The organism is Shewanella sp. UCD-KL21 (genome assembly GCF_001957135.1).
Taxonomy (GTDB): Bacteria; Pseudomonadota; Gammaproteobacteria; order Enterobacterales; family Shewanellaceae; genus Shewanella.
Genome location: NZ_MPHK01000005.1, coordinates 173,014 through 230,684, shown reverse-complemented (window position 1 = coordinate 230,684; position 57,671 = coordinate 173,014). Strand labels below are relative to the sequence as shown.

48 protein-coding genes and 1 riboswitch (2 of these 49 only partly in view) are annotated in these 57,671 nt (G+C 42.4%); of the genes, 28 read left to right on the top strand and 20 right to left on the bottom strand.

Annotated features, from left to right (window positions below; genetic code table 11):
* Positions 1–441: the final stretch of an aminotransferase class V-fold PLP-dependent enzyme gene (locus BM739_RS06855; RefSeq protein WP_076538874.1), read on the top strand. 1,923 nt of this gene lie to the left of the window's left edge; the window shows 441 of its 2,364 coding nt (coding positions 1,924–2,364); its start codon lies beyond the left edge, outside the window; its stop codon occupies positions 439–441.
* A gap of 178 nt (positions 442–619) precedes the next feature.
* Complete coding sequence (locus BM739_RS06850; protein ID WP_076538871.1) at positions 620–1,540, top strand: manganese-dependent inorganic pyrophosphatase; 921 nt, start codon at positions 620–622, stop codon at positions 1,538–1,540.
* A gap of 353 nt (positions 1,541–1,893) precedes the next feature.
* Here BM739_RS06850 and BM739_RS06845 read toward each other — a convergent pair whose 3' ends face one another.
* Entirely contained in the window at positions 1,894–2,211 is a 318-nt protein-coding gene (locus BM739_RS06845) for a GRAM domain-containing protein (RefSeq protein WP_076538869.1), read from the bottom strand.
* A 208-nt stretch (positions 2,212–2,419) separates the two neighbouring features.
* On the opposite strand from BM739_RS06845, the gene BM739_RS06840 reads away from it, so the two are divergent.
* The 4 genes from BM739_RS06840 to BM739_RS06830 all read left to right on the top strand — a co-directional run bounded on the left by BM739_RS06840 (position 2,420) and on the right by BM739_RS06830 (position 4,480).
* On the top strand, positions 2,420–2,740 hold the full coding sequence (locus BM739_RS06840; protein ID WP_175609496.1) for a DUF4156 domain-containing protein: 321 nt from the start codon (positions 2,420–2,422) through the stop codon (positions 2,738–2,740).
* A 62-nt stretch (positions 2,741–2,802) separates the two neighbouring features.
* On the top strand, positions 2,803–3,816 hold the full coding sequence (locus BM739_RS06835) for an aldo/keto reductase (RefSeq protein ID WP_076538866.1): 1,014 nt from the start codon (positions 2,803–2,805) through the stop codon (positions 3,814–3,816).
* Positions 3,817–3,839: 23 nt separating this feature from the next.
* Complete coding sequence (locus BM739_RS20475) at positions 3,840–4,121, top strand: hypothetical protein (RefSeq protein WP_254843484.1); 282 nt, start codon at positions 3,840–3,842, stop codon at positions 4,119–4,121.
* Positions 4,118–4,480, top strand: coding sequence for a protein tyrosine phosphatase family protein (locus tag BM739_RS06830; protein ID WP_139326832.1), 363 nt, complete (start codon positions 4,118–4,120; stop codon positions 4,478–4,480). The genes BM739_RS20475 and BM739_RS06830 overlap by 4 nt, the downstream gene beginning before the upstream one ends.
* Positions 4,481–4,505: 25 nt before the next feature.
* Here the strand turns inward: BM739_RS06830 and BM739_RS06825 are convergent, their stop codons facing one another.
* Positions 4,506–5,540: a hypothetical protein gene (locus BM739_RS06825; RefSeq protein ID WP_076538863.1), complete on the bottom strand. Its 1,035-nt coding sequence runs from the start codon at positions 5,538–5,540 to the stop codon at positions 4,506–4,508.
* 548 nt (positions 5,541–6,088) lie between these two features.
* Between BM739_RS06825 and BM739_RS06820 the strand changes: the two genes are divergently transcribed.
* Positions 6,089–8,023, top strand: a complete 1,935-nt coding sequence (locus BM739_RS06820; protein ID WP_076538860.1) for a radical SAM protein — start codon at positions 6,089–6,091, stop codon at positions 8,021–8,023.
* A gap of 362 nt (positions 8,024–8,385) precedes the next feature.
* On the opposite strand, the gene BM739_RS06815 is transcribed toward BM739_RS06820, so the two are convergent.
* From BM739_RS06815 to BM739_RS06805, 3 genes are all read right to left on the bottom strand, one after another.
* Positions 8,386–11,058 carry a TonB-dependent receptor gene (locus BM739_RS06815; protein WP_076538858.1) on the bottom strand — a complete coding sequence of 891 codons (2,673 nt, stop codon included), beginning with the start codon at positions 11,056–11,058 and terminating at the stop codon, positions 8,386–8,388.
* Positions 11,059–11,217: 159 nt separating this feature from the next.
* Complete coding sequence (locus BM739_RS06810; protein WP_076538855.1) at positions 11,218–14,052, bottom strand: hypothetical protein; 2,835 nt, start codon at positions 14,050–14,052, stop codon at positions 11,218–11,220.
* A 365-nt stretch (positions 14,053–14,417) separates the two neighbouring features.
* Positions 14,418–15,974 carry an ammonia-forming cytochrome c nitrite reductase subunit c552 gene (locus tag BM739_RS06805; RefSeq protein ID WP_254843483.1) on the bottom strand — a complete coding sequence of 519 codons (1,557 nt, stop codon included), beginning with the start codon at positions 15,972–15,974 and terminating at the stop codon, positions 14,418–14,420.
* Between the two features lie 883 nt (positions 15,975–16,857).
* Between BM739_RS06805 and BM739_RS06800 the strand changes: the two genes are divergently transcribed.
* Complete coding sequence (locus BM739_RS06800; RefSeq protein ID WP_076538849.1) at positions 16,858–20,796, top strand: rhombosortase-dependent M36 family metallopeptidase; 3,939 nt, start codon at positions 16,858–16,860, stop codon at positions 20,794–20,796.
* 87 nt (positions 20,797–20,883) lie between these two features.
* Here the strand turns inward: BM739_RS06800 and BM739_RS06795 are convergent, their stop codons facing one another.
* The 3 genes from BM739_RS06795 to BM739_RS06785 all read right to left on the bottom strand — a co-directional run bounded on the left by BM739_RS06795 (position 20,884) and on the right by BM739_RS06785 (position 22,417).
* Positions 20,884–21,468: a hypothetical protein gene (locus BM739_RS06795; RefSeq protein WP_076538847.1), complete on the bottom strand. Its 585-nt coding sequence runs from the start codon at positions 21,466–21,468 to the stop codon at positions 20,884–20,886.
* 375 nt (positions 21,469–21,843) lie between these two features.
* A complete protein-coding gene (locus tag BM739_RS06790; RefSeq protein WP_076538844.1) occupies positions 21,844–22,029 on the bottom strand; it encodes a DUF3012 domain-containing protein in 186 nt (61 codons plus the stop codon).
* 34 nt (positions 22,030–22,063) lie between these two features.
* Positions 22,064–22,417, bottom strand: coding sequence for an STAS/SEC14 domain-containing protein (locus tag BM739_RS06785; RefSeq protein ID WP_076538841.1), 354 nt, complete (start codon positions 22,415–22,417; stop codon positions 22,064–22,066).
* 172 nt (positions 22,418–22,589) lie between these two features.
* Between BM739_RS06785 and arfB the strand changes: the two genes are divergently transcribed.
* From arfB to BM739_RS06770, 3 genes are all read left to right on the top strand, one after another.
* Positions 22,590–23,006, top strand: a complete 417-nt coding sequence (arfB, locus tag BM739_RS06780) for an alternative ribosome rescue aminoacyl-tRNA hydrolase ArfB (RefSeq protein ID WP_076538839.1) — start codon at positions 22,590–22,592, stop codon at positions 23,004–23,006.
* A gap of 129 nt (positions 23,007–23,135) precedes the next feature.
* On the top strand, positions 23,136–23,579 hold the full coding sequence (gene aroQ, locus BM739_RS06775; RefSeq protein ID WP_076538836.1) for a type II 3-dehydroquinate dehydratase: 444 nt from the start codon (positions 23,136–23,138) through the stop codon (positions 23,577–23,579).
* Positions 23,580–23,616: 37 nt separating this feature from the next.
* Positions 23,617–24,009, top strand: coding sequence for a DUF3859 domain-containing protein (locus BM739_RS06770; RefSeq protein ID WP_076538833.1), 393 nt, complete (start codon positions 23,617–23,619; stop codon positions 24,007–24,009).
* Position 24,010: 1 nt separating this feature from the next.
* On the opposite strand, the gene BM739_RS06765 is transcribed toward BM739_RS06770, so the two are convergent.
* The 3 genes from BM739_RS06765 to BM739_RS06755 all read right to left on the bottom strand — a co-directional run bounded on the left by BM739_RS06765 (position 24,011) and on the right by BM739_RS06755 (position 25,968).
* On the bottom strand, positions 24,011–25,207 hold the full coding sequence (locus BM739_RS06765) for a GGDEF domain-containing protein (protein WP_076538830.1): 1,197 nt from the start codon (positions 25,205–25,207) through the stop codon (positions 24,011–24,013).
* A gap of 105 nt (positions 25,208–25,312) precedes the next feature.
* The gene (locus tag BM739_RS06760; RefSeq protein ID WP_076538827.1) at positions 25,313–25,606 is read right to left on the bottom strand and encodes a tetratricopeptide repeat protein; all 294 of its coding nucleotides are present in this window, start codon (positions 25,604–25,606) and stop codon (positions 25,313–25,315) included.
* Positions 25,607–25,626: 20 nt separating this feature from the next.
* Entirely contained in the window at positions 25,627–25,968 is a 342-nt protein-coding gene (locus tag BM739_RS06755) for a hypothetical protein (protein ID WP_076538824.1), read from the bottom strand.
* A gap of 441 nt (positions 25,969–26,409) precedes the next feature.
* Between BM739_RS06755 and BM739_RS06750 the strand changes: the two genes are divergently transcribed.
* From BM739_RS06750 to gltS, 3 genes are all read left to right on the top strand, one after another.
* Entirely contained in the window at positions 26,410–27,417 is a 1,008-nt protein-coding gene (locus BM739_RS06750; RefSeq protein ID WP_076538821.1) for a class I SAM-dependent rRNA methyltransferase, read from the top strand.
* A gap of 306 nt (positions 27,418–27,723) precedes the next feature.
* Positions 27,724–27,933, top strand: a complete 210-nt coding sequence (locus BM739_RS06745; protein ID WP_076538818.1) for a molybdopterin-binding protein — start codon at positions 27,724–27,726, stop codon at positions 27,931–27,933.
* Positions 27,934–28,500: 567 nt separating this feature from the next.
* The gene (gene gltS, locus BM739_RS06740; protein WP_076538815.1) at positions 28,501–29,724 is read left to right on the top strand and encodes a sodium/glutamate symporter; all 1,224 of its coding nucleotides are present in this window, start codon (positions 28,501–28,503) and stop codon (positions 29,722–29,724) included.
* Positions 29,725–29,840: 116 nt separating this feature from the next.
* On the opposite strand, the gene BM739_RS06735 is transcribed toward gltS, so the two are convergent.
* Positions 29,841–30,107 (bottom strand): YecH family protein, encoded by a 267-nt coding sequence (locus tag BM739_RS06735; protein WP_076538812.1) that lies wholly within the window; start codon positions 30,105–30,107, stop codon positions 29,841–29,843.
* Between the two features lie 187 nt (positions 30,108–30,294).
* Here BM739_RS06735 and BM739_RS06730 point away from each other — a divergent pair, with 187 nt between their 5' ends.
* On the top strand, positions 30,295–30,618 hold the full coding sequence (locus BM739_RS06730; protein ID WP_076538809.1) for a DUF2956 domain-containing protein: 324 nt from the start codon (positions 30,295–30,297) through the stop codon (positions 30,616–30,618).
* Positions 30,619–30,718: 100 nt separating this feature from the next.
* Here BM739_RS06730 and BM739_RS06725 read toward each other — a convergent pair whose 3' ends face one another.
* From BM739_RS06725 to BM739_RS06700, 6 genes are all read right to left on the bottom strand, one after another.
* Positions 30,719–31,981 (bottom strand): hybrid-cluster NAD(P)-dependent oxidoreductase, encoded by a 1,263-nt coding sequence (locus BM739_RS06725; RefSeq protein ID WP_076538806.1) that lies wholly within the window; start codon positions 31,979–31,981, stop codon positions 30,719–30,721.
* A 101-nt stretch (positions 31,982–32,082) separates the two neighbouring features.
* Entirely contained in the window at positions 32,083–33,744 is a 1,662-nt protein-coding gene (hcp, locus tag BM739_RS06720) for a hydroxylamine reductase (RefSeq protein ID WP_076538803.1), read from the bottom strand.
* A gap of 300 nt (positions 33,745–34,044) precedes the next feature.
* Complete coding sequence (locus BM739_RS06715; RefSeq protein ID WP_076538800.1) at positions 34,045–35,685, bottom strand: VCBS repeat-containing protein; 1,641 nt, start codon at positions 35,683–35,685, stop codon at positions 34,045–34,047.
* Positions 35,686–35,836: 151 nt separating this feature from the next.
* Complete coding sequence (locus BM739_RS06710) at positions 35,837–36,616, bottom strand: EcsC family protein (protein ID WP_076538797.1); 780 nt, start codon at positions 36,614–36,616, stop codon at positions 35,837–35,839.
* Between the two features lie 124 nt (positions 36,617–36,740).
* Positions 36,741–37,235 (bottom strand): peptidylprolyl isomerase, encoded by a 495-nt coding sequence (locus BM739_RS06705; RefSeq protein WP_076538794.1) that lies wholly within the window; start codon positions 37,233–37,235, stop codon positions 36,741–36,743.
* Between the two features lie 101 nt (positions 37,236–37,336).
* Positions 37,337–38,689, bottom strand: a complete 1,353-nt coding sequence (locus BM739_RS06700) for a M20 family metallopeptidase (RefSeq protein ID WP_083698087.1) — start codon at positions 38,687–38,689, stop codon at positions 37,337–37,339.
* Positions 38,690–38,868: 179 nt separating this feature from the next.
* Between BM739_RS06700 and BM739_RS20640 the strand changes: the two genes are divergently transcribed.
* The 3 genes from BM739_RS20640 to BM739_RS06680 all read left to right on the top strand — a co-directional run bounded on the left by BM739_RS20640 (position 38,869) and on the right by BM739_RS06680 (position 42,237).
* Complete coding sequence (locus BM739_RS20640) at positions 38,869–39,480, top strand: cold shock domain-containing protein (RefSeq protein WP_303046088.1); 612 nt, start codon at positions 38,869–38,871, stop codon at positions 39,478–39,480.
* Positions 39,481–39,509: 29 nt separating this feature from the next.
* Entirely contained in the window at positions 39,510–40,040 is a 531-nt protein-coding gene (locus tag BM739_RS06690) for a GNAT family N-acetyltransferase (RefSeq protein WP_076538789.1), read from the top strand.
* Between the two features lie 370 nt (positions 40,041–40,410).
* The gene (locus BM739_RS06680; RefSeq protein ID WP_076538783.1) at positions 40,411–42,237 is read left to right on the top strand and encodes a mechanosensitive ion channel family protein; all 1,827 of its coding nucleotides are present in this window, start codon (positions 40,411–40,413) and stop codon (positions 42,235–42,237) included.
* An 85-nt stretch (positions 42,238–42,322) separates the two neighbouring features.
* Here the strand turns inward: BM739_RS06680 and BM739_RS06675 are convergent, their stop codons facing one another.
* Complete coding sequence (locus tag BM739_RS06675) at positions 42,323–42,583, bottom strand: DUF5062 family protein (RefSeq protein ID WP_076538781.1); 261 nt, start codon at positions 42,581–42,583, stop codon at positions 42,323–42,325.
* Positions 42,584–42,805: 222 nt separating this feature from the next.
* On the opposite strand from BM739_RS06675, the gene BM739_RS06670 reads away from it, so the two are divergent.
* From BM739_RS06670 to BM739_RS06655, 4 genes are all read left to right on the top strand, one after another.
* Positions 42,806–43,876, top strand: a complete 1,071-nt coding sequence (locus tag BM739_RS06670; protein ID WP_076538778.1) for a phosphotransferase — start codon at positions 42,806–42,808, stop codon at positions 43,874–43,876.
* Between the two features lie 309 nt (positions 43,877–44,185).
* Positions 44,186–47,446 carry a winged helix-turn-helix domain-containing protein gene (locus BM739_RS06665; RefSeq protein ID WP_076538775.1) on the top strand — a complete coding sequence of 1,087 codons (3,261 nt, stop codon included), beginning with the start codon at positions 44,186–44,188 and terminating at the stop codon, positions 47,444–47,446.
* Between the two features lie 62 nt (positions 47,447–47,508).
* The gene (locus BM739_RS06660) at positions 47,509–47,871 is read left to right on the top strand and encodes a DP-EP family protein (RefSeq protein ID WP_076538772.1); all 363 of its coding nucleotides are present in this window, start codon (positions 47,509–47,511) and stop codon (positions 47,869–47,871) included.
* Positions 47,872–48,255: 384 nt separating this feature from the next.
* Positions 48,256–49,323 (top strand): diguanylate cyclase, encoded by a 1,068-nt coding sequence (locus tag BM739_RS06655; protein WP_175609495.1) that lies wholly within the window; start codon positions 48,256–48,258, stop codon positions 49,321–49,323.
* A gap of 437 nt (positions 49,324–49,760) precedes the next feature.
* Here BM739_RS06655 and BM739_RS06650 read toward each other — a convergent pair whose 3' ends face one another.
* Complete coding sequence (locus BM739_RS06650; RefSeq protein ID WP_083698085.1) at positions 49,761–50,093, bottom strand: DUF6482 family protein; 333 nt, start codon at positions 50,091–50,093, stop codon at positions 49,761–49,763.
* Positions 50,094–50,773: 680 nt separating this feature from the next.
* Between BM739_RS06650 and BM739_RS06645 the strand changes: the two genes are divergently transcribed.
* From BM739_RS06645 to BM739_RS06620, 6 genes are all read left to right on the top strand, one after another.
* Positions 50,774–51,676: a hypothetical protein gene (locus BM739_RS06645; RefSeq protein ID WP_076538769.1), complete on the top strand. Its 903-nt coding sequence runs from the start codon at positions 50,774–50,776 to the stop codon at positions 51,674–51,676.
* Between the two features lie 56 nt (positions 51,677–51,732).
* Positions 51,733–52,923 (top strand): DUF5692 family protein, encoded by a 1,191-nt coding sequence (locus BM739_RS06640; protein ID WP_076538766.1) that lies wholly within the window; start codon positions 51,733–51,735, stop codon positions 52,921–52,923.
* A gap of 113 nt (positions 52,924–53,036) precedes the next feature.
* Complete coding sequence (locus tag BM739_RS06635; protein ID WP_076538763.1) at positions 53,037–53,885, top strand: hypothetical protein; 849 nt, start codon at positions 53,037–53,039, stop codon at positions 53,883–53,885.
* 96 nt (positions 53,886–53,981) lie between these two features.
* Positions 53,982–54,545, top strand: coding sequence for a chalcone isomerase family protein (locus BM739_RS06630; protein WP_139326830.1), 564 nt, complete (start codon positions 53,982–53,984; stop codon positions 54,543–54,545).
* A gap of 206 nt (positions 54,546–54,751) precedes the next feature.
* Positions 54,752–56,200 carry a methyl-accepting chemotaxis protein gene (locus tag BM739_RS06625; protein WP_076538760.1) on the top strand — a complete coding sequence of 483 codons (1,449 nt, stop codon included), beginning with the start codon at positions 54,752–54,754 and terminating at the stop codon, positions 56,198–56,200.
* A gap of 335 nt (positions 56,201–56,535) precedes the next feature.
* Positions 56,536–56,669: riboswitch (glycine riboswitch) on the top strand.
* A 156-nt stretch (positions 56,670–56,825) separates the two neighbouring features.
* On the top strand, positions 56,826–57,671 hold the 5' portion of the coding sequence (locus tag BM739_RS06620; RefSeq protein ID WP_076538757.1) for a sodium:alanine symporter family protein. It continues 540 nt past the right edge of the window; the window shows 846 of its 1,386 coding nt (coding positions 1–846); its start codon is at positions 56,826–56,828; its stop codon lies off the right edge, out of view.

Sequence of the window (57,671 nt, the reverse complement as noted above, 5' to 3'; positions counted from 1 at the left end):
AACGCACTGCTGGCCAATACCTTAAATGGCCAATTAAGCCAAAGCCAATTTGAACAGCTAAAAGCCCAGCTTGATAGCCAGTTGTGTGATGAGTCAGGCAGTGAAATTCTTTGCGGCGCATTGCCAGCTAACCTAACCGCTAAAGTGAATATTACTGAATACAATGCAGAAAGTTTAACCAACGCTTTATCTGCACAACAAGTTAGCGTCATCGATATTCGTGAGCCCCATGAATACGCACTGCAACCCACCAGTAGCACCACTGAGAATGTACCATTAACCCGCTTAGTGCAGTTTATTCAGCAGCATCAACACCAAAAGCACAAGCCATGGGTTTTAGTGTGCCGCAGTGGTAGCCGCTCCATGGTGGCCGCCCAAGCCATGCAGCGCTTAGGGTTTGATAATATTGCCCACCTTAAAGGGGGTTATGCTTTAAGTTAACAGCCATTGTGAATGCATTGACCACAGAGTAAATAACCAGTCAATCGCTGACAACTTAAGATGAATATTGCTTGATTTGAATCGCCTCAGAACCTTCTCTGGGGCTTTTTTATTGGTAAAGATTGGTCAGGCGGTTATTTCTTGTTAAAATCGCTGAAAATTTATAGGAGCGTACCAAATGGCAATGTATGTTGTGGGTCATAAGATCCCTGATTCAGATTCAATCTGCGGTGCAATCGCACTTGCTTACTTAAAAAATCAAATTGAAGAGCCTGCTATTGCAGCCCGTCTTGGTGAGCTTTCACCTGAGACTGCCTATATCTTAGATAGATTTGGTTTTGAAGCACCAGAGTACAAAACAAGCTACGCTGGCGAAGAAGTGTATATCGTTGATCACTCTGAATTAACTCAAGCACCAGATGATATTGCCGAAGCAACCATCGTAGGTATTGTTGATCACCACAAATTAGGTGACTTAACCACTTCTACTCCGCTTGAGTGTTGGATCCGCCCAGTAGGTTGTAGTAACACAGTGATTAAAATGATGTACGATTTCTACCAAGTAGAAATTCCAGCTAACATTGCTGGCATCATGATGTGCGCTATTTTAAGTGACACTGTGATTTTCAAATCTCCAACCTGCACCACTGCTGATATCCGCTGCGTTGAAGCGCTGGCTGAAATTGCCGGTATTGAAGACTTCAAAGCTGTGGGCATGGAAATGTTCAAAGTTAAATCAGCTGTTGAAGGTACGCCTGCACGTGACTTAGTGATGCGTGACTTTAAAGACTTCAACATGAACGGTAACCTAGTGGGTATCGGTCAATTAGAAGTTATCGACTTATCAGTATTTGACGATATCAAGGCCGATTTAGAAGCTGATATCGCAGCGCTAAAAGCTGAAGGTAACCGTCACAGCGTATTATTATTGCTAACCGATATCATGAAAGAAGGCTCAGAAATGTTAGTGGTTTCAGATGACGCTGACTTAACTGAAAAAGCCTACGGTAAAGCAACTGTTGAAGGCCGCGTGTGGCTAGACGGTGTATTAAGCCGTAAAAAGCAAGTAGTACCATCGCTACAAGATGTATTTGCTTAAACGTTAATTTAAACGCTTAAGCCACAAAGCAAACCCGAAAAGCTGAATCATAGATTCAGCTTTTTTTATTTTTACCATCTGTGGTTTTCAACAGCTGGGGTTTTCAACATCAGTGATATAGACTTTTTATTAAATCCAATAGACTGGTTATTAAATCAATAGACTGCTTATTAAATCAATAGACTGCTTATTAAATCAATTGGCAGTTAAATAAAGAGCCAGTTCAAGCGCCTGTGAATTGAATATAGAATCTGTGAAATAAAAAGCCTATTAAATAAAATGGCTAGGATAAATGCCTAAGATAAATGCCTGTTAAATAATATAACTGAACATTGCCAGCACCTAGGCTATAGTCAGCGGCTCAAAGCCTCACGCCAATCATCAGAGTCTGCCACCATAAATTTATAGGATTGATGGTTTTTAAGCGCTACTTTTATGGCATCTGCGGTAAGGGGTAACACGCCACCACCGGTTCCCCAACATTTTTCAACACTCACAATATCTTCAAGGTCTATCTCATAAGGACCCATTTCAAAGATTTTATTAAAGGCTTCAAAACATAACCGTGTTTCGGTCAAATATAGTTGTCCATCACCGCTAAAGGCACCATTTTGCGCAGTAGCAAAAGTTGACTTAATCACGGTTTCATTAGCTAAATTGATGCTACCCATGTGTATATCCCTATGTTTACTCTTTCATGAAACAGTGAACGCCAACATGCTGATTGCATAGCAAAGCTTAACCAAGTAAGTTGAATTTAACTCTACTATGCTACTGATTAAGTATAGACTTGCTATATGAAGATGGCGCAAATAACAGCAATTTTTTAAGGCCGATATGAATCCACTCAATCGCAGTGCCAAATTAATGAGGTTATTAATGATACTCATGCCAGTAGGACTCACGGCTTGTATTAATGCCCCTCATTATCAAAGCGAACATGTGCAAATTTTATGGCAAGGGCAACAGCTTGATGACTGCCAACTAAAAGGGCCTATAATTGGCTCCCAAGGGCATTGGTATGATTACTTATTTATTTCAAATAAGGATTTAACCCAAGGGGCGATTAACCAGCTAAGAAATGAAGCAATAACGCTAGGGGCAAATACGGTTTATTTGCTTAAGCCACAGTCGTTTACCACTTCAGTGACAATACTGGGCAATGCTTATGATTGTTCTAGTGCAGTCATGTTGAAATAAAGATTTAAAACACTCCTTAAATTCAAAACTAATTCACAAACAACTCATTTGTAGGATGATAAATGATTACCCTCGAGCCAAACCCGCAGTACATTGCCAGCGCCGAACGCTATCAAAAAATGGCTTATGCCCGTTGTGGTAACAGCGGTATTCGCTTGCCAAAGATTTCATTAGGCTTATGGCAAAACTTTGGTGCATCGGATCCGCAATCAAATGCCAGAAGCATTCTGCAAACGGCCTTTGATGCTGGTATTACTCACTTTGACTTAGCCAATAATTATGGTCCCCATTACGGCGCTGCGGAGTCCACTTTTGGTGATATTTTCAAACAAGACTTTAAGACATATCGAGACGAGTTAATCGTTTCGAGTAAAGCGGGTTACGACATGTGGCCGGGGCCTTATGGTATTGGTGGTTCAAGAAAGTATTTGATCGCTAGCTGCGATCAAAGCCTTAAACGAACTGGGCTAGATTACTTTGATATTTTCTATCATCACTGCATGGATCCTGACACTCCCATTGAAGAAACCATGCAAGCGCTAGATTATATTGTCCGCTCAGGCCGGGCGATGTATGTGGGTATTTCAAGTTATCAGCCAACAGAAACTCTGCAAGCTATCAGTATTTTAAAACAGCTAGGCACCCCATTATTAATCCACCAGCCACGCTACAATATGTTTGATCGCTGGATTGAAGATGGCTTAACCGAGGTATTAAAAGATCAAGGCGTTGGCTCGATTGTATTCTCGCCATTGGATCAAGGTGTGCTCACTGATAAATACCTCAATGGTATTCCCAAAGACTCGCGGGCAGCCCAAGCCCACCAAATCTATTTAGCTGATAACGATCTTACCCCTGAGAAAATCGCCAAAGTGCAGGCATTAAATACCATTGCCCAAACGCGGGATCAATCTTTAGCGCAAATGGCGATCGCATGGAACCTTAATAATAATGCGGTAACCAGTTGCTTGATTGGTGCAAGTCGCCCAGCACAAGTTCTCGATTCGGTGGCAGCACTAGATAATCTCAACTTTAGCGCTGCAGAGTTAGCCGCCATTGATGACATTGTTAAGTAATTACTCAAATCCAAGGATTACAGATGAAAGGATTACAGATGAAAAACCGCCTTCGCAGCCAGCTTAAGCAATATAAACGAGCGCTAACGGCTTTTAAAAATAGCATCACTGGAGCCACGTTAATGACAATAGTAACCAGCAGCTTATTAAGCGTTAGTTTGGTCAATCCTGCGGCGGCGCAAATTGACCCAAGTCAGCTTGATAACATCAAAGCACTCAAGCTCAATAACAGCCAAGTGATTACCGCAGGCTTGCCCACAGCAGAGCAATTTAAGACACTTAAACATTCAGGGGTGAGGTGGTGATCAATTTGATCCCCAAAGACAACTCAAACTATTTAGCAGCTGAAGATAAACTGGTCACAGATGCAGGTATGGTTTACCACAACATTGAAGTCGATTGGCAGCAACCCACCATGGAAGATGTAGCGCAGTTTATTAGCATCATGGAGCGCAATAACGATAAATCGATTTTAGTCCATTGTGCGTTAAATTATCGCGCCTCAGCTTTTTACTATTTATATCAACTAAGCCAAGGCGTTGATCACTCAGACAATGCCATGAGCCAAGCGTTATCACCTTGGGGGGATTTACAACAAAGCTTTGCTAAATATCCGCAATGGAAGCGCTTAATCGATGAGGTGCGCGGCAAATATCAGCAATAAATACTGATATTTTAGCTGTGAGTTTTCAGTAGCTAGCTTTCAGTAGTGAGTTATCAGAACTAGCCAGCAAAGCGGCGATATTTACTTCATATATTGGCGCTGGGCTGCCCTCTGAGGTGATATAAAAACGGCTGGCATCGTGATTAAAACTCACCGCTTCTGCTTGAAATAGTTTCGGAAAATCAATGATTGTTGGCGTATTTGATAATAGTGATAAAGCGCCTGTGGGCTGTTGCTGCTTATAGTAATAAGCGTGACCATAGGTTAACACTACTGCAGATAAGCCATCCTTTGAAAAGCTCATTGCCGTCGAGTTCCCGGCAAAAAGTGCTAAACGTATACTGCCCAAATAATCTGAAAATGATTCCGGTAATGCTGGCGGCGCACCTAAGGGGCTTGCCACTAAGGAGCTTGCCACTAGCGTATCTCTTTCCTGTGTAGGTACTGAAGGTAATACGGCTACTGGTTGCGCTAACTCTAACGGCAACGGTAATTGATATAGGGTTTGCGGGGTTTGTCGCTTACTCAGTAATACAATTTGCTGATTGATCACATCAACAGCAACCGACTCACAATCCTTGGGGCCATCTTGGTAATTAAATGCCAGTGACACTAATGGTGTGACATTAATTGATGCAGCTAACTCCAATTTACTGACATCTGGCTCTGCAATTATATGAATAAAATACTGACTTCGATTGGCATAATTATCACCGACATCGGCGATTAACAGATACGCGTTACCATTAATAACAAACGAACTCATATCTTCCCAATCGATATTTTTTACCCCTTCAATGTTCACCGTCGCCAGCAAATCACCAGATAAATTTACCGCATACACTGCGGCGCTATCACCGCCATCATTGTGCAGCCACAGCACATCGTCCTGAATTTTTGAGTAAGCTAAGCCACTGGCTTCATCAATTTTTTTATAGGTAATATTACCCACTTGGCGAATGTTAGCTTGCTCGGTTTTGACCGAACATGCCGTAATAGCAACGGCAAATACTAAATACAAACAGAGACGTAAAAATTGATTTTGAAATTTTGCGGGCATGTGTCAAACCTAATCCATTGGGCAAGATGCGAGAGCCAGATAATGACACAGTTGCAGCCATATTTAACCGCCTTGCTAATATTTAAACAAAAGGGTCTAGCCCAAAGGTATATTGCTACAAGATAAGTTCCGACATCTATGTAGACAAGACTGTGACGATAGCGAATCTTTTGCTTACTAACGAACTGGTATAAAGAATTAGGCAATGTGCAGTAAGCCAATATCAATCACTTTAACTCCCCTATAGAAACGCCTAGGTAAAGTATCTTCAATGTTGCATTGTTTTGAAACCACTGAGATAGAAGGAATAATCATTATTTCACCTATACGTCTTGAGTTGGATTAGCTAAGCCAGCGCTGAAACCTAAACTTTGAAGTAGAATGGCTATAGCGCATTTGTTAGAATCCCCTGTTATTTTTTGGCAACCGTATTGGCTGCCACTCTTTGTACAAGATTCTGTATCAGGCTGATCCTAGTTCACGCAGACTCTGTTAGCACTGATTCTGTCTAACACAGTACACTCAAGTTTTACTATTAAAGGCAGGCTATGACCGTTCTTCTAATGACTCCACCTATGACCCAATTAAATACGCCCTATCCGGCAACTGCGTATTTAACTGGTTTTTTGCGTTCTCGAGGTTATGAGGCGGAGCAACGTGATCCTGCCATTGAGCTTTTCCTAGAAATGATGACAGCGCCTGCGCTGGAGATTATTCGTCAACATGTGGAAGCTAACTTTGAGCACTTTGAAGACGATGAATTGCCTGATGCTATTCATAGCTTTCTGGCTAATTTTGATCGTTATCATCTAACCGTTGAAAGCGCGATTCGGTTTTTACAGGGTAAAGATCCAAGCCTTGCTCTGCGGATAAACTCTCGACGCTTTTTACCTGAAGGCCCTGCATTTGAAGCCATTGCGCAAATGGAAGCCGTATCAGGCGATGTGCTGCAAGCCGCGTTTGGTAACCTCGGCGTACAAGATAAAGCCAAATACCTTGCTACCTTGTTTATTAACGATCTGTCCAGCGTCATCACTCAAGGGGTTGATCCCTACTTTGAAGTGAGCCGTTATGGCGAGCAGTTAGCTGCGGCTAATCCAAGCTTTGATAACCTTTACGATACCTTGATGGACGAGCCAACCTTTAGCTCAGAAATTTTAGCGCAATTGGTTGAGCACTATTTAGAAGAAACCCAACCTAGCGTTGTGGCTTTAACCGTACCGTTTCCCGGTAATATGCTTGGCGCGTTACGTATTGCGCAAACCTGTAAAGCCATTAATCCTGAGCTCCCCATCGTCATCGGCGGCGGTTTTATCAATACCGAGCTGCGGGCACTCAAAGATCCTCGGGTATTTGAGTTTATCGACTTTATCTGTCTTGATGACGGCGAACGCCCGTTAATCACCCTGCTGGAATACTTTCAAGGCCAACGTGAAGTCGACGATTTAGTGCGAACTTACTTCCTTGCCGAAGATGACAATGGCGAGCCTTACGTTCACTTTAATGAAAATCCAGATCTGCATGATATCCCGCAGGTGGACGTCGGCGCCCCTATATACGATGGCTTGCCATTAACCGAATACCTGTCTTTGTGTGAAATGCTCAACCCAATGCACCGTATTTGGAGTGATGGCCGCTGGAATAAGCTTACCATCGCCCATGGTTGTTACTGGCGTAAATGCAGCTTTTGCGATGTCAGTTTGGACTATATCGATCGCTACGATACGGCTGGCGCTGATATTTTAGTGGATCGCATTGAGCAACTGATTGAAGAAACCGGACAAACAGGGTTTCACTTTGTCGATGAAGCGCTGCCGCCAAAAACCTTATTTGCCTTTGCAAAACGTTTAATCGAGCGCGGCGTGGTGATCAGTTGGTGGGGCAATATTCGTTTTGAAAGAACCTTTAGCCAAGCCCGCTGCCAATTATTAGCCGACTCTGGTTGTATCGCAGTCAGCGGCGGCTTAGAAGTAGCCTCAGATCGTTTATTGAAACTAATGAAAAAAGGCGTCAGTGTTGAGCGCGTTGCCCAAGTCACCAAAGCCTTTAGCGATGCAGGCATCATGGTGCACGCTTACCTTATGTATGGCTTTCCGACTCAAACCGAGCAAGAAACGGTGGATTCATTGGAAATGGTGCGTCAAATGATGCAGCAAGGTTGTTTCCAGTCTGCTTACTGGCACCGTTTTGTGGCCACGATCCACAGCCCTGTTGGTATGAATCCAGAAAAATTTGGTATTACCCTTAGCGAGCGCCCTGAAATTTTATTCGCTGAAAACGATGTCGACTTTAGCGATCCAACCGGTACCGATCATGAGATGTTAGGTGAAGGGCTGCGTAAAGCGATTTACAATTACATGCATGGTATTGGCTTTGATCAGCCGATGAGTTTTTGGTTTGAACAAGGTGTGGCTCGCACTAGCATGAAAAAAGATCTGATCTCAAAAGCCATTAGCAATCTGATCGACAGCAGTGAAGAATGATCCGCTATTAACTATCATAGTTAACAAACTGCGCTTAATCGCTCACCAATAAAAAGGCCACTTTCTTGTTCCAAAGAAAGTGGCCTGTTACTTTTAGGTCTTTTTTACTTACTGCATACAGCCTTTTGCAAAGCTGCAAACTTCTTCGTTAAGTCACGTGGTCTTAAATAACGCTTACTGATAAAGAAGCCTGTGATATTGATATAGGCGTGTTCCAAGCGCCCTATCAAATCACGATTGCACTAGCTTATTAGCATTTAAAGGATGAAGTAAAAATGCCAATAATCAGTACCTGTTGTTACCCTTGTTTACCATTAACTCATTATTACTCGCGATATTGGTGTTAATCGCACGAGTAAAAATTAGTATTCATAGTCAAACTGTAGAGTAAATTCTGTGCCTGGCTCTTTGGCGTATACCACCACATCTTGTTGGTCGTATTCGGTTGTTTCACCAAGGATATTCTTCACTTTAAATTTCACCCCAAAGCTTTCAGTAGGTAAAAAGCTATAGCTAAAATCTAAGCTGTGAAAAGGTTGCTCATATACATCATCTAAGCCGCCACGGCCGCCATAGGCTATACGCTCACCAAACACGTTATAAACCAGCGTGGCACTGTGGGACTCATTGGCAGAATCAAAGCTTAATTGCACATTGGCAACCCACTCAGAGTGGCCTGTCATGCGGCGCTTATTATTGGTTGGGTCAATTTCACCATTACTGGCAATTTCAATTTCTGAATCACTTAGGGTTAAGTTACCGGCAACAAAGAAGTCTTCCCATATGCCGCCATCACTGCCAATAAAGCCTAAGTCATGTAAAAACTCAGTTTCGATACCATAGATATAACCTGACTCAGCGTTATAAAACTTAAGCTGACGACCCGCTTCAGAGATACGTTGAATCGCTTCTATGGGCGCTGCGACGTCTTTATAAAAACCGCCGACACTTAAGTTAGCGCCATCTTCTGAATAGTATTCCCAGCGCACATCGAGGTTATAGATATCTGAGCTTTCAAGCTCTGGGTTACCAAAGAAATCAAACCCAGTGATTGGGTCTTGAAAACGCACTGGGGCCACTTCTCGCAAATCAGGACGAACCAAGGTTTTACTTGCGCCAAAGCGCCACTGGCTTTCATCTGATGATTTCCAGGTCAATGCTAATGATGGAAACCAGCCATCTTCAGCAATTGCGTAGTCTTCAATATCGTAACGGCCGCTTTCATCTGAAATTTCACCCTCTGGGGTTAATGGCAATGTCACGCGGCGAAAGTCTTCATAACGCACACCTGCGGTTAAGCGCCATACATCATCAAAGTCGATATCAAGGTTTACAAAACCGGCATCAATCATTTCAGCCGCAAGGTAATCTTCAGTGTCGGTTGAGGCATCTTTTAGTTCTAAATCTAGTGCGTCATTGGCAATATTGTCGTCTGAAAATATTGCGTCAAAGTCACCAGCTAAAATGTCACCATTTGGGTCAGTTGGGCTTAAGCCAACATCAAAACCAAGACGTGTGGCATAGCTTTGTCGGGTGCGCTCGAAGTACTCGTAACCCGCGCTTAGCTTTAAAATGTTAGCGCCAAATTCAAACGGCAACGTTAAATCAAACTTGTAGTTTTCAGTATCATCATCAAGGCGGCTATAAACATACTTAGGCGCATCTTGAGTGTTTAAGTTACGGCTGGTAATGCTATCAGCATCATCAAGTATGACATTGTAGGTGTAAGATAATTCGCTGGGCGCGTAGCGTTTAGATCTGGCATTGGAATACATCCAATTCGCTTCTAAATCCCACAAGTATTCAAAGAAATGCTCACCTTGAATTTGGTTACTGATAAGGTTTCGCTCTTCATAAGCAATATCATAAACCTGCAGTGCGTTAGGCTCAGCGATGGTATCAATAGTTTCTTCTATGGCCACTGACACATCATCGGATGTATCACGCAAATAAGTCGAGAAGGTTTCAATTTTATGGTCGTAACCTATCTCTAAACCTAAGTTAACCATGCCAGAGATTTGCACTATGGAGTCAGTGCCCATAACGTCTTTGGCATTTTCAATTTGCACGCTGTTTTCATCACCATCTAGCTCAACTTCGCGCTTGGTGTAGTTTTCAGCTTGTTGTTTATATGAGCCTGCTGCCATCACCCCGAAAATAATGTCATCGCTTAAGTCCCAGCGATCGCCAATGGCGATATTGCCTCGAAGCCCCGGATCTGTGCTTTCGGTAAATACGGTCATGTCGCGGTACATATCACTGGCTAAACCGCGGTTAATCGCCTGAGCACTGGCAAAATCAATGCTGCCATTTGAGCCAGTAACAATATCAATGGGGCTAATGCCGCCATATTGATTGGTCAGCTCGTTAATGCTGTTTGGCATTGCCCGAGTGCCATCATCTTGGCCCGTCCAATCATCACCGCCGCCGTTATAGGTAAAAGTGTCATCGCTATCATTGGTGTTATAACGGCCACCAACAGATGCCTTAAAGAAAAAGTCAGCAGGAATCGATTTGGTGCGGATATCAACATGACCACCGCCAAATGCGGCTGGCGTGCTGGCTGAGCTGGATTTTTGTACTGATAAAGATTCAATGATAGAGGCTGGGAACATATCCAGCGGCACCACGTTACGGGTTGGATCCGGTGACGGCACGACAGCGCCATTTAGTGAAGTACTTGAATAGCGCTCACCTAAACCACGCACATAAATGAACTTGCCATCTTTCAGGGTTAATCCGGTAACGCGTCGTAGCGCTGCGGCGGCGTCGCTATCTCCGGTGCGAGAAATCTGGTCTGCGCCCATAATATCAACCACGGCGGGTTGCTCACGGCGCTCTTCCATTGCTTCTGAGGCTGAGCTACGTAAACGCCCCGTTACCGCAATGACTTCAATAGGGAAATCTTCACCTGGGTCATAGGCAGGTGTCTCTTCCGAGTAAGCAGGTAGTGTTGCAAAAAGAGAAGCTGCAGAAATAGCAGTAACAACAGCTAGGCTTAGCTTATTAGCGATAAAACTCGGCTTGGTTTTCATAACGTTTTTCAATCCTGTACACAGTTCAGGTCGCGCCACTAAGATGAGAAACATCGGTGGCAATTGCTGTAAATTTAACTAACTATTTTGATTATCTAATCGCGCTTTAAGCAGCATCGAGGAGCACTCACTCCCCGATGCTGAAGGTGTTAATAAGGCTTATTTAATAAAAGCCCAACCTTCACGCCAATCAGTCTGACCATCGAATGCGCCGATGAAATCAGTTGCTTCAAAAAAGCTATCTGTTGTACTTAAATCAAGGCCCGTACCCAGTAACACAGTGTCAGTACCCGCTGGCATACCGTCGGTTAATGTCACTGCTGCCGTTGAGTTACCCGTCTGCGCTAAGAACCACGCTTCAGTGTCTACCGCATCGGTTGTATCTGTGTTGTCAGAGCTATATTTGAAAGGCTCGTTACAGTCGATAACCGAATGAGACATCACTAATGTGTCATCGTTTACGTTGGTAACAAGACCTGCGTAAGTCCCATCAAGCTCTAAACATTCGCCGGTTTCAGTTTCTGAAGTGTCACCTTTGCGACCTTGTACCAGTACGTTATGCAGTGATGCACGCGTCGCTACCCGAAGTAAGATGCCTTCGCCTTTATCGCCGCTGGCGTTTTCAATGTCAGTACCCGGTAAAATGGTTACGTTAGAGATAGTTGGATTTGAGATAGGAGTTTCGTCAGTACCTTTATGGCTATCGCCTTCAAAACCGCGGTTAGCTTGACCGTCTTCATGGGTGATATACACGTATTGTGCTTTACCCTGCCAGCCATTAGTCCAATCTAAGCTGTCATCGAAGTTGTCAGTCAGGTAAACATATTTCAGGTTGACCGCGCCGCCCCAGAATTCAACACCATCATCACCATTTGCATGGACTTGAATATGGTCAACTTGGGTTCCGCTACCCACTGCCGCAAATGAGATACCGTTCATTTCTTGAGTATCATTGACTTTGAAACCAGCGTATTTAACTACTACGTAGCTAATTTGACCGCTGTTATCTGCATTGTCGTTACCGCCATATGGGAAATCACCGACTTCAAATGACACATCACAGTTATCCTTATCAGGACACTTGTTGGTTTCGCCATTACCCAGAATAACTAAACCGCCCCATTGACCGCGCTCACCTTCTGCGCCAGCAATCACATCTTGCTGAGAAGTCATAGTAATTGGATGCTCTGCACTACCTTGGGCCATGATTTTAGAGCCACGACTCACGGCAATGTAGCTGTTATCTGTTGCAAAAATCTGCGTACCAGCTTGAATTGCTAAGGTGGCAGAGTCTGCGTTATCGCCACCGATAATCACCGCGCCGCCATCGACTTTGTACATCACGTTTTGACCAGCAAGCAGTGTAGTATTAGTGGTGATATTGCCTTCAATTGAGCACACCAAAGTGACGCTATCGTCTTTATAAAGACCCGCGACCACATCTTCTGCTGTAGTGCCTACAGGACAAGACGTTAACACTGGTAATTCAGAGGGTGCAGGTGTAGTTTCATCGTGAATGGCCGTGGTCCAGCCCATAGTCCAATCCGTCGTGCCGTCAAATGCACCGATATATTGGGCATCGACTAAACGGTCATCCATGTTAGCTAAGTCAGCAGCTCCACCAGTTAAGGCAACAGAAGATGAGTTTGGCATGTAATCCGTTAAATCTGATGCGCCAGCTAAGTTACCGTTTTGCGCCATAAACCATGCTTCAACGTCATAAGCTTTGGTGTAGCCTTTATCCGCATCAACCTTGGCACTTTTAAAAGGCTCAACACAATCGATTAAGCTGTTTTGCATATTCAAGTTGCCCGCTTCTGCGGTATCGACTGTGTTGTCGTCATTGATTTCTAAACATTCGCCTGAATCAACATCGCCTTTCACTAGCATGTTGTATGCGTTAACTGCGGTGCCTTTACGCAGTAAAATACCTTCAGCGTCATCACCGCCACTGTTAGTGCCGTTAGCAACTTGAATGGTGAAGTTAGCCAATGTAGGCATAGACTGTGGCTCTGCATCAGCGCTGCTATTACTATCGCCTTCAATACCGCGGTTTGAACCATTATCTTCTTGACGAATATAAACGTGCTGGGCGCTACCTTGCCAACCGTTGGTCCAATCTAATGAATCGTCGAAGTTTTCAGTTAACACCACATGTGAAAGCGAAACGTTTCCGCCCCAAAATTCAACGCCGTCATCGTTATTTTTATGAATTTGAATATGGTCAACAGTAGTACCTGCGCCCACTGCCGCAAAACTAATGCCGTTCATTTCTTGGGTGTCGTTGATTTTAAAGCCACCAAACTCAACCCGAACATACTGAATCACACCTGAATTATCTTCAGTGTTATCACCACCGTAGTTGTGGTTACCCACTTCAAATGCAGCATCACAGCTGGTTAAATCAGGGCAAGAGTTAACAGGCGCATTACCAAGAAGCACTAAACCGCCCCATTGACCCGCTTCACCAGTTTGGCCTAGCGCAGCTTCAAGCGAGGTAAATACGATTGGCGCGTCGGCTGTGCCTTCTGCCATGATTTTTGAGTCACGGCTAATGACTAAATAAGACTCGCTACCACCAATAATTTTAGTGCCAGCCATAATTGATAATTCAACCGAATCAGCTTTATCGCCGCCGGCGATAACTGCGCCATCAAGCATCCACACCACATCGTTTCCTAAAATGATGTTTGCGCCATCTTGACCACCTACCTTTACTGTTGAAGCGCCAGTAGAAGGAGCAAGCGAGCCTGTTAACAGCCACACTTCTTTACCATCGATAGCCGCTATCGTAGTGCTTTTTTCAGCGAAGCCGCCATAAGCAAGTTGTTGGTCCGATTCAGTCGGTGTGGTTGGATCCGTTGGATTTGTTGGGTTAGCCGGCTCTTGTGAACCCGTATCAATATTGATATCGCCACCACAGCCCGCAAGTAATAAAGTTGCAGAAAGCGCAGCTGATACAGCACTAAGTTTAAACATTTTTTTCAGTTCCATTGTCATCTCCGAAGACGGATGTAAGCGAGTTAAGTTGTTTCAATGGACGACAAACTAACCTGCAAAAATGACAAAAAGACTGCGTTAAAATGACAGCAAGGTTTCACTAATATGATGTAAATATTAATAGACAATAAAAACAGAAGCTTAAAGAAGATATTGGGAGGGTATTTATCGTTACATTAATAACAATTACTTTACTTACATGTCATTAAGGCAAAAAATACCAGTCGATTTATATCGACTGGCATTGGTTTTAATGGCTATCTGTACTGAGATTGAATTTAACTAGACTTTAACTAGACTTTGACTAGACATAGTGCAAAGTCTATTTAATTCAATTCATCTCAAGTCAACTAACAAGCTTACTTAAGCTCTGCAGGCCATTCTTTTTTAACGCGCTTATCTAAGAATATTTCTTTAGACGCTTGCATTGCTTCTAGGTCAAGACCCACTAAAGGCTGTACCTTCGCTTTAGTGTCGTACTTAGTCGCATCATACTTATAATCAGCTGCGTATTTCGCTAGTAATGCATTAGCTTCAGTCAATGCTGCATCTAAAATGCTATTAGACTTTTCAAGCAAACGTACTGCTTCAGTAGGGTTATGCGCATGAATACCGTGAGATGCTGTTGCACTATCCCAGAACCATTGCGCATTTCTCACTTTAGTCAGTAAGCTATTCATTTCACCGGCTAATGGTGTTTTCGCTTTAAGTGCAGCTTCATAGTTGCCTTTAGCTTGTGGAATAGTTTGACCTGCTTCTAGGCCTTTAATGCCATTCGCAGCCCAAATAGCTTGTGCTTTAAAGTGTACTTCAGTTAAACGTGGGTCGGTGCCATTGGCATCGAAACGTAACTTAGTGATCTCAGCTTTACGCTCATCAAGGATCTCTTTAAAGTCACCAGCTTCATGACAAGATTGACAGTCTGCTGGCAATTTATCAGCTTCAAAAGTCACTTTATGGTTAGAGAACTCAGCGCCTTTAGCATTAGTCGCTTTCGGCATATGACAAGTCGTACAACCAAACTCTAAATGGTCATCCATTGCATGTTCAGTTCTATCTAACATGTTTTCAAATTCAGGATGCTGCGCTTTAATCATTGGCGCGCCAGAAACGGCGTTAGTCCAATCTTTAAAGCCACGTTGGTCGAAATAAGCAAGTTGTGCTTCAGCAGCAAAACCTACATATAAGCCATCAGTACCGGTGTAATTAACAAACTTTTTGTAATCAGTTTCAACGCCAGGTACCCAGTAATCCATTGGGTATTTCACTTTTTTGCTATCAGTGCCATCAAAGTAGTATTCAACATGACACTGAGCACATGTTTGGCTGGCTTGCATGGTGGCACCTTGCTTGGAGAAATCTTTGCCAATCGAAGTCATTGCACGATCAGTATACGGACGGCTCAATCTTGTTTCTGCTTTACCTAACTCATGACAATCAGCACAGCCGATGGTGTTAGACATTTCATGGCCCCAAGTTGACCAAGCATTGTCGGAAAACTTAGCTTCGCCTACTTCGTCATACATACGGGCAACATCAGGCGTTTTACATGACCAACAACTCGCAGCCATTGCTTCACCAACCACTTTGCCGTCATGACCAACAACAGGGTGGCCTACGCGCAGAGTTTTAATAATATCGGTTAATGCATAATGGTGGCCACGAGCACGGTTATAGTCTTTAGCAAAACCATAACCCGCCCAAGCTGAAACAAGGTTTGGGTTAGCTGCTAGAAGATCGTCAAGCTCGCCATTGGCCGGGGTACTTTGCTCAGTTTCAGCCCAAGTTTTATATTGCTCAGGGAAGGTTTGCTGCCAGTTTTCACTCTTGTATAGGTCAACATCTTTAGCAACTGCAGTACCTGTAAAAACTGCAGATACCATCACCGCTAGCGCTAGCTTTTGTAATTTCATCATCACTCCAAATGGAACTTTGTTTATATTTATTAGCATTCATCACTTGCTATAACTTTAATTGTTATTTATTAAAGTTGAATAATTAATATCACAGGAAATATAAACACACATTTATTTAGACTATTAATGTGACAATGTTCTAATCCAACATAATAACCTTGCTACAGAGCAATACTCCTTTGTAGGTAGCAAGTCATAATTAAAAATAACATTAGACAATGATGATAGATAAAGCTTTTATGAAAAATAACCAACTGAACAACGCAAGACAAAGCGATCAAATTTAAAACACTTAAAAGTCAAGAGCTTAAAAAACAAAACGGTTATCACACATTAACGTTCAACAAATGTTAACCTAGGCTTAATTTAAACTTAAATAAAGTATATTTATATAAACTTGAAAACAAAGAAAAATAAAAGAAATAACTAATAAACTAAATGATTAATTAGTATTTTTAAACTTTAATATTTAGCCTAATTTTTTAGCTTCAAGATAGAAATGACAATAATAGCTATACACTGATTGAATTCGGGCTTACGTTGCAGTTTTAAAAAAGGAGGAATTAACACCCATTGCTTAGATATCAACACTGATACTCAAAATGAAACGCACATTTCACTAAACAAGTCAGAACCCCTCTCATTAGTTAATTTGGTAACAATTTATGACAGCTAAAGTCTTTGCGTTCTTGCCGCGAAGCCATGTAGCGACTTAGCCACCGTGTGCCAGCAATGAAGCCACAAAACCACTTTTGCACTCATCTAGAATAATCAACCACCAAAAAAATAAAACAAACATTTAACACTTGCTACCTTTGTGATACAAGTTATAGACCCTCAATTAATAGAGGGGCCAGAAAAATTTAAGGATTAAGGATGAGACATGAACTTTAAAAAAACAGCAATTGCCACAATCATTGGCACCACTCTTTCAAGTATGTCATTTAGTGCTTTAAGCACTGAATTTAACGAGGCACCAACTTATAAATCATTTAATGAAGCTCAACTGATTAAAAAAAATAATAAAATTGAAAATGTCGCGACCGTAAGCGGTATGAAAAATCAATTTGATCCTCAGCTAGGTAAAACTACATTCCAGTGGGCAAGCAAAAATCAGTCAACACCAAACTTAGGCGCCCTAAAAACAGCCAACAAAACAGCTTATGCCGCCGATTTTTATCTGGCTCAATTAACTGGTATCTCATCAGCTAAAAGAGGGCTGGCTCAAGCGGTTCTATCCAAGACTCATGATGTGGGTCGAGGCCCGATTATTGCCAAATATAAGCAAGAAATTGCCGGTGTAGAAGTATTTAACAGTGAATTTAATATCTTGATGGACAGAGAGTTGAACCTTGTTGCATCTTCTGGCTACTTTAGCTCTTCCGCTAACACTAAGTCTGCGGCTTCTATTTTAAAGGATGTTGAGTCCGCATTTGGTGATGCAGCCAACTCAGTTTCTTCAGTATTTAAAGCCATGGGTGGCAACAGTGACTCAATTGCACTTGCTGCTAGTTCTTCTAATGGACAGTATGAAACATTTGCTGTTACCAACACCGCTAATGATAAAGTGTTGGTGGGAGAGCCTCGCGCTAAAAAAGTATTTTTTGAACATAAAAACAAGTTAGTAGCAGCCCACTATGTTGAAATTGAAACAGGTTCATTGGATACCCGCGATTCAGAGTATTTCAGCTACGTCATTTCAGCTAAAACGGGTGAAATTCTATTTAAGCAAAATCTAACCAGCCATGCTGCAGAGTTTGACTACCGAATCTACGCCGATGAAGATGGCAAGCCTTGGGATAGCCCCCACGGTAACGTAATGCCTGCGCCAGAAGGCAGTGATGTTGATGCTTATCTAACAGCACCCTATTTAGATGCGCCATTGGTAGGCATAAGCCATGGTCCAATTAGCACTATGGATCCTTGGTTAGCAGATGATGCAACAACAACGTCAGGTAACAATGTCAATGCCTATGTTGATGCCGTTGCTCCTCAAGGCTTCACCAATGGTGACTACCAAGCTGAAACCACCAGCACTAGCACGTTTGATTATGTATATGATATTAACGAGCCTGAATACTCCATAAACAACCGCAAAGCGGCTATTGTCAATCTGTTCTATATGAACAACTACTTACATAATGATTTTTATGATCATGGTTTTGATGAAGCTGCAGGTAATGCCCAAGCTCTTAACTACGACCGTGGTGGTGTTGAAGGCGATCCATTAAATGTTGAAGTCCAAGACAACTCTGGATTTAATAATGCCAACATGTCGACTCCAGCCGATGGCGCCTCACCTCGCATGCAGATGTACTTATGGGAAACCACTCAAGCTGAAAATGGCGTTGATTATGGTTTAACAATCACTTCTCATGCTGCATTAGGTTTATTAGACATTGTTCAATTTTCAAGTTTTGGTGCTGAGGTTTATGAGATTTCAGGCGACTTGGTTCGTATTGAAGATGGTGTTGACCCAATCAGAGATGGCTGTGAAGCCACGGTTAATGGCGCAGATATTGCCGGTAAAATTGCCATTATTGACCGCGGCGCATGTAACTTCACCGTGAAAGTTAAAAATGCCCAAGATGCAGGTGCAATCGCAGTTTTAATCGCGAATAACACTGACGATGGGACACCTGCACCAATGGGCGGTGCAGACGATACAGTAACAATTCCAAACCTGGGTATTAACTTTAGTGACGGCGCTGCTATTTATGCGCTACTAGATGCAAATGAAACAGTATCTATTGAAATGTTCAAAAATGACCTAACACGTAACTTTAAAGATAGTTCTTGGGATAATGCAATTGTTGCCCATGAATGGGGTCACTATATTAGTAACCGCTTGGTCGGTAATGGTTCAGGTTTAAGCAGTAACCAAGCACGCTCAATGGGTGAAGGGTTCGGTGACTTCCACGCACTATTATTTGGTTCAGATGCTACTGACAATTTAGTCGCTGGTAACGAAGATTATGCCGGCGCCTACGGTGATACCACTTATGTAGCGAGCTTTGTAAGCGGTATCCGAGAGTTCCCTTACTCAACCAATATGGAAATTAACCCATCGACATTTGCTTATGTTGAAAGAAACCCTCAAGTCCATGGTTCAGGCTCTGTGTACGCTGCGATGTTATGGGATTCATTCGTAGACTTAGTCAATGATGAGCGTCATACCTTTGACGAAGCTAAGAGCCTAATGAAAGACTACTTAGTTGCCAGTTATAAAATGATGCCAATGGCGCCAACCTTTACAGAAGGTCGTGATGCTCTGCTTGCTGCAGCCTATGCCAATGACGTTGAAGATTATAAAGTTATCTTAAGCGCTTTCGCTAGACGCGGGATGGGAGTCGGTGCGAAATCACCAAGTCGTTTTTCTATAGACCACGCAGGCGTTGTTGAGTCATATGAAACTGAGTTAGCCACTTATTCAGTAAGTGAACATGACCTAAATGCTAACTACGAAGGTCTGATATCAGGTTATTGTTCAAGCGATAACATTCTTGATAAAGGTGAAACAGGTACAATTAGTTTCACCATTGAGAATAATGGTACTGAAGCATTAACTGGCCTCACAGGGCAAGTTATTGTTGAAAGTGATCATACAGTCACATTCGCCAACGAGGGCGTCATTAGCTTTGATGATATAGCACTATTTGGCTCTGCAACCAGTGCACCTCTAGAGTTTACTTTAGATGCTGCAGGAACAGGCGAAGAGCTAGTGCTGAAATTTGTACCTGATGTTGCCGAAGGTGCAGAAGCTGATGAATACATGCTCTCAACAATCGTTAACGTGGATTTTGAAACACGTGAGCTAACTGGTACAGAACAGTACGAAGATCTAAACACGCTTTCTAGACTGAATGACTTTAGCGAAAACATTATGGCTGGTGGCGATATGGCTAGCGGCACTTTCGGCTTAGATCAATGGGATGAATTCGATGGGCTCATCTCTGCGACAGGTAATAGCTTTATCTCAGATGTCGCCTATGAAACTCGCCCAATGACAGTGGGTTTCGCAGGGGACTACACTATTAGCTTCTGGCATTTGTATAACTTAGAAGAAGGTTATGACGGCGCTGTAGTTGAAGTCAGTATCAATGGCGCTGACTGGATAGATGTTACTGAAGCTGGCGCAACTTTTGAAGGTGACGGCTATACGGATACCGGACTTGACTTCACTGAAGCCGCTATTGCTGACCGTGACATGTACTCAGGTATAAACTATGGCTTTGAAACCATTAACTTTGGTGAATCACTAAACGGTAACCAAGTACAATTTAGATTTCGCGTTGCGACAGACTCCGCCTTTGTCCCAGACCCATTTTCTGGGTTTGCTGCAGGTTGGTATATTGATGACATAACCTTTAGCAATATCCAAACGAGCATTTTCTCAGATGTGGTTGCTGGTGACACTTTCGCTTGTGAAAACCGACAGCCAATAGTATCTATTGAAGCTAATGCTACAGAAGTTCAAGAAGGTGAAGCCGTTAGCTTAAGCGCTACCGCTGTTGATGCAAATGCTGCTGACGTATTAACTTATATGTGGGAGCAAACCTCTGGCACCGCGGTAACATTCACCGGTGAAGCTACTGCAGAATTAAGCTTTACTGCCCCTCTAATTGATACTACCTCTGAAATGTTAGAGTTTACCTTAACGGTCAGTGATGGCGTGACTGATGTTGTTACACCTATTTCAGTGTCGGTGAAGGACATTCCAGTTGTGGTTGAACCTAAAAAAGCTAAATCACCTGGTGGTGGCTCTATGGGTTGGTTAGGCTTGATATTATTACCATTTGCAGCGCTTCGTCGCCGTAAATAAGGATTAATAAACGCGAAAAGCCACAACAATTTGTTGTGGCTTTTTTTATTTAAAAAACTGATTTTAAGGCTTATTTAATGATCACATTTAAAACTCGGGAACATGAATTTTTCCGCTATAGTCCACCTCTAACTCAACGACACTAAAACGAACATCTTTAGATAACTTTTGGTACCAAACATACAAATCAACATCTGCAGAATGAGTTTCAAGTCGATAGGTTTCTTCGGCTATTTTATCTATATCAAAGTCAGTATCCAGCCACTGTGGAGCAACCTTTGAGATTATAACAAAAGAGCCTTTAGCAACGCCGTAGTCATTCATTTGCACATTAAACAGTGACTGACCCGATTTAATAATGACATTATCAGTAATAAATTTTTGGTTGTTGATTGCCACAGAATACTGAGATGTCTCATCGTTCACTAAAGTTTGAGTTTTAGCTAAACCAGCGAGCTTTTTTTGTTTTTCAGTTTGAGTATTAGCAGTCGAGGATTCAGTCAGTTTTACTGCATCAACAGCATGTAACGTCGCAGAGCTTACTTCACTTTCCTTGTTGAGACTCTTATTTGTAGCCTTGTTAATGCCGGTGTTAATTTCCACTTCTTGAGAGTCATCAACACTACAACCACAAAGTGCGACCAATGACGCTAGCATAATTACTTTTTTCATTATTTCCCTTAGCGAAATAGATTATCAAATCATATTTTACCCTGCCCAAGCTAAAGTAACAAATAAGCAACATCTGACAGTTGTATTCCATGAAACCCTAATACTCAGATATCAAGTAGATAAATGTATCATGTGGGTTACGATAAGGAACCAGAGGAAAAATCAAAGACGAGCGACCATAGAGCCAAAAGTATTATGTAAATGCCTTTTTAGCAGCGCTATTTTAGGGGGGTAACGAGCATACTTGTGCTTACCTGCAGGCAATTAAAAAACGCGACAAATAGAAAATTAATAAAACTAGATAGCATAGCAAGTGTATTTTAAAATTATCTACCTGCTAACGCTATCTATCGCTAAAGCGACTTAAGTCTCAACTTAAAATACACAATGCTTGGCATAATCGGCCGCTTCATTAGCAGTCCAATCACCGCTAGGCTTTTCTTTCATTTGCTTACACCACGCCTCACTGCCCACTTCTGGTGAGCAGGCGCTCAAGCCGATAATTAATAAACCTGCGCTTAATACTGCCGCTATTTTTGAAGATGACTTAATCAATGACATACTTTCTAATTCCCTGAATGGTTAATCAAATAAATTATTGTTGTAGCCAGGCTATGGCTTGTTGTTTTTGCTCTAATGGAAACCAAGCCACCTCACCTTGCATAAAAGGACCCAGTAAATTAACCGCATTGCCAACCCAATCAGGGCCACCGACAAATACTAACGCATCAAAATGCGGTAATTGCACTTTATCGCCCCCAGACAAGGAGCTGACGTCCCAACCTTCAAGTAACACGTCCGCCTCTATGTATAAGAAAACCTTACCAGTTTGTTCGCGATATTGGGCAATTAAAGGTTGTAGTTGAATGCGATAATCTTGAGTAGATAAGCGTCCACTAACGAATAAGCTAATAACGCCTTTAGCGATATCGGGGATTTGGCACAACATAAAGCAACTCCAAACGGTCAATGTGGCCTAGTTTTTAGATAATTATTGATAGTAACAAATCTTATCCGCAGTACTAAACAAAAGTTTGTTAAACTCAAGTGCTAACAAACAATAAACTCGGATCAGCGTCCTTAAATAGACCCAAGTGAATGGTAAAAAGTAGAATCATAAAATGATCAAGATAACCAACAGCGTCAGCATCGAAGATAATGAAATTGAATGGCAATTTATCCGTTCAAGTGGCGCAGGCGGCCAGCACATTAATAAAGTATCCACTGCAGCGCAGATTATTTTTGATATACGTCAGTCGTCTTTACCTGAGTTTTATCAGCAAAAGCTATTGGCCAAAGCCGATCATCGCATTACTAAGAGCGGTAAGGTGATCATAAAATGCCAACAAAGCCGCAGCCAAGATTTTAATCGTCAGCTGGCGTTAGAGCAGTTTATTGAGCTAGTAAAAAGTGTCGGTATAGTGCAAAAAAAACGTATTGCCACTAAAGCGACTAAAGGCAGTCAACGCCGTAGAGTCGATGCCAAAAAGCAGCGCGGCGCCACTAAAGCGCTACGAAAAAACAAATCTGATTATTAAGCTGCAATCGTTTTCAAACTCGCCTCAGTAAAGCCATGAAAATTTATCCACTTATGGCAATAATTACATGATAAATTAACCTTATTCGGTATTATCAATACTCATCAGTAGCAATTTTAAGGAATGACCATGACGCCCAAAGCCAAGATTTTATTAGTGAATGGCCCTAATTTAAATTTATTAGGCCGTCGTGAGCCAGGCCTTTATGGCAGCGATAACTTAGACACCATTGTGGCAAAGTGTCAGTCTCAAGCCCATGGTGCCGAACTAGACTTTGATCATATCCAGTCTAATGCCGAACATGCACTTATCAATGCGATTCATGCCACTGATGCCAAGTTTATTGTGATCAATCCTGCCGCCTTTACCCACACCAGCGTGGCGCTACGCGATGCACTGCTTGGGGTGAATATTCCGTTTATTGAAGTCCATATTTCAAATGTGCATGCCCGTGAACCTTTTAGACATCATTCTTATTTATCAGATAAAGCGGTCGGGGTAATTTGCGGCTTAGGCATTCAGGGCTATGAGTTTGCAATGCAAGCCGCTATTAGCCAGCTGAGCAAGGATTAAAGAAAGGACTCGCGTTAGCTATAGAGATCAACAAGATATGAGTAAATTAAAAGCAGATGTCAGTATTATTCAAGCGGGGATTTTCAGTCAATGGGATTCTGATAGTGATGAACTGCCAAGATTTTTAAAAGCCACTGTACATGTGCCTGCTGAAATAGACATTGAATTTGGCTTTGTCACCCGTATTCGCAAAGCCAAAAATCAAGTGTTAGGTTACTGTATTTATCACCCCGATATTCCCGATGCCAATGGCAAAATTCGAGCGCCTTTCGATGGTGAAGTGTACATCAAAGAAAACGATTGGAAATTTTACCTTGGCGACTGTATCTGGGCGCCAATTGCCAACAAAGTCGGCAACTGGCGTATGACCCTAGAGCTAAACGGCAAAGTTATCGCCGATAAAACCTTTAAAGTGCATTTGCCTGAATAAGCTATTTTTCCGCAATAACCGCGCAATTGCGTCCTGCTTGTTTAGCTTGGTATAAGGCGGTATCGGCAAGTTTTAAGATTGAATCCCACTCTTCTACCTGCCTTTTAGCAGTAATGGGCTGGCTTGCGCCAATCGATACTGTCAGCGCCAAATTGGCAGCTGGCGTGCTAATGGCTTCAGTGCTAATCGCTTGGTTATAGCGGCTTAACACTTCTTCCAGAGATATAGACTCTGCTGCATCAATCTGCAATAAAATAATAAACTCTTCACCGCCCCAACGTACTAAAACATCGCCTTTACGAATGCTAGCAGACAAACGTTTGGCAATTTCTGTGAGCACGACATCACCGATATCATGACCATAAGTATCGTTGACCTTTTTAAAGTTATCGCAGTCAATCATCAACATACAATAATAAGCATTTGGAAATGCCGTTAGCTCATGATGAATAAAATGTTCGATATAGCGGCGGTTATGTAGCCCTGTGAGTTGATCGTTATTTGAAGCTTTATACAAACTTTTATTTGTTGAACGCAGGCTATCGATGTTCTTTTCAGTTAAAAAGTAACGTCTAATTAACAGCACTAAGCCAATAGCTAAAATAGCCAAAGCCAACAACCATAGACTTTCTTGCAGCTCTTTTTTATCAAGGGTGGCTGCCTTGAGCTCATTCTCGGCGGTTAATAAGGCAATTTTTTCATCTTGAAGTTGGCCTTCATACTGGGCTTTTAAGGCAAATAGCTGTTCTTCACGCTGATTGAAAAGCAGCTTTTGGGTGCCTTCATAATAAGTGATTAATTGCTCAATGGCCTCGGGGTATCGCTGCTGCGCTTGATAGACTCGCGCCAATAATTCATAGGACTTTAATAGAGAGTCTTGGTTATCAATGGCCTTAAGCCCGGCCATGGCATTGTTAGCATAATCACCAGCAGTGGCGGTATCACCTTTAAATAAACTGACCTCGCCAAGACCCATTAAGCACTCGTTATAAGGTAATTGATCATGCACCTGCTTTGCGATCTCAACACATTCCATTGCCACCGGCTCAACCTCAGCAAAGAGTTGCTGACCAATTAACAAGTGGGTCTGGGTCATTAGTGCATTGACAATAAGCTGGCTGTTATTAGACTCGCGCGCCACGGCAATGCTTTTTTCACTGTACTGAGTCGCCGCCTCTATATCATTAATTTCTAGCATATTGTTACTAGCATTACTGTATAGAACCACTAAATACTCAAAGCTGACATTATCACTGTTAAGATATAGCTCAGTGGCTTTTTTATTGTATTCAATCGCGCTAGGCTAATCTTCCACCATAGAGTAAAGCACGGATATATTTGAATATAACTTAAAAACAAAATCGCTATTATTGGTGGTTCCAGCCAGTTTAATCGCTCTTTGATAATCCTCAATCGCCAACTCATAGGCTAAACTTCGCGAGTGGATGATGCCTCGAATATTAAGTGCACGAGCCAATAAGCGGTCATAATGCAGTTGTTCAGCTAAGCTAATTGCTTGCTCTATCAGTCGCAGTGCTTTTTTACCTTCGCTTTTTCTCGCCGCCAAGGTGCCTTTAATGGTTAGGCCTTCGGCCACAATCCAGTCTTGGCCGCTATCTAGGCCAAATTGATATAAGGTTTTAGTGGTTTTTCTGCCGCCTCAACATCTGACAGTACAAATTGAACGTTATAAAGGATCAGATAATAAATGGTTTTAAAATAGTCATTATCATCGATAACGCCTTGGGATTTTAGTTGCTCTAAAGCCGTTAAGGTGCCTTCTGGGTCTTTATCAGCTCCAAGGTATAACGCGGTTAATTGCGGCCCGTGCTCAATGCTGGCGATCTCATCTAATAGATCGAAAACCGGCGGTTTTGCTGCAGTTGCAGCGGTCGCAAAAGTACCGCAAAAAAACAGCAACAATACGGCTAATAATTGATGGCGCAGCAGATGATTCAAATGAACCTCGTCTGTTTAGACTGAATGAGTCGGATGAGTAAATCGAATAAAAATAGTTGGCATAACTAAAGCCAATAACCGTCATGGTAAAATCTGAATTTAACGGCAACATAGATGAGCGAACAAGCCAATAGAGAATTATCTGCTGCCCAATTCAATAATCACGATATAAAAACCTATTTTTATTAATTTCATGTATTTACAGCAGATGAAAGATAACATATTTGCTTATGGCGAGTCGCCAAATTCAATTAAAACAGAGGGCTAGGCTACAATTTGTTACTTTTAAATAGTAAATTGTAAGAGCCTTATCAGTGCTTGTGGCTACAGTAAAATGAGGGGAGTCAATAAAAGCTCGCTTACAAGTTCTAACACATACCGACAAGCCGCTATAAGCTTGGTATAATCTGTTTTTGCCTTTTCATGCTAACGAGCACAAATATGTCATTGCAGTCTTCTCTTACTCACGCCATTAATCAACGCGCTGAATTTTTTCAACAAGCGGCGCTTCAACAAACCGATTGTTTTCGGGTATTTCATGGCACAGTTGAAGGCGAAAATGGGCTTAATATTGACCGTTATGGTAATGCGTGGCTCATTCAAACATTCCATCAGACCTTAACTGAGCAACAACTTACGCAAATAACCGAAATCCTTAACGCACATCTTGAGTTACCTATTATCTACAATGACCGTGCTAAACGTAATTCACGCATTGAAAATAATCTTCCAGATGACTTCAATGACTTTGCCTGCTCAGAGCAAGTTATCCAAGAAAATGGCATCAAGTTCACCTCAAAATTACGCCATGAAGGCCAAGATCCGTTATTGTTCCTTGATATGCGTATCGGTAGAGAATATGTCAGAGCCAATAGCCAAGGCAAAACCGTACTAAACCTATTTTCATACACTTGCGGTATTGGCACTGCAGCAGCCATAGGCGGTGCAACTCGGGCAGTTAATGTGGATTTCTCATCATTTGCTTTGGCTGCGGGTAAAAAGAATGCTGAGCTCAATGAGGTGGCCGATACTTGTGAGTTCATTCAAAGCGATGCCTTTCCTGCGCTGCGTCAATTAGCTGGTCTTAAGGTTGGTGGGCGCCGCGGGCAAAAATTACCTAAGTACCCGAAGTTAGCTGCGACTCAATTTGATTTGGTATTTTTAGATCCGCCACGTTTTGCAAAAAGCCCATTTGGCACCGTTGACCTGATTAATGATTACCAAGGCTTATTTAAGCCTGCAATGCTAACAACAAAAAGTGGTGGCACCATAGTGTGCTGTAACAATGTCGCCAAAGTGGAACGACAAGCCTGGCTCAACAGCTTAGTGCGCTGTGTTGAAAAACAAGGCCGCAGTGTCAGCTCAATTGAATGGTTGCATTGCCATGAAGACTTCCCGTCATTTGATGATAACCATCCCCTAAAGATTGTCGCACTAACGATTGATTGATTCTTAATGATAAAAAAAGCCAGCTTGCATCATAGATACAAGCTGGCTTTTTACTTTATAGGCCATTATTTTCTATTCATAATGCCCATCAATTAACCCATTAGGTTTTACTAATTTTTTAGCACTTATCCCTCGCAAAAGTTAACCTCTGAACAAGCAAAATTGAATTTATCAATTAAACTTAGGCTCATGGTTCATTTTTACGCACAGTGGAACGAGCCATACATTTCGCTTTAAAAATTATAAATACCTTATTTTTATAATTAATATCAGCATATTGACTCATTAATAGGAAATTTAAATATTATGAAAATCAGCGCTCGTAATTCACTGGTTGGTAAAATCACCTCAATCGAAGAGGGTTCTGTAAACAATGAGGTGGTCATTGAACTTGCACCTGGAGTTGAGATCACATCAGTAGTCACTAAAAAATCTTGTCAGCAACTTGGCTTAACCGTGGGTGGCAATGCTTACGCTATTATTAAAGCCAGTAATGTTATGGTTGCTGTTGATTAATACCCTTTAGCATTTGGCTGTTACAGGTTTATTTAAAGTACATAAAAGTACCTATTCGCCCGCTTTAGCCAGCGCTATATGAGCGAAATGAACTTCCTTTTATTTCGCTCATATATCTATAAACATCAGCATCGGCAAACCACTCCAATGAGCAATTTTTCAGTTTTAGAATAAATAGCACACACCATAAAACATACTATGTAATCTGCTTTGATTGAGTCTAGCGGCAATTATTTATCTTAAACAGAGCCAGATACAGTCACTAAAGTGACTTTTTATTCCTCAAAACTCAGATTCTCCACCTGCAAATTCACAACATAAGCAGTGCAATTAAGTTAACAATGCCACCTTCACAATTAACATCAAGGGTTTAGCTTTTAATAACTTGTTAAATCAGCTCAACAAATGAACGACACTTGGCCTTTTAAGGCAATCCCCATGATATTTACCGCTAAGTTCCTCTATACTCAATATAACTAATAAATTAAAGCAAAATATTTATGCATATCTAATTGTGATATCTAATCACATTGTGTAACTCATTCAGTGCAAAACAAAAGGAGTTCCATGAATACTGTTTATTCTATTGGAGAGCTTGAATCTTTCCTCGTGGCAATTTTGGTACTATTCATTGGCCATACAATTAATCGACACGTACCTTCTTTCAGAAAATATAATATCCCAGAACCCATCGTGGGTGGACTTATCGTTGCAGGCGTAATCACCATATTACACTTCAACAAAATCAGTTTAGAATTTACTCTTTCAATGCAAAATACCTTGATGCTGATGTTTTTCAGTACCGTGGGGTTAGCGGCAAGTTATAAGCTATTAATGAAAGGCGGTACTAAGGTCATTGTCTTTTTAGGCATTGCATCTTTATATATCATTATTCAAAATGCGGTGGGCGTTAGCTTAGCCAGCGCTTTAGGGCTAGAGCCGATAATGGGCTTAATCGCTGGTTCAATTACCTTATCAGGTGGTCACGGCACGGGTGCTGCTTGGGCGCAAACCTTCCAAGACAACTATGGTATTAATACTTTAGAGTTTGCCATGGCAGCGGCCACCTTTGGTCTAGTCATGGGCGGTATTATTGGTGGTCCAGTTGCCCAGCGCCTTATCAATAAACATAATCTTGTTTCTTCATATGGTGTGGGTGGTAATCATCACGTAGATCATCCTGACTTAGTAACCTATGACCAATTAGAAATTGATCGCGTTACCGGTAAGAAAATTTTAGAAGTGCTATTCATTCTGCTGCTATGTGTGGCAGGGGCTAAGTGGTTCGGCAAATTTGTTAGCTCCATGGATATTGCATGGTTAAAAATGCCTGACTTTGTTTATGCCTTATTCTTTGGCGTGGTCATCACCAACGCCACTGAGTTGAGTCGCGGCTACAAAATCAACAGTGAATGTGTTGATATTTTAGGTACTGTGTCCTTGTCACTGTTTTTAGCAATGGCACTAATGAACCTAAAGCTGTGGGAAATATTTGATTTAGCGGTACCGCTATTAATCATCTTAGTGTCTCAAGCGGCTATTTTAGCGGTGTTTGCCTACTTTGTTACCTTTAGATTAATGGGCTCAAACTATGACGCTGCTGTGATGGCAGGTGGTCATTGTGGTTTTGGTATGGGCGCAACCCCTACTGCCGTTATGAACATGGGCGCATTAGTTTCACGTACCGGTCCGTCGCCACAGGCCTTTATGGTAGTGCCAATTGTAGGGGCATTCTTTATTGATATTGTGAATGCCATTATCTTGCAAGGCTATTTAAGCTTTATGGGCTAGCGCTTAATACGCGAGTTTAATCGCTCGCTTTAAGGCTTAGTTAAAGCTAAAGCCAGATACAAAAATGCCAGTCAGTGACTGGCATTTTTTTGTCTTAAAGAAAACCGAATCCGCGACTAAGCCGTTGCCTCTTGGGCTTCTTTACCTGCACAGTGACCACATTGATTAATCACAAAACCAGCTTCAGTTTCAGTTAAACGACCGTTGCTAATAAACAGTTCAACTAACTGTGCGGCGCTCATATCACTGGCACGACAAGTATGAAACTCTGCGTTTTCACCAAATTCTGCTGCCATCAACGCCAGCCATTGTTGTTGTGGCTGCGGGGTATTTTGATCTTTCATCAATTTGATAACGTTACGACCATGAATTGATTTTGACATTAGAATTCCTCAACAGTTAAAAAAGCCATTTTACGACACAATCACTATTCCACTATTGCGTTGGCTCATGGTTTAACAAAAATTAATCTATAGAAATAGCACCAAGGCTAAGTTTGGCTATAGTGAGCCGCCCACGAGGCTGTTAAAGTAGTAACTAAGCAGCAATCTAATCAAGAAGTAGAGCAACATGGCAAAAAGTATCTCTCAAGAAACCCAAGCTGAAGCAATGAAAATGGCTAAGGCCACCCAAAAGCCTTCGCAAACTAAAGAGCAAACCAAACTCATCGCTCAAGGTATTGAAAAAGGCATCGCTGAATATAAAAAGCTACAGAAGGCTAAGGCTAGAGAAAAAGATAAACAGCGCAAACAAAACCTAAAAGCGAAGCACCAGCCGATGAATGATGACGTTGAGCAGCCACTGCCGCAGTCTCAGAAGTCATATTTGCCTTGGGTGTTGCTTATCGCCAGTTGGGTAGGTTTTATTGCATCTCACGTTCTGCAAACCAGCTGATTTTTGCCAAGGTTATAACCTAACCTCTTTATTGTCTAAATCACAAAGCAAAACAGTCAGCAAGGCTGACTGTTTTTAATTAACTTCAATGCAAGTGCTCTTACATTTTTAAGCTGACATCTGAAGTGATTTTAGTGGAGCAGGCTAATACATAGCCTGCGGCAATTTCTTCAGCGGTTAATGTCATGGTACTGCTAGATTCAGTGGTGCCTGAGATCACTTGGCACTTACAGGCGCCGCACACACCACTTCGGCAGGCTGCGATTATCGGTAGCCCTTCAGACTCTATGCCATCTAATAAGGTTTGCTCAGCCGATAATGCAACTTTTTTATCATTAATTGAAAGCATGAAGTTGCTAGCTTTAGCTGCAGTATTTGTACAGCTTTGGGGTGATTTAGCCGCGCCAGTAAAGCTTTCTTGATGGAAGTTTTTCATCTCAAAACCACTGGCTTCAATCAAGGATTTAACTGACACCATGTAAGGCTCTGGGCCACACACAAAAATGGTGCGCGACATAAAATCAGGCACTAATGCTTGCAGCTTTTCAATATCGATACGGCCTAAGATACGGCTGTCGTTGCCAGTATGATTAACGCCTTCAACAAGCTCATCTGCATTTTCCAGCAGGTAACTTAATTGAAACTGAGCACTGCGATAAGCCATCGCACCTAAGCTATCTGCAAAGATAATATCTTCGTCTGTGCGAGCGCTGTGTACAAAGGCAATATCACTGCCGACTTTGGTGTCTAATAACCAACGTGACATTGAATACATTGGGGTAATGCCACTGCCAGCACTTAAAAATAAATACTTTTCAGCTTCAATATCCACTAAGTTAAAGGCGCCATCTGGGCCGACTAAGGTGATGATATCGCCTTGATTCACCTTATCTGCTAAAAAGTTTGACACTTTGCCACCAGCAATGCGCTTCACCGTGACCACTATTGAATAAGGTCTAGATGGAGACGATGACATGGTATAACTGCGATAAACTATCTCGCCTTCAATCTCTAATTTGAAGGTAATAAATTGTCCCGGTTTGTAGTTAAACTTAACAGGGGTTAAACCTTGAAAACGAAAGCTCACTACATCATGGGTTTCATGCCATTTTTCAGTACAGCGCAATTGCACTTCACCACGTTGCCACTCATCAGCATTTAATAATAACTGATTTGCATTGAGGGATTTTTTCGTTTCAGCAGTAGTTGTAACCTCAGCCGTTTTCTTTGCTGTGGCAGCCAATGCACCCGACATTGAAAAGCTCGGCGCAGCGGTGACCTTGGCAACTGACTTTTTGTTGTCATCTTTTGTTGATTGGGCGGCTGATAATGCTGCTGAAAATGAAAATCCTGATGAACTCATATTGCACCTGTATGGGAACCATGTGTTAGAAGTAGAAAGTAAAAAACAGACAATAAAAAGGTGATATAAGCCTTCAGCCTATATCACCCAATAACCGCTAATTAAGCCGCGTTAATCATCGCTTTAAGATCTGACTCAACATCAGTGGTGTTACGTAAACCAAATTGGTCTTCTAACACTTTTGCTAAGTTTTCAGTCAAAAACGCTGGCGGAGTTGGACCTGTACGAATGTTTTTAACGCCAAGTGATAATAGTGTCAGTAACACCACAATCGCTTTTTGCTCAAACCAAGACAGTACCAAGCTTAAAGGCAGTTCATTGATATCACAGTCAAAAATATCTTTTAATGCTAAGGCTAACTGTATAGCAGAGTAAGCATCGTTACATTGACCCACATCTAATAAACGTGGAATACCATTGATATCACCAAATTCAAGTTTGTTGAACTTGTACTTACCACACCCTAAGGTCAGGATAATGGTGTCATCAGGCACTGATTTAGCTAAGTCAGTAAAGTAGCTACGTTCAGATTTATCGCCGTCACAACCACCGATTAAGAAAAAGTGCTTAATTGAACCATTTTTCACATTCTCAACTACTGTTGGCGCCGCTTCCATTAAGGCATTACGTGCAAAACCAATCGTAATGGTATGTGGGATTTCATCGTAGCTAAAACCTTCAAGCTCAAGGGCTTTGTCAATCACAGCGCTAAAGTCTTCACCTTCGATGTGAGAAACACCTGGCCAGCCAACAATGCTACGGGTGAATATACGGTCTGAGTAATCGCCCACATTGGGGTCGATAATACAGTTTGAGGTCATCACAACAGCGCCAGGGAAAGTGCCAAACTCAGCTTGCTGGTTCTGCCACGCACTGCCGTAGTTACCCACTAAGTGTGGGAACTTTTTAAAGGATGGATAAGCTAATGCCGGTAACATTTCGCCATGGGTATAGACGTTAATGCCCTTACCTTGGGTTTGCTCTAAGATAAGTTCTAAATCTTTCATGTCATGACCTGACACTAAAATCGCCTTACCTTTAAATGATTTGGTGTTGACTTCTGTTGGCTCAGGGTGGCCAAATGCCGTCGTTTCGCCCGCATCTAACATCGCCATTACGCGATAGTTTAATTGACCGATTTCCATTGCGGTAGCAAATAGCTTGTCGCCATCAACTGAGTCTTCGCCAAGGAATGACATGATTTGGTGAAATTCACCGGCCACATCGGCATCAGTTTGCTCAAGTACGCGTGCATGCTCCATGTAAGCTGCTGCGCCTTTAAGGCCATATAAGCAAAGTAGACGTAAGCCCATGATGTCTTCATTAACATCGTCACCACGGTTTGGCAGTGCAACTGGAGCTTGTAGTAGCATTTCAGGCTGAGAAGCCGCTAAGTTAAACTCTGCTTGAGCTATCACTTGTTCAACTGCAACGCCGTTATCAGCACAAGCTTGTTGGTAAGCGGCTTTTAGCTTGTTACGGTAAGTTTGTGCTTGTTGAGCGTAATCAGCTAAACGATCATCGTCAAAATTCACATTGGTTAATGTGGCAAAAAATGCTTTAGGAACAAAGGTATCAATCTCGGCATCAATGATATCAAACTGACGTGCCTTAACCGCATAAGCAGAAACGCCCTGCAACATGTAGATTAATAGATCTTGTAGATCTGACGTAGATGCTAGCTTACCGCACATACCTTGAGAATAACTACAGCCGTTACCTGCTGGGGTTCTAACTGTTTGCTCGCATTGAATACAAAACATCACTTTGCTCCTGAATTTTAATCGTGCATAATATTTACATGTTTAAATGCAGTGTACTTAGATCGGCAAAAATCTAAACTGATTTTTACAATCTTTAATCGGTTTTATGATCTAGATCAGTTTCAGTATTCACTAATATTCAGCCTTATTCACATCGGTTTTATCAATAAAGGCATCATTTAATTGGTCATTTTGTAGTTCATTTAATCGCCAAAGCTCAAATTGAAAGCACAAAAAAACCAGCAACTGATTACTGGTTTTTTGAGGGTATTTTGAAACGTTATAAGGTGCTTAAACAGTTTACTGTGCCAAAAGTACAGTAAAACTTCGCTGCAGATTGTCAGGATCTTGCTTGCCAAATTTAAGTAATAAATCATCTTTGCCATCGGCATTTATATCGGTTGCCGACAGCATAGAGCCTTCAACCGGAATGATCATATCCCATTGCTGAGCTCGTTTACTAAAAGGCGCGCTGCCAGCCTGACCCAGATAAATATCTAGGGTTGCATTGTCATCAGACAATAATAGCTCTTTATAACCATCACCATTGATATCCGCTAACGCCACTACAGGCTCACCGCTTTGGCCTGAGGTTAAGCTGAAATTTAATTCAACCTCTTTACTGACATTGGCTTTATCAGCAAACTGGCTCAGGGCATTCATTTTAAATACATGTACGTCTTGATCAATGCTACCAGACAATAAAGCACTAACAATTTGTGTTATGCCAATATCAAAGCCTGAAACAATCACTTCATCGACATTGTCATTATCAATATCATCAAAGCGCAGCCCGGTTAAGGTGCCTTCAGCTTTAATTACTGTCTCAGGATCGCGGCCAAAAGCCACCACACCATCGTTGTTACCGCCTAAGTAAATTTCATAGTCATTGGTGCGATCAAATACCCCAGAGCTTTTGGTGTACCTAACCACTAAGTCAGTAATGTCATCGCCATTAACGTCCCCAATACGCTCAACTTTACGGTATAGCAAATCACTTTGATCTAACGATTGCCCATAAGCATCCCGCTTATTCCACCAATCAATCCCACTAATAGGTTGGCTTACTGAAATATATTCAGCCGTCGGGGCGAACTGCCCTTGAGCGTTTTGATAGTAGACTTCAAGTGATCCTTCTGCGACTTTGACAATATCATCGCGGCCATCAAAGTTCATATCACTGTGATAAAGCTTAGCGCGGCTATATTCAGCGCCGTTATTGGTAAGCTCAACTTGAGGCAATAACGGCAGTGATTGTCTAGTGAATTGAGCATTACCTGCACCAAGCAATACATGCATTTCTCTGAAGTCACTTATCAGTACATCGGCAATATCATCATTATTAATATCACTGACAAAATCACCGCGCGAAATAAAATCAGCATGGCCTGTAACGGCTAAAGAGTTAATCTCAGCAACAGTAACTAACTCACCAGAATGCGCTTGAGGTAAAGCAGAAGGAGCTTGAGCCACTTTCTCATCTACAGAAAGCACATCTGTGGGCAGCATACTCGGATCGAGCTTGTTAATAGCGCCCGCAGTAGTATTAGCCGTAACTGGGGCATAACGTAATAATTGCTCTGCAGTCACGAAATACAGCTGTTGCAGTGCCAGCACGCTATCAGTATTAGAGTCGATTTCATTAATATCAAAGCTATAAATATCTTTACTTAATAATACTTTATCTAGCATTACTAATTGGTTATCGACAATGCCGTATACAGCAAACCAGCGTTGATGATCATCATCGACCCCCAGCGCTAATAGCTCATTGCCCTCATTATCGAGTAAGTTAGCGCTTAACACTGGGTGGGTCAGTTCAAATTGGGTATCAACAGTAAAAGTGGTGAACTTTAGCTCTGTATTAGCGGCAAAAGCTGAATGAATAAAAGGTAAAATACAGCAGCTTGTGGCCAATAGCGCGCGGGTTAACTTATTCATCCTGAAAATATATCCTTAAACATTATCTTTAACTTATATAGTTAAGATAGCCTTGATTGGATAAAGTTCATACTGTGAAATTGTTACCACTTACGTATCGCGCTGATGCAGTAAAGCAGTAGAAGTTGATAGAGGCGTTATCAGATTAAGATCAAAGTGCCTGATAGGTTATTTTAACCAGCTCGTCACCGTACTTACGCTCAAGTTTACGTACGATAAAGTGGCCTCTTGCCATGTCTTGAAAATGATCAATAAATAAGGTGTTAATGATCGCGCCACCAGCAGCGCCAATAGCAGGTACCGCTTGAGCCGCCACCTTTTGGGTAACCTGCACGCTAAAGCGCTCTGCCACCACGGTCACTAACTTAACCATCATTGGCGCCGCTTCTTTACTAAAGCTTTTGGTGGCAACATATTCAGCGGCTTCAGCAATTGAATTGGCTAACACTGTGCGCACTGCAAAATAGCCTTTTTCAGCCTGATCGTCATCATTTGACTCTCCGCCTAGGGCAAACACTTCCATGCAGGCTATTTTGGTGGCCACCTCATCGAGTTGCTCGCCTTCGCTGCGGGCAATATCGGCAATGGATCGCAACATGATGGTGGTTGAAATAGGTAGCTCTAATGCCAAGGCACTTAAGCCAAAAAAGCCACCCACACCACCGCTCACCGCAACCCCTAGCTTGTGCCAACGATCAGAAGATTGCTCATGAGGGACGTTTTTCATGGTAAATAGCGCCGCATCCGATGCCTTCATCAACGCCATTTCAGTGACTTTGCCAATACCATTGCTGACACTTTTAGGCAGTAGCGCAAAACCTTGCTCAATGGGCGAGCCAATAAAATCAGTAATTTTTGCTGCTAAACCGGGATTTTCAAGCAACTGCTTAGCGTTTGCCAGTTGCAGATGATCTTCTGGTGATAGATTCAAAATAACTCCCTTAATTAGCAGCAAAAAATCGCTTATTGGTTACAGCATGAGTGTCACTGTTTGTGAGTCACAGGCATCAATTAGTTATTTAACTAAACAGCTATTTAGTTAAACAATTTTTTACCTAAACAATAGTCACTTTCTCAATCACGATAGCGGTTTTAGGCACATCGTCGTGCCCTGCTACCGTCGCTGTTTTGGCTTTTTCAATTTCTTTAACCACTTCAATACCAGCAACCACTCTGCCAAATACCGCATAACCCCAACCGCTGTTGGTGGTCGCTGTGTGGTCTAAAAAGCTATTATCAGCAGTATTAATAAAAAACTGTCCGGTGGCCGAATGCGGCGCATCGGTTCTTGCCATTGCTATGGTGCCAAGTGTGTTACTCAAGCCGCGATTAGCTTCATTAACGATAGGATCGCGAGTGGGCTTTTCTTTCATCTTGGCAGTAAAACCACCACCTTGGATCATAAAGCCTTTGATCAGCCGATGAAAAATCGTGTAGTCATAAAAGCCATCCTGACAGTACTGTAAAAAATTTTTCGAGCTAACAGGGGCTTTTTCCATATCCAGTTCAATATGGATATCGCCAACATTGGTGGTAAAAATAACAGTCATGGGATCTCAATTTAACAAGAAAAAGTTAAGCTCAATTATAGCGTTTATCCTATGCCTCAGGCTATAAATAAGCGTCATGCTTTAAGTCAGATAAAGTAAGCTTATTTGCTGCTATTAAACAAATCCATCGCCGCTCGCGTCATTGCCCGCACACCGGTACTGATGGTTAACGGATAATCTGGGGCGAATTTGCTTGAATGCAATGATGGCAAGCTGTCACCGCTAGCAATACTGGCTTGATACACGCTTGGTGTAACCGCCCCTAACCAAAATAAAGTGATCGGAATATTTTGCTCAGTTCGGCCATATAAGCCAAAATCTTCTCCGGCCATAACCTGTGGCGCGCGCACCACATTATCTTTACCTAGTTCAGCTTCAATGCTCGCCTTCACCGCCGCGGCTAATTGCGGGTTGTTATAGGTAGAAGGGATTTTTTCATCTTCATGGACATACACTTCAGGCATCAGTTCATCAGGTAAACCCGCACTTATTGCAATGCCCTTGGTAATGCGTTTTATGGCCGCAATTTGCTGCTCACGTACTTCAGGGTTATATGATCTAAGTGTTAATTGCAGCTTCACTTCATTGGAAATAATATTATGTTTTGAGCCGCCATGAATAGAGCCTACTGTGACTACGTTTGGCTCAAGGGGCGACACTTCACGGCTGGGAATGGTTTGCAATGCTAATACTGTGCGCGCCGCCAGAACCACAGGATCGATAGTTAAATGGGGGTAAGCACCATGACCACCTTTGCCTTTAATGCTGATATCCACCGAATCCACATTGGCTAACGCATATCCGCTAATTGAGCCAACTTTACCAGCAGGAATAGATGCGCTGACATGCAAACCTAACACCTTATCAGGGGTGGGAAATTCGCTAAATAAGCCTTGCTTGAGCATAGCTTTTGCGCCGCCGCCCATTTCTTCTGCAGGCTGAGCCACCATCATCAAAGTGCCTTGCCAAGCTGACTTATGCAGCATCAATTGCTCGGCAGCGCCAATCATGCTGGTCATATGAATATCATGGCCACAGCCATGCATAATCCCTACAGTATTGTTATGTGCATCTAGCGTTGTCACAGTCGATGCATAAGACTTACCCGTTTGTTCAATAATAGGTAAACCATCAATATCGGCGCGGATCATCACCGTAGGCCCGTCGCCATTTTTGAATATGCCCACCACCCCATAGCCGCCATAATTATCAGTAACTTCAAAACCTAATTGCCGTAACTCTTTTGCCATTCTGGCACTGGTGTTTTTCTCTTGATAAGACAGTTCAGGGTGTTGATGAAGGTGCGTATAAAGCTGTTCAAGTTGTGGTAATGCTTTGGCCACTGAATCATCAAGATCTACAGCGCGTAACGAGGTGGTGGTTATCGTTGCAGCTAAAGCCAGTGATATCGACAATGCTGTTGGTATGGCTGTTAAGCGTGCTGATAATTTCATGGTGTCTTCCTTTTCAACGGCAAATGTTAACGGCTAGTTTGAGTGAGAATATTAACTGCTTAGCGTCTCAGCCGCAGATAATTACTATTTATTATATTGAATGAATAACCTAGCATAGCCTTGGTCAATTTTATAATGTGTTGTAAACATTTAGTCGTTGGAAAGGAAACATACTCGTGATGATGGAAACAGGTCGATTAGTTCGCTGGAATAGCAGTAAAGGTTTCGGTTTTATTGAACCTGATGAAGGTGGCAAGGACGTGTTTATTCATATTTCAACCCTTAAGCATATGGCAAGAAAGCCCATTAAAGGTGATCAAATTGAATATATTGTAGCGCAGCAAACTGACGGTAAAATTAAGGCAAGCCAAGCGCAAATAGTGGGCGTTGCCACAAAAGCAGACAGCCATGCCCACCAAAACTCTACACGCAATAATAGCGGCAAAAAAACATCGCCAATCAAAATGCAAAAAGCCACTACGGCTTCAGGCACCATGAGCCGCATTGTTATTATTTTAATTGTTATCGCCATTGGCAGATTTGCTATTCAAGCCTATCACGATGTAACGAATGCCCCTAGTCAATCGAGTCAAGTTCAGCCTGCCACGATAGATAACAAAACGCTTGATTCGCCACGGGCTTCAACGCAGTTTAGCTGCGAGGCAGGTAAAACTCACTGCAGCCACATGCAATCATGCGAAGAAGCGATTTTCTATATTAATCATTGTCCTGATACCCAAATGGATGGCAATGGGGACGGCGTTCCTTGTGAACGTCAATTCTGTAATTAAATGGCATAGCAAAATTTATAAGGATCATAATGACAATAATCACCGAAACAGACCGCCTGATCATTCGCGAATTTAATCTTGGCGATGCAAAAGCTGTGCTTGAGTTTAATTCAGAAGAAGTCACCCGCTACACTGGCGATGCAGGCTTATGTAACACGCTAAAAGATGCTGAAAATATTATCCAAGAGATATGGTTAGCGGAATATAAAGAGTTCGGCTTTGCCCGTTGGGCTGTAGTTCTTAAAGCCACAAATCAAGTCATTGGTTTTTGTGGTTTTAAAAATGACTCGCGAATAAATGCTATCGATATCGGCTACCGTTTACATCAAGACTTTTGGGGAAAGGGCTATGCCACTGAGGCAAATCAAGCCTGTATTGAGTTTGCAAAGCAGCACATGGATTTAGATATCGTCTACGGCGAAGTGGTAGACGTGAATCTTGGGTCAGTCAACATCATTAAAAAGTTAGGCATGACGTTTATCAGGCAATATGAAGATGAAGGCTTTACCTTACTTAGATACGCAATCTCGTTAAAAGGTAATCCGCTACCAGCAAATTAATGAGATGAAGGCACAAAAAAGGCGCCAACGACTTCTATTCGGGCGCCCTTTATCCATCCATCTCTTTATCGTTAGTTAAGGCTAAAAATACGCTGTCCAGCCAATAACAAAACCTTGTGAAGCAGTATCATATGAAAAGTTATCTTGGTTATCATAATCAACCCAAATGGACTTATAACCTAAGTTCAAGTCTGACCAAGTATTAAGGCTATACCTGACACCTGTTAACAGCGCTGAAGTAAAGTCAGTATCTGAGCCCAATCCTGCGTCAACGCTTAAGTAAAATAACCAATCATCATAAATCGCCCTAGCGGTCTGAGGTTAAAACACATATATTTGAGATAGATATTGCGCTTTTAGGGATAAAATTATGCTGCAAACAACATGGCGAACGCTTTTTACTGCATTTTTGTTGTTATCGATGTCGAGCCTAACGCCAACTGTCATGGCTGCAGACGATATCAATTTGAAAAAAGTTGCTGAAGCAGAAAAGCGCAGTGAAGCCATAGCCGAGGCCCAAGGTGGACTCACCCTCGCCCGAGATGGCGAAACACCTTTATCAGCCCTCATTGAAATCGGTAGAGCGGTGCAAGAAAACGACTGGGAAGCTGCCACTGAGTTTATTGATCTGCGTTACCTCCCCAAAGATATTAATCCCGAAGATGGCGCCGATTTACTGCGTAAACTGGCGATATTATGGAATAAGCAAAACATCCTCGATCTGTCGCAGATCAGCGATCAACCAGAAGGCCACCTTAACGACAAGCTGCCAAGCTATCGTGATTTGTTAGGGGTACTAGAAACCAGTAAAGGTCCAGTTCCGGTCTATTTACAGCGAGTTCCAGACGGTAAAAAAGGCAAAATTTGGAAGATATCTAACGCCACGATCGCCAAAGTCCCTGAGCTATGGGACGAATATGGTTACAGCCCGCAAATCGAAGCACTGGCTAACGTTTTACCACAATTCAGTATGTTCCATATGGAAAACTGGCAACTGCTGATCTTTATTCTGTGTATTTTCTTTGGTTGGATCGCCACCGGATTAATCAGCATTGCCGCCAAAACCATTGCCGCTAAATTTGAACATAAACTGGCAGGATTAACCCGTTTTTCAGGCAACACCTTGCGCTGGTTTTTATACCTCACCAGCTTGCAATATGTGGCGCTGTCATTAGGTTTATCAATCAGGGCAAGGGTTTGGTTTGATAACAGCACCTTGCTGTATATCGCCAACACCATTCTAATTTTAGGTTTAGTGGAATTGTATTCCGCAATAAAATCCAAGCAATTAAACGATCAAGATAAAAGCTACTCCGTGGCCTTACTCAGGCCTATGGTAGCAATATTAAAAATCATCATTGTGGTGGTTATCGCCCTAATGTGGTTTGAAAGCTCTGGCTACAACATGGCCACCATTTTAACCGGCCTAGGTGTCGGCAGTTTAGCCATTGCCTTAGCGGCGCAAAAACCATTAGAAAATGTCTTCGGCGCATTAACCTTATATGCTGCAAGACCAATAAAGCCGGGTGATTTTTGCCGCTTTGGCACCACTATGGGAGTGGTTGAAGAAATTGGCTTACGCTCAACGCGGATCAGAAAACTCGATCGCACCGTGGTGCATATTCCTAACTCGGTATTTTCATCCCAAGAATTAGAAAACTTCTCTGTTATTGATCGCCGCCGCTATAAGCACGATCTACGCATTAGCCTTGATACCAGTAAAGAGCAACTGCAAATGCTGTTAATGGAGCTGCGAAAATTATTATTGTCACACCCCAGAGTGTTAGAGATTGCTCAGCGGGCACGTTTTCTTGCCATTGAGCGTGATGCGTTTGTAGTGAATGTAAATGCCTATATCGACACCGGTGATATAAATGAATATTTTGGTATTGCTGAGGATTTAAACTTTCACTTACTGAATATTTTAAAGCAGTTAGATATTCATATTGCACCAGTGGGTCAAAATGTCATGCTACAAAATGCCAGCAGTGCTGATGTCGAGGTGCAGCAACAAGCGGAGCAAACCATAAAGCAGTTAATTGAGAACGATGCCTTACCTTTTCCCAATTACAGCGAAGCTACCCGTGATGAATTTAAAGGCACTGTGCCCTATCCACCTGTGGGCAGTGTCACTAAACCTAAAGATGTGATGAAATCACCAGAAGAAACTGACATTGAAGTCGAAGTGAAAGGATAAGTTTTACAGTCCAGTCGCCATTAAAAAAGCCGAGAACATCTCGGCTTTTTACGTAATTGGAATAACGAAGCAACTCACCCATGGGTTAGTTTTTAAGGGGATGATCTTCAGGGAGTTGACGACTGATCCACAAAATCAATTTGTGTTTACGATTTGGACCATCATCATTATCTTCAGCTAATCCTTGAATTAGCCCATCTTGCACTAACAAACGATAAATACATTCCACTTTATCTTTTGGCGATATACCAACACCAAAGTTTTCAAAACCGCGACGTTTTGCATAACCCTCACCAATTTCCATTGCGAGTTTAAGCAATTTAGTATTGTTCTTACCTGGCTTCATATAACCACTCTCGTTTGGGCTTTAGGCTAAAACTACGCTATTGGGGATAAAATTCAATCACTGCAGCTGAAAAACTGCGACCAATAACTTGTTTTCATTTTAGTTGCACAATTATCAATCGATTAGCTTATCACTTTAGCTATTAAGCAAAGTTCTGGCACAATAGCTAGATTATCGCTATGTGAAGTGACGGCAATATAAATAAGGGAAAATAAAGATTTAATGGCTATAGATAAAGCGGTTATCAGCAGTATTACCACAGCACTGCAGGCTAAAAGCGTAAGTGATATTGAGGTAATTCAATCCTTATGGGGCGGTTATGGTGAGCTATTTCGCGCTAGACTTACTGGTAGCCAATATTCATCTGTTATCGTTAAACATATTAAACTGCCGCAACCTGAGTCGCACCCCAAAGGCTGGAATACTGCCCTTTCACATCAACGTAAACTCAAATCTTATCAAGTTGAAGCTAACTGGTATCAGCACTACGCTCAGCTATGTGGCAGTGGCAGTGGCTGTGGCTGTGGCTGTAAAAGTGAAAGTGAAAGTGAAAGTGAAAAGAGCGTGCCTCAATGTTTATACATTAAGCGCAGCGAACTAGAAACCTTACTGATCCTTGAAGACTTACATACTTTAGGGTTCGATCAGGTATTAACCCATGCCGATCACGCAGCTATTTTGGCCTGCCTTAAATGGCTGGGGCATTTTCACGGCCAATTTATGGCTAATCAATGTACCACTAGCCAGCCATCAACCGTGAATACCACCGGCCTATGGCCAACAGGCAGCTACTGGCATTTAGACACTCGCCCCGATGAATTACAGGCACTCAGCGATCAGCCGTTAAAAATGGCAGCCAATAGGATCGATCGCGCTTTAAAACAGACGCCCTATCAAACACTAATTCACGGCGATGCCAAACTCGCTAACTTTTGTTTTAATAGCGATCACGACAAAGCCGCTGCGGTCGACTTTCAATATGTGGGCCAAGGTTGTGGCATGAAAGATGTGGTTTTACTGCTAAGCAGTACGCTGACATTTACTGAATCACCTAAACTAATCGAACAATACTTGGATTACTATTTTAGCCAGATCGCTGACAGTATTAATATCCACCAGCCAGATATTAATCCAAAAGAAGTTGAACAAACTTGGCGCCCCTTATACTGCATAGCATGGGCCGATTTTCAGCGCTTTATTAAAGGCTGGAGCCCAAAGCATGTCAAAATAAACGCTTACACTGAAATGTTAACCGCACAGGCCTTAAGCCAGCTCGCAACGTCATCAAACTAGCTAACCACCTAAGTGTTTTTTACAGCGATATTGATATCAACGGCTTTAATCACAACTGTGATGACAAGTTTAATAATAACCTTAGCGACAAAAGCCATAGCGATAAAAACTAGCCAAGCAAAATCTACAGCGTAAAAACCAAGCAAAATCGGCTGATAAAGATATCCACTCTGTTTGCTTGGCTAACGCTTACAAAACCAGCAATTTATTGATATAACTAATCTCTAATATACATTTACTGTATCTCAAGACCCTGTTTTTTTTTACTCGCGGCATCAAAAAATAGCCGACATTCAACGGATTGTAATAATGAGCAAAGCTATATTTTTCTTTGGTGACTGGCAGGTTGACCCTAACAGCAATTCCCTTAGACAAGGTAAAAAAACCAAACAACTTGAACCTAAGGCTATGGATGTATTACTGCTGTTATGTCAACAGCAGGGCGAGGTACTTAGCAGTGACGAGATTGTCACTCAATGCTGGCCAGAAGCCGATATTGGCGATAATCCACTGCACAAAATCATTAACCAATTACGCCGCGCATTAGGCGATAAAGCCACTGAGCCCAGCTATATTGAAACCATTCGCAAGCGCGGCTATCGCACTCTCGCTAAGGTAAATTTCCCCATTGGCCATGAAACCGTGGCCGACAGCCAAAGCTGGCAAGCAGGCTCACCCTTTCCGGGCTTACAAGCCTATAGCGCTAATTACGCCGAGGTATTTTTTGGTCGCAGTAAACAAATTGCCACCTTGCTTGACCGCATCAGTGTACAAGTTAAATATGGCCGCGGATTTTGTTTAGTTTTAGGCCCTAGCGGCAGCGGAAAATCATCACTCATTAATGCCGGAATCATACCCAATTTAATGGCTAATACGGGTTACAACGGGGTAAAGGTTGCTAGCTATAGCCATTTAGATTTTGCCAATGTGGCTAAAACACAATTGTTTTCCGAACTGGCCAGTATCATGCTGGACTGGGAAATCAACGATATTCCAGTATTTAGTGGTGACAGCGCCGAAACCCTGTCACACAAGCTAATAACAGATCTGCCCACCATTATTGAGCAATGTCAGCAAGCCATCAAACTCAGCAGCACTAACGAGACTCACTTGGCATTGTTTATTGATCGCTTAGAAGTGTTACTGTCGTCACCTATTTTTGCTGACGATCAACGTTATGCATTTATTGAGATCTTAGAAAAACTGGCCAACTCCTCTGCGGTATTGATTATCAGTGCCTGTCGTAATGAGTTTTATCCATTACTAATGACTTATCCCAGTTTAATGGCAGGTAAAGATCGCGGGGCTCATTTTGATTTAGCGCCGCCTTCTCGAAGTGAATTACTGCAAATGATCCGCCTGCCGGCCATTGCCGCCAATTTAACTTGGAGTGCCGATCCAGAAACCGCAATGCCGCTAGATGAAATACTCTGTACTGAGGCCGCCAGTAACCCTGATGCATTACCTATGTTGCAATACATGCTGCAAGCGCTATACCTGCAACGCAGTAAAGACAATCAATTACTGTTTAGCGTTTACCAACAATTAGGCGGTATCGAAGGCGCAATTGGTAAAAATGCCGATGACGCCATGGCGCAATTAACTGTCTCACAGCAAGCCTGCTTACCACAGGTATTGTCCCTATTGGTAACACTGCGAGAGGATGAAACCTCCATCACCAGCCGCACCGCAACTTGGTCACAACTGCAAAGCAAAGAGCAGCGCACATTGACCCAAGCTATGGTCAATAGCCGCTTATTTGTGTCCCACCTGCAAAATGGCCAAGCCTGTTTCAGCATTGCTCACGAAGCATTATTAAGGCGCTGGCCACGGGCAACCGCCTGGATTAACGAACACAATGATAGCCTGCGAATAAAAAGTCGCTTACATCATCTGACTAAACGCTGGCTGGCAGAAAACAAACATAAAGCCTATTTGCTAGCAGAAGGAAAACCCCTAAAAGAAGCCCAAGCACTTAAACATAATCCACTGTTTGCTCAAGATATAACACCACAAGAGTTGGCATTAATCAGCGCCTCCAATAACCATGAAAAACGCCAGCGCTGGCAAAAAACCTTCACTATCTCACTGTTACTGGTACTGACACTGACCTCTATTTTTGCCAGTATCAGCAGCTATAAAGCCGAGCAAATGGCGCAAGATAAACGTTTAGCAGCAGAAAACTTACTGGGGTTTATGGTCGGGGATTTCGCCGATAAAATGCGCGGCATTGGCCGTATGGACTTACTGGATGGCATCAGTAACAAAGCCTTAGAATACTTTACCAAGGCCTCATCTCCCAATGATGACAACTTGAGTTTTGAAGCACGGTTTCAGCATGCGCAAACCCTTGAGGCCATAGGCGAAGTGGCTTACTCGCGCGGTAAAGTCGACGAAGCCAAGCAAGCACTGCTGTCATCTCGCACCAAGCTGCTAGTACTGCTTGATGAACAACCACAAGATTTAGATATTCTTAAAACATTGGGCGCCAACGCCTTTTGGCTGGGGCAACTTGATTATGACCTAAGTGATTGGGCTGCTACTGAGGTTTGGTTTAAGCAATATCTTAGTTACAGCCAAATGATGTATGACTTAGCTCCTGAAAATACCGAAGCCTTAATGGAGCTATCTTACGCTCATAACTCCTTAGGTTCAGTGTCACAAAAACTGCAAGATTTCATCCAAGCAAAAAATTATTTTGAGCTCTCGTTACAGCTTAAAAATATCGCTTTATCTCAAGATCCTAATAATCAGCAACTGCAGGCTGACATTGCTGATACTCGCTCTTGGCTGGCAACTGCGGTGCTATCTCAAGGGGATATACATACGGCGATTAAGCTGCATCAGCAGTTACAACATGATTTATTGAGTCAGGGTAACGCCCTTGATGCCTATGCCTTAGACAGGTTATTTTCTAGCTATCAAAATCATTCCAGCCTATTAGTCTTTCAGGGCCATCGCCAACAGGCTTTTGAGCTTGCTTTATTGGCATTTGAGGCTGTAACAACTGCACTACAGCAAGATCCACAACACCAACAATGGCAAATTGACAGATATTACACCATGTTTAAATTACTCGAACTGAGCAGCCCTGAAAATCAGCAGTTATTATCTTTTGATAGCGACGCCTTAGCGGAGACTCTTGCTGAAGATAATCAATTACAGCAATCCACCAAACACGACTTGATATGGGCGAATTATTATTTGGCCGCTGCTAAGCATTTTTATTATGGGCAGCAGTTTGATCGGAGTCAGCAACTATCCCTGCAAGCCATAAAGTTATTCACTGATATTTCAGTTAAACAACCTAACAATGTATCTTATACAGCCATGCTGTCGTCGAGCCAAATGCTCCAATACGCGACCGCTAAAGCGCTTAATGCCGCACACAGTGATACTACAGCTTGCCAGCAAACTAAGGCGCGGCTTGAGCCGCTACTTAGCGCCAATAAAGATCCTGACATCAGCCTACCCTATGCAGCGGCATTGCAATGTCTAGGTGAACTTGATGCACATCAGCCCCTTATCGCCTTGCTCAGCAATGCGGGCATTTCAATAACTAATTACTAGTGACAGTTACTAGTAATCGTTACTAATAGCAGTTACGCCCCCTAAAAAAAGGAACCATGATCATGTCAATCAGCAACGGAATCGCTCAGTTTATAGAATTAACAGTGAGTTTAGATAATGGAAAATTGTGCTTCAGTTATAGCAATGGCAATAATCCGATTGAAGTCACACAAAAAGGCACCATTACTTACCAATTAATCGACAACACCGCTAAGGGGCTTAAATTTGTTGGCGCCGCTTTTGATGCGCCTTTTGCAGGGCTGATTGATTCGGCCACCGTAAGTAATGATGGTAAAATGTTACAACTTCTTGATCTTGATAATGCCAGCGGCGCTGCCAGTTTTCGGTTTATCTTTAGTAATGCAGAAAACACATTAATGCTTGTCAGCCCTGATCCTCAAATTATCAATAAAGATAAACGATAAACCCAACTCCCTCTAAAATCAGTTACAGCACATAACATCACGCGGTTGATGCCATGTGCTGTTTTTAACGTTAATGATTGAATTGACGCAAGCTTCGGCCAGCCTTTTTGATGCACATATCGTGTATGTCAGTACATTTGATTTTACATTTTAAGAAAGTGATTTACGACTCACCTACCTAGTTTCCTGCCTAAAAATACAAATTAAAAAAACAAAAATATAAAATTAAACACTTTAAAATCATAGGTATAAATCAGAAGGTTAACGAAAGGTTATAGACATCAAAGCTGCGTAGAGTATCCACTAGAAAATACCTGTTATGTCGATACTTAATCTGAAATGACCTCAGATATCGCCATAACGACCCTAGTAAGGATACTCGTTATGTTAAATCTTTCTGCCAATTTTTATGCGCTAGACAGCAAACCTTGCATTGAGCCACAGCCTCGTATTAATAAAAACGCATTCATGCGCGGCGACTTAGAAGCGGTAAATTTGCCGCTAAAAAAAGCGCCATTAACGACTAAGGCAGAAGCTGATAGCTCACCACTGGTGACCCAAACACCAAGCTCACTAGCAAACTTAGTTGATCACTTAATGGAAGCCATGGTGGTGGTGGATGAGTTTGGCGCTATTCAAATAGCCAATCAACATGCCAAGAGCTTGTTACTGGGCGCAGATAACGCTGCTGAGCTTGTTGGGCAGCAGTGGCAATCGTTTTTGTGCGAACCACAAAAAAGCCTGTATCAAAAAATGATTATCCAATCACAAATGAAGCCTATTCCCCTAAAGCATTTGCCCACTGAAACCAAAATTAACCTCGATAATGGCAGTAGTATTGATGTTGAAATTTCGGTGAGCTACTTGCCCATGAAACAGCCGCTATTTGGGATTGTTATTCGTGATCTGAGTAAGTTTCGAGTTGAATACCAACAACTGCATCACTGGGCATCCACAGATTGTTTAACCAATTTAGCTAATCGACGTATATTCGACACTAACTTGAAGTCACATTGGCAAGCCTGCAGCGAAGCAGGTTGGCCCATTAGCGTGGTTATCATTGATATTGATCATTTTAAGTCTTTTAATGATAAATATGGCCATATTCTTGGGGATCGCTGCTTACAAAAAGTCGCCAACGCCATTAAAGCATCTGTGCCTAATAACGAATGTACCGTGGCCAGATATGGCGGCGAAGAGTTTGCACTGATTCTGCCAAATTTAAGCGCTCCAGAGGTGGAGCAAATAGCTCAGCTAGTGCAAAAAAATATTAATGCCCTAACTTTTATTGATATTGGTTTGGATGAATCAGTCAGCATTAGCGTAAGCCAAGGCTATGCTTGTGAAATCAATGGCCAGTTTCGAACAGCGAATGCCCTGTTATGCGCTGCTGATACCGCGCTGTATCGCGCTAAAACCAATGGCAGAAATCGCATTAATGCGTCTTGTTAACCACATCAATAAGCTAAATAACTGAACCCCCAAAATCGTAAAAGGTAAGTAAAAGGTAAGTAGAAGGCAAGCGAATGTAAGTAAGCACCAACTCACAACTTAACTTATCTAGCTTGGGTTAAAGCTATTACAGCGAGTATAACTAACAATACTCGCTGCCAAGTCACAGGTCTCATAGTACTTAACGTCAAAGTACTTAACGTCAAAGTGCTTAACGTCAAAGTGCTTAGCGTCAAAGTGCTTAACGTCAAAGCACTTAACGTCAAAGTGCTTAACGTCAATTCGGATACCCTGCTATAAAGTTATAGCTTTATGTTTTGTGCTGGTTAATCGTGACCGTTTACCTTTGGCTGCAAAACCACAGGTCTCATACTACTTGACGTCAAAGTACATAACGCCAAAGCACTGAACGTCAATTCGGATACCCTGCTATAAAGTTATAGCTTTATGCTTTCGTGATAATGACCATTTGCAGCCAAACCACACATTTCATCATAAGCTGTTTGATATACCACATTAGCCCTTGAGTAATAATGACTTCGCAGCAGTGTCTTAGCCTCTGCAAGTGAATTCACTACCGCACAAGCCTTATCAGCAGTCTGTCCAGAGAAGTTATTATCGGCGTCCACTAATCCCACCAAATAATGAGTTGAATCTGCCACGCCAATTATTGTCGGCTGACTGTCGTTATAAACTGATTGCTCGAAAGTATTCAGTCCATGTTGGCTGGCAGCTTTTGGGTGGTGAATGACTTTATTCATATTAGGCATACTGGCTCCTCGAAAGTAATAACTGATGCGTAAAATCAAGCTTCATCAACTGCAGCAACTAGCTACGACTAACTGCGACTAACTGCCTGCGGCAATTTGAGGCTTTATAACTGCTCTCAGCACTGAGTTGTTAAATAAATTACGTTCAATGTCCAAAAATTGTTCACTACAATGACTACAGCCACAGTCACAATCCCTTTTTTACCCACACTTAAAAGTAAAATTGTTATTAAAATGTTTACAATAATAGTCAATATATATCCCGCCCCATAGCGCTTGAAAGCGATTCCCTTCCCAAAGTGGCTCCCACACACATAAGTAATTTATATAACCTCTAATCTACTGAAAATATTAAATAAATCCTGACAACCTAATATATAAATTTAACGAAACCATGAATTAATAGTCACTTATTTAGCGATTAAACAACCTGTTAACTCGGTCACATTAACAAGCTAAACACCTTTAAGTAACAACCAAAACAGAATCATTACTTGATTTAGATCAAGGTCTAATTAAAACCCTAAGTTAGAGTAAAGACTCTAAAGTAGAGTTATTACTCTAACTTTGGGTGTTGAAGATCTATTCGAATAAGAACTAAACAAAAACGTGAATTTTTTAAACATAGCTCCATCAGTTAGGAGCTATAGATTGCTAAATAACATGCTCTCGGAGGCATTATGGACATCCCAGTCTGGCAATATTTCGTATCAATGACAGGTTATATTGTTTTATTACTCGTTTTGGTTGAAGGTATGCGCCGAACACCAAGATTAACCGCCGCTTTTTGGCTACTTTCCTTAGTGACAGCCCCATTATGGGCAGATCAACTTGACGGATGGTTCCGTTGGGTTAAAACGGTCAGCGTACTGATCCCCACGGCACTGGTCGTTGGTGGTGCCCGTATCGCGTGGCTATATCATCAAAACCCACACAAGGTACTGGCGTTCTTCCGTGGTGACTGGGTATTAAAAGTACTGTACGCCGTATTGGTATTAAATATTGCAGAAGCCACATTAAAAGACTTTGTGACCGGCAACTATTTTAATGGCATTTGTGGTGTCATTCTTTGTATCACTATTCCTTTCCCACGCTACAAAAATGGTAAACGTGTCTACTGGGTTATCGGTAAAGACAAACCAACCGATTTACTGTTTTATTCAACAGCGGCATGGAACTTCCTCTATACCACGTGGAACCTAGCCTTTGTATTCGGCGAGAACCCAGCTTTCTTCGCAAGTTCATTCTGTATCTTGATGGCGGCAGAGCTATACCCAATTATCAAAGGTCGTCCTGAACTCTATCTCATTGCACGTGTTTACACCTTGGCGTTCCACATACTTATTCGTGCTAACAGCGACATATTTACACCTTTAATGGACTCAAGCAGTTGGGCCAACGATAACGTCGTGTATTACTGGGGCGTCATCAACCTTGCTTTACACGTTCCTTTCGCAATTTGGTACTTCACCATGCAGAAGAAAAATGGTGAACCACCATTTGGTGAAAAGTCTCCACCACCATTAGTCAGCGAATTAGAAGATGATCAAACGGCTCAAGATAAGAAATTAGCAACAGCCTAATCACCTCCAACCGAATACCACATCGGTATTCGGTTAATACAACACGAGACGTTGTTATGAAACATAAACTAATAACACTATTTAGCGCGGTTTTTGCGTTAATGATGGTAAGCATTACCAGCGTTGCTAACGCCGATGATGCCATTAATCATCAAGTAGAAACTCAGCCGCTACCAGGGCAAATATGGCAAGGCACCAGAGACGGCAAACCCGGCGAAGGTAGCTTGTTTTATCGAATGGAATTTGCTGAAAACAATCTTGTCAGTGTCACTAAACAATCTGGCGGCTTTAATAAAGTCGAAACCCAGCGTTGGCAGCAAACTGCCACAGGTGTGGTGATTAGCAGCCAAGCGGGTGATGAGATTAATGACTTTGATGGTGCAACATTAACTTACGTTGACAGTGAAGAAATTCGTTTCACCTTAGCTGACGATGGTTTCAACATTCACAAATGGTATGAATACCGCGCTTATGGACACGTATTACTGGTGCTATTTGGCTTAATTGCATTAAACGAAATGTGCCGACGCTACAAATGGAGTAACTACGTTTTTTGGTTCATCTTACCCATTGCGCTTATTCCACTGTGGTCAAGCTATGAGATCACCTACTGGTTCAAATGGGTAAAACTGTACTCAGTTGTTGGTGCCGCAGCCTTATTCACATTAATCCGCTTTACTAAAGTCGGTGATATGAAATGGGCAAAATTCGGCGCTGCTGCATTCCTGGCTATTAATATTTCAGAAGCGGTAATGCAAGATTTCAGTATGGGTAATCTTGCCAATATCCTCAATGCGATTGGTGGTTTGCTCTCTATTATCACCCTTGCAGGTTGGGCGAAAATTTTCTCAGACAAAAGTAAGCAGCAAGACATGATTTGGCCAGCAATGACCACATTTTGGATTATCGCCTACGACGTTTGGAATATTGTGTTTGTTTACCTCAACTTCCCAGGTTCTGCGACGGCGCAAATGATGGTGCTAATTGCTGCAACATTACCAGCGCTATTCATTAAAAAAGGCACTTGGTTACAGGCTCGAGCATTCACTTTAGCAGGCTCGTTCATGTACTACTTCAGCTGCCCATTCATGTACGAAAGTAACGTGGTACCACTCCCACGTAATGACGAACTCATGCTTGCAGCAGGTGCAGCGAGTTTCATCATTAATGCTGCTTATGCTTATGTATTCTTTAGTAAAAAATATACCAACACCCGTTTAATGGCTGGTACTTATCCAACTCAGTAAAGCTCAATAGGTAGAGGTACTGGCGCCAAATATCGCCAGTACCCGCAGAGTTAATCTTCAAACGTTTTATAAAAATTAACCATAAAAACTAATTACAAAATAATGGAGTTACCATGAAAACACGCATCCTAAGTATGGCAATACTCGCTTCAATGACTTCTGGTTTAACTTATGCTGCTGACACAGAAGCAGATATTGATATGTCTAATCCAACTGATGTTTACACCTCTATTGGCGCATCATACGGCAGCGAAGGCATGAACATTAAAGGCCAATTAATGCTATCGGAAAAAACCGCTGATTCAGGTCAAAAAAGCGGTATTATTTTCGAAGCGAAAAATGTCTTTAACGAAGGTGATAAAAGCCCTCAATTTACTGGCATGGTAGATCATCCCGATTACGGCCTAGTACCAACATTTAATGATGAAACCAGTAAACGTTCGTACCGTTTACGTTATGGCACCATCAACACCACAAATGGCACAGGTTGGTCTATTGACGCCATCCTAGCTGACCATCCTTTTTATGGCAGCATGGCAGTAGTGCAAGCGGGCCCTGTGATGACTATTCCGGTGACTGACAACTTCTATATCTGGCCAATTTTGTATGCCGGTGCTGTCGTTGTTGGCGATAACATGCAAGACATTACTGCGACTGACATCCCGGTAACCAGCAGTGGTATTGATGTTCCATCGCTTATTTTAACGGGTATGGTTTACGCCCGTTATGCCTTTAATGATAACTGGTGGATGCTTTTAAGTGCTTCTTATACCGAAGAAATGCAAGGCAAGTCATGGAGTGACGACATCATGGATGGCGGTTTACAAATGGCCAGCTTTAGCGGTGAATTATCTTTGGCATATCAAATGAACAAGCGTCAAAACGTGCGAGTGAACTATAAAACTGACAATAGTGATAGCACTGATGATAGCTATTGGATTGAGTATAATCACGCATTCTAGTCAGTGTATTTAAATTGATATCTACTAATGCTCTTTCGCTGCCAATAGTTACTTTTTCATATTGGCAGCGGTTTTAAATCCTTAATGGAGGATGACATGATTAAACGCATTATTACCGCAACGAGCCTAATGTTTGTCTGTGCCAGCGCCTCAGCTGCCGTTGATATTTCAGGTGTCAGTGTGCCTGAAAACGTGACTTTAAATAACAGCACTATGGTGTTAAACGGCGCCGGAGTTAGAAGTAAGTTTTTTATCGACTTATATGTCGGCTCTTTGTTTACCACCAGCACTAGCACCCAAGCACAACAGGTGATTGATAGTGACTCCCCAACAGCGATTCGGCTTAATATTACCTCAGATATGATCACCTCAGAAAAAATGATCGATGCCTTAAATGAAGGCTTTGATCGGGCAACAAACGGCAAAACTGAGCCGATTGCCGCCAGTATTAAATCCTTGATCAACTCTTTTTCTGATCCCATTAAGTCTGGCGATCAATTCACCTTAATGAGCGTGCCCGGTGAAGGGGTGATTAGTTACAAAAATGGCCAGCAATTGGCTGTCACTCCAGGTGAAGACTTCCGTAAAGCGGTGCTCAGTGTCTGGTTAGGCAAAAAGCCAACCGATAAAGGCCTAAAAAAATCGATGCTAAAAGGTTGATCTAAAACAATAAAAGTGACGATAACCATGGTCTAAGGCGATAACTGTTTGCCGATGTCACCTTAGCCATGGTAAATCTAGAATGACTATTAATAAACCAATAAAAACAATACTTTATATATACATTATTTAGTTTGGGCTAAGGTAAGTATGCGGTTTTTTATCCCCTAGGCCTTTTTCTACTTTGTATTATAAGAGGCAACTTTATGACTCCCTTGGCAATATGGCGCGCTGCTTTTTTCCCGACCAATAATACCTGGAATGACACTCAACTCAGGTATGTGGAAGTCATTCTATTTTTCTCACTTTTATCACTATTTACCGGCCTTTACAGTCTGTTTAAATGGCTGCAATTCGATCATAGCTTATTGATCTACATCTCTATATTTTTAATTATTGCCGAGATAAGTGCAGGCTTGATTTTGCGCTTGGCAAAAATGCCGACCCTCGCCCTTAATATAGGTTTCCTTGGTATGGCTCTACATGCGCTGAACCTTATTTACCAAGGTGGTGGCGTACTCAATTCAACTCAGAGCCTATGGTTAACGGTATTACTGATCGCCTTCTTTTTAACGGCCAGTATCTTAATGGCGACGATTTGGAGTGCGCTGGTCATCGCAGCGTCATCTTGGATGCTAATGTTAGAGTTACAAGGGGTGAGTATTCCGGTTATGGAACTGTCTGATGCGGCATACATGACTGAGGCTTGGTCTGGTTTATTAATGCCACTGATTGTAATTGTTATCGCTCAAGCCTTTACCGCCAAACAACGTAATAAAGCCATTGAGCATGCTGAAAACTCCCAGCATCAAACAGAAAAAGTCGCAAATGATGCGGAGCAAAGCGCGCAGCAATTATCGTCGATTTTACATCGCGCCGGTGACAATGCGGTGCAACTGTCTAACATGGCTGAAGTGCTTGAAACACAATCTGAAGACTTGCATCATCAAGTGGATGATTTAAATCAAAACTGCCAATCTCAGGCTAGCGCCGCTGAAGAAATGAATCAACAGCTTAGCCGTATGACTCACGATGTCGAGCAGTCAGAATCATTTGTGGTCGATTTACGTAGTCGCAGTCAACTTATCAATGATCAGGCTCAGCTAAGCGCCTCATCACTGGCGGCCACGACAGAAGCTATCAGCAAAATTTTAGTCAGTAATAAAGAAATTATGTCAGTGGCCGATTTAATTACCTCAGTGGCAGATCAAACCAACTTACTGGCGCTCAATGCCGCCATTGAAGCGGCTCGCGCTGGTGAACATGGGCGCGGTTTTGCGGTAGTGGCAGAACAAGTGCGCGAGCTATCAGCTAAGAGTAATACCTCTGCCGTCGAAATTCGTAGCCTGTTAGATCGTAGCCAAAAAGAAGTGCTTCACGGCCAAAGTGTCATTGAGCAATCCAGTAATGAGCTCACCAGTATTATTGCTAAGGTCGCAGAGACTCTCAGTGATATTAATCAACTTGCCGATACTATGGTGCATCAAGTTCAGGCTGTTCAAGAACTTAATACTGCCAGCGCCGAAGTTGCTAACAGTGTTGTTAAAACTCATCAAGTATCAGAGTCTGTTGCCAACCAAGGCGAAAAGCTTACCCATCAGGTGGAAACTTTAAAAAGGTTAGCAACTGATTTGAATATGGCGGTCAGTAGCTAGTATTGCCAAGCTCTATATATGAGCCCTAACAAAGAGCGCTAACAAGGAGTTCTAACAAAGAACACTCGACATTAGCGCTCGTTCAAATATAAACCAATTAAACAGCCTGTTGATAAAACTGTGATACAGCTCTCTTGAGCGCATGGGGAACATCACGCATGCTGTCAGTCCTTTTTGTTAAAGCTGTTAATCACTTAGCAAAAAGATCCGTTCGGATGAAGGTAGCAGGAGAGTGGGGAGTAACCCCACACCGACGAGGCAAGTTTGTTGGATGATATTGATATCATTTAGTAAACCACTCTTTCAGGTGCCACATAGTGGTGAGGACTGTTACTGGACGAGCCTCTGGAGAGACTGTAAGCATTAGCGGTTCGTTAGCTTAATGTCATTACAGCGCCGAAGGCGAAAGTGTCAGCTGAAGTAATTCAACTGCCGCGAAACGCTCAGGCAAAAGGACAGAGGAGAGGATGACTGTATTCATTTATGGTCACTGTCGTTTTCTGCTGTGCCTAATGTCATCAATCATGGTGAACGCCTGCGCGAGCTGTATTCCTCAGTACCACAAATCCAGCCATTTCTTTTCCTCCTCCATATTAATTTTGTTGTTTAATATTCGAGGAACACCATGAATTTTCACGCGCTTTTGGCCGATATCAATGCCATTGTTTGGGGCCCTATTACCCTATGCTTACTGATCGGTACCGGGCTATATCTCACCATTCGCCTTAAATTACTCCAAGTCCTTAAGCTGCCACAGGCCTTAAGCTTATTATTTAAACCTGCTAACGGCAAAGGCGACTTATCTTCCTTCGCGGCCTTATGTACAGCGCTATCTGCCACTATCGGTACCGGTAATATTGTCGGCGTGGCCACCGCGATTAAAATCGGTGGCCCGGGCGCCCTTTTCTGGATGTGGCTAGCCGCCTTCTTTGGTATGGCAACCAAATATGCCGAATGTATGCTGGCAGTAAAATATCGCACCACCGATGCCAGAGGCAATATTGCTGGCGGGCCAATGTACTACATTGAACGCGGCCTCGGTCTTAAATGGTTGGCCAATATTTTTGCAATTTTTGGTGTTGGCGTAGCCTTTTTCGGTATCGGTACTTTCGCTCAAGTGAATGCCATTAGCGATGCCATGACCATTGCCTTTGATGTGCCGACTTGGGTGACCGCCCTCGTACTTACCACTCTTGTCGCTGCAGTGACTATCGGCGGCGTTAAACGTATTGCCAATGTGGCGCAAAAGTTAGTACCGACTATGGCGCTAGGTTATGTACTGGCCTGTTTGTGGATTTTATTTAGCTTTTCTGAGCAAATCATTCCGGCCATTGAATTAGTATTACACTCAGCCTTCGCCCCCATTGCTGCTGCAGGCGGTTTCTTAGGCGCAACAGTGGCGCAAGCCATTCAAATTGGTATCGCCCGCGGGGTATTCTCTAACGAATCGGGTTTAGGGAGTGCGCCCATT

What these genes read in the sequence shown, in the direction of transcription:
- BM739_RS06850 (WP_076538871.1), top strand. Translation starts at nt 620, where the DNA reads ATGGCAATGTATGTTGTGGGTCATAAGATCCCTGATTCAGATTCAATC.
- BM739_RS06845 (WP_076538869.1), bottom strand. Translation starts at nt 2,211, where the DNA reads ATGGGTAGCATCAATTTAGCTAATGAAACCGTGATTAAGTCAACTTTT.
- BM739_RS06840 (WP_175609496.1), top strand. Translation starts at nt 2,420, where the DNA reads ATGATACTCATGCCAGTAGGACTCACGGCTTGTATTAATGCCCCTCAT.
- BM739_RS06835 (WP_076538866.1), top strand. Translation starts at nt 2,803, where the DNA reads ATGATTACCCTCGAGCCAAACCCGCAGTACATTGCCAGCGCCGAACGC.
- BM739_RS20475 (WP_254843484.1), top strand. Translation starts at nt 3,840, where the DNA reads ATGAAAGGATTACAGATGAAAAACCGCCTTCGCAGCCAGCTTAAGCAA.
- BM739_RS06825 (WP_076538863.1), bottom strand. Translation starts at nt 5,540, where the DNA reads ATGCCCGCAAAATTTCAAAATCAATTTTTACGTCTCTGTTTGTATTTA.
- BM739_RS06820 (WP_076538860.1), top strand. Translation starts at nt 6,089, where the DNA reads ATGACCGTTCTTCTAATGACTCCACCTATGACCCAATTAAATACGCCC.
- BM739_RS06815 (WP_076538858.1), bottom strand. Translation starts at nt 11,058, where the DNA reads ATGAAAACCAAGCCGAGTTTTATCGCTAATAAGCTAAGCCTAGCTGTT.
- BM739_RS06810 (WP_076538855.1), bottom strand. Translation starts at nt 14,052, where the DNA reads ATGGAACTGAAAAAAATGTTTAAACTTAGTGCTGTATCAGCTGCGCTT.
- BM739_RS06805 (WP_254843483.1), bottom strand. Translation starts at nt 15,974, where the DNA reads ATGATGAAATTACAAAAGCTAGCGCTAGCGGTGATGGTATCTGCAGTT.
- BM739_RS06800 (WP_076538849.1), top strand. Translation starts at nt 16,858, where the DNA reads ATGAACTTTAAAAAAACAGCAATTGCCACAATCATTGGCACCACTCTT.
- BM739_RS06795 (WP_076538847.1), bottom strand. Translation starts at nt 21,468, where the DNA reads ATGAAAAAAGTAATTATGCTAGCGTCATTGGTCGCACTTTGTGGTTGT.
- BM739_RS06790 (WP_076538844.1), bottom strand. Translation starts at nt 22,029, where the DNA reads ATGTCATTGATTAAGTCATCTTCAAAAATAGCGGCAGTATTAAGCGCA.
- BM739_RS06785 (WP_076538841.1), bottom strand. Translation starts at nt 22,417, where the DNA reads ATGTTGTGCCAAATCCCCGATATCGCTAAAGGCGTTATTAGCTTATTC.
- arfB (WP_076538839.1), top strand. Translation starts at nt 22,590, where the DNA reads ATGATCAAGATAACCAACAGCGTCAGCATCGAAGATAATGAAATTGAA.
- aroQ (WP_076538836.1), top strand. Translation starts at nt 23,136, where the DNA reads ATGACGCCCAAAGCCAAGATTTTATTAGTGAATGGCCCTAATTTAAAT.
- BM739_RS06770 (WP_076538833.1), top strand. Translation starts at nt 23,617, where the DNA reads ATGAGTAAATTAAAAGCAGATGTCAGTATTATTCAAGCGGGGATTTTC.
- BM739_RS06765 (WP_076538830.1), bottom strand. Translation starts at nt 25,207, where the DNA reads ATGCTAGAAATTAATGATATAGAGGCGGCGACTCAGTACAGTGAAAAA.
- BM739_RS06750 (WP_076538821.1), top strand. Translation starts at nt 26,410, where the DNA reads ATGTCATTGCAGTCTTCTCTTACTCACGCCATTAATCAACGCGCTGAA.
- BM739_RS06745 (WP_076538818.1), top strand. Translation starts at nt 27,724, where the DNA reads ATGAAAATCAGCGCTCGTAATTCACTGGTTGGTAAAATCACCTCAATC.
- gltS (WP_076538815.1), top strand. Translation starts at nt 28,501, where the DNA reads ATGAATACTGTTTATTCTATTGGAGAGCTTGAATCTTTCCTCGTGGCA.
- BM739_RS06735 (WP_076538812.1), bottom strand. Translation starts at nt 30,107, where the DNA reads ATGTCAAAATCAATTCATGGTCGTAACGTTATCAAATTGATGAAAGAT.
- BM739_RS06730 (WP_076538809.1), top strand. Translation starts at nt 30,295, where the DNA reads ATGGCAAAAAGTATCTCTCAAGAAACCCAAGCTGAAGCAATGAAAATG.
- BM739_RS06725 (WP_076538806.1), bottom strand. Translation starts at nt 31,981, where the DNA reads ATGAGTTCATCAGGATTTTCATTTTCAGCAGCATTATCAGCCGCCCAA.
- hcp (WP_076538803.1), bottom strand. Translation starts at nt 33,744, where the DNA reads ATGTTTTGTATTCAATGCGAGCAAACAGTTAGAACCCCAGCAGGTAAC.
- BM739_RS06715 (WP_076538800.1), bottom strand. Translation starts at nt 35,685, where the DNA reads ATGAATAAGTTAACCCGCGCGCTATTGGCCACAAGCTGCTGTATTTTA.
- BM739_RS06705 (WP_076538794.1), bottom strand. Translation starts at nt 37,235, where the DNA reads ATGACTGTTATTTTTACCACCAATGTTGGCGATATCCATATTGAACTG.
- BM739_RS06700 (WP_083698087.1), bottom strand. Translation starts at nt 38,689, where the DNA reads ATGAAATTATCAGCACGCTTAACAGCCATACCAACAGCATTGTCGATA.
- BM739_RS20640 (WP_303046088.1), top strand. Translation starts at nt 38,869, where the DNA reads ATGATGGAAACAGGTCGATTAGTTCGCTGGAATAGCAGTAAAGGTTTC.
- BM739_RS06690 (WP_076538789.1), top strand. Translation starts at nt 39,510, where the DNA reads ATGACAATAATCACCGAAACAGACCGCCTGATCATTCGCGAATTTAAT.
- BM739_RS06680 (WP_076538783.1), top strand. Translation starts at nt 40,411, where the DNA reads ATGCTGCAAACAACATGGCGAACGCTTTTTACTGCATTTTTGTTGTTA.
- BM739_RS06675 (WP_076538781.1), bottom strand. Translation starts at nt 42,583, where the DNA reads ATGAAGCCAGGTAAGAACAATACTAAATTGCTTAAACTCGCAATGGAA.
- BM739_RS06670 (WP_076538778.1), top strand. Translation starts at nt 42,806, where the DNA reads ATGGCTATAGATAAAGCGGTTATCAGCAGTATTACCACAGCACTGCAG.
- BM739_RS06665 (WP_076538775.1), top strand. Translation starts at nt 44,186, where the DNA reads ATGAGCAAAGCTATATTTTTCTTTGGTGACTGGCAGGTTGACCCTAAC.
- BM739_RS06660 (WP_076538772.1), top strand. Translation starts at nt 47,509, where the DNA reads ATGTCAATCAGCAACGGAATCGCTCAGTTTATAGAATTAACAGTGAGT.
- BM739_RS06655 (WP_175609495.1), top strand. Translation starts at nt 48,256, where the DNA reads ATGTTAAATCTTTCTGCCAATTTTTATGCGCTAGACAGCAAACCTTGC.
- BM739_RS06650 (WP_083698085.1), bottom strand. Translation starts at nt 50,093, where the DNA reads ATGCCTAATATGAATAAAGTCATTCACCACCCAAAAGCTGCCAGCCAA.
- BM739_RS06645 (WP_076538769.1), top strand. Translation starts at nt 50,774, where the DNA reads ATGGACATCCCAGTCTGGCAATATTTCGTATCAATGACAGGTTATATT.
- BM739_RS06640 (WP_076538766.1), top strand. Translation starts at nt 51,733, where the DNA reads ATGAAACATAAACTAATAACACTATTTAGCGCGGTTTTTGCGTTAATG.
- BM739_RS06635 (WP_076538763.1), top strand. Translation starts at nt 53,037, where the DNA reads ATGAAAACACGCATCCTAAGTATGGCAATACTCGCTTCAATGACTTCT.
- BM739_RS06630 (WP_139326830.1), top strand. Translation starts at nt 53,982, where the DNA reads ATGATTAAACGCATTATTACCGCAACGAGCCTAATGTTTGTCTGTGCC.
- BM739_RS06625 (WP_076538760.1), top strand. Translation starts at nt 54,752, where the DNA reads ATGACTCCCTTGGCAATATGGCGCGCTGCTTTTTTCCCGACCAATAAT.